This window comes from Streptomyces sp. NPDC007929 (genome assembly GCF_042959065.1).
Classification (GTDB): Bacteria; Actinomycetota; Actinomycetes; order Streptomycetales; family Streptomycetaceae; genus Streptomyces.
Genome location: NZ_JBIBKD010000001.1, coordinates 127,351 through 182,801, shown reverse-complemented (window position 1 = coordinate 182,801; position 55,451 = coordinate 127,351). Strand labels below are relative to the sequence as shown.

Sequence of the window (55,451 nt, the reverse complement as noted above, 5' to 3'; positions counted from 1 at the left end):
GACTGCTCCTCGGGGCGCCTTTCCCGCAGTTGGGGAGCGAGGCTCGCCTGCCGCACGCGGCGCGGAAGGTCGTCGGAGTCTTCGGGCTGCTGCGGTGGGCGGTGCAGTCGCAAGGTGGCGACTCCTGGGGGTGGGATCTGGCTGGGGGTCTCCAGGTGGCGTGGACCGTCCGCGTGGCGGGAGGTCTCCGTGGTGCGCGCGGCGTCGGGTTCCGTGGTGGTGGCCGGTACGGGCGCCACGAGGGCGCGCCGGTCGGCCTGGGCCGGGACGGCGTCCTGGAGGAAGGTGTCGTCGGGCACAGGCGCGTAGGCGCGTTCCTCCCGCTGCCGCGCGGGCCGCGCCGCCTCCGGGGATCGTTCGGCCGCCCGGGTGTGGAGCAGGGCGGTGGGCAGCAGGACGACCGCGGTGGTGCCGCCGTAGGGGGATGTCCGCAGGTGGACCTTGACGTCGTGGCGGGCGGCGAGTCTGCTGACCACGAAGAGGCCGAGCCTGTCGCTGTCGAACAGGTCGAGCGCCTCGGACTGGGCGATGCGGCGGTTGGCCTCGGCGAGGGTCTCCTTGCCCATGCCGAGGCCGCGGTCCTCGACCTCGACGGCGTAGCCGTTGCCGACGGGTTCGCCGGTGACGCGCACGCGCGTGTGGGGCGGGGAGAACTGGGCGGCGTTCTCGATGAGCTCGGCCAGCAGGTGTGTGAGGTCGGCGACGGCCGCGCCGACGACGGCCGCCTCGGGGAGTTGCCGTACCTCCACGCGCGCGTAGTCCTCCACTTCGGAGACGGCCGCACGGACCACGTTCGTCAGGGAGACCGGCATCCGCCAGGCGCGGCCGGGGGCGGCTCCGGAGAGGATGATCAGGCTCTCGGCGTGGCGCCGCATGCGAGTGGTGAGGTGGTCGAGGCGGAAGAGGTCGCTCAGCTCGTTCGGGTCGTCGGAGCGGCGTTCCATGCTGTCGAGGAGGGCCAGCTGGCGGTGGACGAGGATCTGGCTGCGGCGAGCGAGGTTGACGAAGACGCCGGAGATACCGCTGGCGAGTTCGGCGCGTTCCACGGCGGCCCGCAGCGCGGCGCGGTGCACGGTGGTGAGCGCCTCGGCGACCTGGCCGGTCTCGTCCTCGGCGGGTGCTCCCGGTGCCGCCTCGGCGCGGATGTCGATCTCTTCGCCCGCCCGTAGTCTGCGCATGGCGTCGGGGAGTTTGCGGCGGGCGATCTCCAGGGCGGTGTTGCGCAGGCTGACCAGTTCCACGACGAGGCCGCGTCCGATGCGGACGGAGATGACGAGCGAGGCGGCGACCGCGGCGAGGCCGAGCAGTACGGCGGCGCCGGCCGGCGTGAGCAGGCCCCGGGCGAAGGGGTCGGCGCGCTCGGCGACCGCGCGTGCCGCGTCGTCCTCGATGGTGCGCATGCCGTTCTGCACGCGCGCGTAGGGCGTGGTCCAGCTGCTCTCGGGTGCCGCTTCGAGCGCCTTCGCTCCCGGCCCGCGGGCCAGCACCCCGTCCTCGACCTCGCCGAGACCGGCGTAGGCGTCGCCTGCGGCGAGGGCGTCCCAAGCGAGACGTTCGGTGCCGCTGAGGTCCGGGACGGCCGACTCGGTGAGCGTGCGGCGCAGCGCCACGGCGCCGGTGAAGAGCCGGAGCCGCTCCCCGGTCAGGGTGCCTTCCAGACGGGCGCTCGCCAGTACGGCGTCCTCCTGGGCCAGTGCCTCGCCCGCGCGGGCGAATTCGAGCAGCACGCGCGCGTCGGAGCCGAGGTCGGCGTCCCGGATGCCGGTGAGCGCGCCTTCCGCCTCGAACGCGGCGGAGATGGTTCGGGTGTAGCGGTCGTACGTCTCGGCCCAGCCCGCGTGTCCGTCCTGCACGGCGGTGCGCAGGGGCCGCAGTTGCTCGGCGCCGGAGACGAACGCCTTCAGCCGCTGGGCGACCCCGGCGGGCAGTTCCCCGCTGTCGGCGACGGTGCTGCCGTTGCCGAGGCGGAGTTTCGCCACGGCCCGGTCGGTGCGCCGGGCGAGTTCGTCGAGTTCAGCGGAGGGGACGGCGGACGGGTCGGTGGCGTGGCCTACGGCGGCCGCGCGTTCGGCCTGGAGGGCGGCGACCGCGGCGGAGACGGGGGCGCGGACCATGGCGTCGACACGCTGGACCTGGCGGAGCCGGGAGACGTCCTGGGCGGTGGTGACCGTGGCGTAGGCCCAGAGGGCCAGGAGGGAGACGACCGGCACCATGAGCAGGCAGATGATCTTGGCGCGCACGGTGCGGGGGCGTATGTGCCAGCGCTCCGCGCGCAGGGGTACTCCCTCCGGCGCGGCGTCCGAGGGCGTGTCGGGGCCTTCGTCAGCCGGTGGCCCGGCGTGCGCGCGGCGACCGCGCACGGCGGTGGGTGGTGCGTCCGCGTCGGTTGTGGGGGTCCTACGGGGTGTTCGCATGGACTCCTCGCTCGGGAGTGGTTCGGGGCGTTCGGGCCGAGGCCCTGGCCGAAGGAGCGCCTCGTGGTTCATCGGCCCTGGCCGGGCACGGCCGGCGTCGGACCGGCTAGGGGGCGACGCTCTGGACGGGCTGCTGGGCCGAGGCGGACGCCGCACGCTCCCCCGCCGTCGGGGAGAGTGCGACGAAGGCCGAGGTCAGGAAGAGATAGGAGCCGAGGCCGACGGCGAGGGGGAAGATGAACTGCATCGCCGTCGCCCCGGGCAGGGCCTCCCCGGAGGGCGTGACGCGCACGCCCACCGCGAACATGCCGGTGTAGTGCATGCTGCTGACGGCCGCGCCCATGATCAGGGAGGCGATGGTGACCGCCACGGGCGACTTGATGTTGAGGGCCGCCCACAGGGCCGCCGTCGCGGCGACGACGGCGATCAGGAGGGAGAGTCCGACGAGCAGCGGGTCGTAGGTGACGTCACCGTGCAGCCGGACGGCCGCCATGCCCAGGTAGTGCATGCTCGCGACGCCGAGGCCGGTGGTGAGCCCGCCGACGAGCAGGGCCCGGCCGCGGTCCTTGCCGTAGCCGACGGCGAAGACGCCGGCGCAGACGACGACCATGGCGACGAACAGGCTCAGGAGGGTGAGCGGCACGTCGTAGCGGATGTCGGTGCCGGTGACGCCGAAACCGAGCATGGCCACGAAGTGCATGGTCCAGATGCCGGTGCCGATCGCCGAGGCCGCGGTGACGAGCCAGTTGCGGCGCGAGCGCCCGGTGGTGGCGAGCGCGCGGACGGTGCAGCGCAGACCGAGCGCGGCGCCTATGCAGGCCATCACGTACGACAGTGCGGGGGTCAGCCACCCCAGGGCTGCGTGGTCCAGGTGTCCCATGGCCCCGGGACGCTAGACCCGGCGGGGGCGCGCGAAGGGGGCGCAGTTCGAAAGGTGTTGGAATATGACCCAAGGATGTACCGGAGCGATCGGGTCACGCTCGAACGTGTGCGCTGAGGTGCCCTTCGTGCCTCTGCGGCGTCATCCGCGACGGTGCGGCGTCACCCCTGGAGGTGAGGCGTCATCCGTACCGGTGAGGAATCATGCGGTACATGAGCGACGAGCAGACGCGTGTTCAGGAGTTCTTCACCGCCCGCGCCGCCGACTGGGACAGCCGGTTCCCGGACGACGGTCCCGCCTACGCGGCCGCGGTCGCCGGGCTCGGGCTGCGCACGGGCGACCGGGTGCTCGACGCGGGGTGCGGCACCGGACGCGCCCTGCCGCCGCTGCGAGCCGCCGTGGGGGCGTCCGGGGTGGTCCTCGGGGCCGATCTGACCCCGGCCATGCTGCGGGAGGCCGTACGGGCGGGACGCGACCGTGACGGGCAACTGCTCCTGACGGACGTCGCCGCACTGCCCCTGCGCTCGCGGTCGCTGGACGCCGTGTTCGGGGCGGGCCTCATCTCGCACCTCGGAAACCCCGCCGAGAACCTGCGGGAGCTGGCGCGCGTGGTGCGCCCCGGCGGGGTGCTGGCGCTGTTCCACCCGATCGGCCGGGCGGCCCTCGCGGCTCGCCACGGCCGCCCGCTCACCCCGGACGACCTGCGTGCAGAGCCCAACCTCCGCCCGCTGCTGGCCGGTTCCGGGTGGCGCCTGACGTCGTACGTCGACGAGGACTCCCGGTTCCTCGCACTCGCCGTGCGCGAGGACTGAGCCTCCGGCTCACCCGGCCTCGACGTCCGGCGCCCCGCGCCGCGCGGGACAGCCTCGCAGGCCCGGCACCGGGCGGGTGCCCAGGTCGGCGATCCGGTAGCCGTACGGGTAACCCTTGATCTCCCGGTTCTGGCGGGCGAAGTGCGGGGCGCGCCGGGGCGGCAGCAGGCGGACGGCACGGCCCCGGAGCCGGACGGCGCGGCGCACCCACGCGCGCGTGACGGGGCTCGGCGGGGTGTAGCGGAAGGCGCGCAGCAGCGGGTCGTCGAGCAGCGCGAGGGTGGTGGTGCGCAGCAGGGGCGCGAGCGGGCCGGGGTACCAGGAGGCCATCAGGTCGAGTGTGGCGTCCGAGACGCGCCGGGCGTCGGCGTCCCAGGCGAAATGGGCGGCCTCGTAGGAGTCGAGGCAGGCCTCGAACTCCTCGTAGGTCTCGGGGATGTCCTTGATCCCCATGTGCCGGCCCAGGGTGCGGTAGTGCACGGTACTGGCGACGGTCTCGTGGCGTGACAACCTGCGCCAGCCGTAGGCGTCGATCCACCGCTTCGGCATCACGACGAACGTGCACAGCACATAGCGCATGTCGTCGTCGCCGATGTCGTAGCTGCGGTGCATCTGGTTGATGCGGCGGATCGCGGTCCGGCCCTGATCGCTGCCGAAGCCGTGCTCGACGATGGTGTCCAGGAGCAGCGAGGTGTCGTCGTAACGCTTCTGCGCCCTGTCCGTGAGCTCGGTGGTGCGCGCGAGCAGCCGGCCGATGGCGGGGACGGCGTACGTGCGGTAGAGGGCCAGCTCCAGGGCGCGGGTGAAGTCCCAGGGGAACTCGTAGGCCGCGCTGAGCCGGTAGATCTCTGTAGCCTCCTCGTACGGGTCCATGGTCCGGATCCGTTCGAGCCGCGCATAGCGCTTCACCGTGCTGTCCCCCTTCTGCCCCAGGTTCGCCAACTTTACGTTGGTGAGCGGGAGATGGATGACCAGGGACGGCCGAAGCGCAGGGGGAAGGTGGTCAGTATGTGGAGCAGGTTCCGCAAAGCCGGGGGAAGGGTCGCCGATGCCATGCGCACGGAACCGAAGGCCGACGGAGACAAGCGTCCGCACAACCTCTTCGAGGCTGCGGCGACCTATGTCACGGCCGGCGTGCAGGACGACCAGGAACGGGCCGACGAGGCGGCCGGCTGGGTGTCGCCGGAGGCGCTGTCGTTCGGCGTGAACGAGCTGGCCTGCCGGGCCGTGACAGCGCTGGCCCGGGAGCGCGGCGAGTCGCCGGAGACCGTGGCGCGCGAGTTGCTGGGGCTGCCGGCGGCGTGATGCGCGCGGGCCGCCACGGCCGATTCGCCCCGTGCGCCGGAAAACTGCAGCTCGGCGTGCGCATGCGAGGCCGTGACAAGGGGCTTCCGGGCGCACTAGGGTGCGCGCCGGTGGACGAACCGATGGGGAGGCTGGGATGGCCGGGACGGACGAGGAAGCCGTCGCCGCCGCTGACGATGCGCTCTATGTGCTCACGGCGGTGCTGCTGACGCCGGCGAAGTTCCCGAGTGTGCTGGGCGACGACTACCCCGAGGCATGCGCGGCGCTCGGCCTCGCACCGCTCGCCGACGGGTACGGGCTGGTGCTCGGGCAGGACGGCGAGGGCGCCCGGTGGACGGTGGCCATCGACGACGTCTCCCTGGTGGCCGTCGCGATCGCGTCCTGGGACTGCGGCATGGAGTACGAGCTGTCTCCGGACGAGCGCACGGTCGTCGCAGCCCTGCCCGGCTGGCCCCTCGCGGTCGCCGTCGCGGCCCCCGGGGTGCCCGCGCCGCACGATCCCGGTCCGGAGGCGGACGACCGGCCGCCGCTGGCTCCGCCGGACACCAGCGTCTGGGGGCCGGCTCAGCGGCGCCTGGGCGCGGACGAGATCGCGCTGCAGTGGGCGGTGTGGCGGGAGCAGGTCGACGACTCGGAGTTCCCGACATCCGCGTCCTCCGGGGCACCCGGCGCCGAGGACGGGCCGGACGGGGAGGGGGACGGCGGACCGGACGGGGAGCAGGACCGCGAGCCGGACGGGAGCGGGGAGAACGGGCAGGAGGGGGGCCACAGCGGCATCCGGCGCGTCCTCGCGGAGGCCCGCACGTACATCGACTCGCCACCGCCGCTGGGCCGGGTTCGGTCGTCCTTCGCCTCGGGTGACGCCCGGACCCTGCGGGCCGACGGCCCGGGCTGGTCACTCGTCGCCAGGACCGACGACATCGCCTTCGTACTGCTCGACGAGGAACCCGGCGAGGTCCTGCCGGTGGGCCGGGGCCCGGAGCTGCCGGGTCTCCTCGACGCGCTGGACAAGATCGCCGTACGGCCGAACTGAGCGGGTCGGGTCGGTCCGGGTTGGCCGGGCCGACACGACACGGCCGGGCCAACCGACACGGCCGGGCGTCGCCGACACGGGTGGGCCGAGGCAGTTCGACTCGGCCCGCCCGCCGCCGTACGCGTGAGGCCGAACCGTCAGCGCCTCAGCGGCCCAGCTCCTTGCGCGTGGCGCGGCGCAGCCTGCGCCGCTGGGATGGATCCAGCGTGAGGTACGCGGCGGCCGGGACACCCAGGATGATCAGGAGCGATGCCCACCAGGGCAGCCAGATCAGCAGGATGAGCCCGACCGCCACACCGCCCACGGCGATCTTGGCGTTGTTCGACATGACTGTCGCCTCCTTCGCGGCCACTGCCGCTCTCTGTCTCGAAAACGGACCCGCCCGCACGGCGGTTCCGGACCGCGACCCTGAGACATCCCTGAGGTGCGACCCCGACGCACCCCCGAGACCTCTATGGTGACCCACCTCACACCCAAGCCACACCCTTGCGCACCGGAAGTGCTGTACTCTCGGCGACTCCGCCTCCACTAGTCAAATTTGAGGAATCAGCCATAGCCGAGCATCCGACTCTCCAGGCACCCTCCTCCGGCACCTCCGAACTGGCCATGTGCCGCTCCGTGTTCCTGCCCGGCGACCCGGCGCGCACGGGCAGTGTCGCCTTCTGGCGCCCCGACGGAATCGCCCCTCCGGTCGTGGCCGCCGCGTCCGTCACCGATCTGGCGGTCGTGCTGCCCCGTGACGGCGGGACCGAGACGGCGCGAGTCCCCGCCGTCCTGCTCCCGGTGAGCACGGCCCTGCCGGTCCTCACCCGCGCGCGTACCGACGGGCACGGGCACCGGTCCACCGTCTTCTGGGGCGCGGCCGCCCTGCACGCCCTGCACCTCCTGGCGCGCGGACTGCTGCTGCCCGGACTGTCCCCCGGCGGCCACGACGCCTGGCGCACCGGACCGCTGCGCGCCCAGGACATCGAGGCCGTACGCCGCCTGGCCGCCGCGATGCCGCCCGAGGCGCACGCCACCCCCCTGGAGGGCACCGGGCCGCTGCTGCTGCCCGACCCGGAGCAGCTCCTGCGCGCCTTCCTCGACGCGGTCGCCGACACCCTGCCCCGCTCACCAGCGGCGCCGCTGGTGACGGGCGGCCCCGCCTATGCCGGGCCGGAACCGGTGCGGCTGCCGCCCGAGCAGCGCGCGTGGGCCGCCGACGTCGCCGCGGGCCACGACGCGGGCGTGCGGCTGTCGCTGCGGGTCGAGGCGGACGGTCTCGGCGACCTGGGCGTCCCGGTGGACGGCCTGACGGAGGCGGCAGTCGATCCGGCGGACACGACGGACGGCCCGGCGGACGAGGGCGCGGACGTGAGGTTCCGGGCCGTGCTCCAGGTGCACAGCGTCGACGATCCGGCGCTCGTCGCGGACGCCGCGAACGTCTGGGCGGGCACCGCGGGTGAGGCGTTCGGTCCGCGCGCGCGGATGGACGCGCTGCTCGCGCTGCGCCGGGCGGCCCGGGCCTGGGCCCCGCTGATGCCCCTGCTGTCGGCTGCCGTACCGGACGCGGCCGAACTCGCCGACGAGGAGGTCACCGACCTTCTCGGCGCCGGTGCCCGCGCGCTGAGTGCGGCCGGGGTCGACGTGCACTGGCCGAAGGGGCTGTCCCGTGAGCTCAGCGCCCGCGCCGAGGTGGGCCCTCCCCAGGACGGGCCGGAGTCCGGCAGGGAGTTCACCGCCCTGCCGTCGTTCCTGTCCGCCGACGCGCTGCTCGCCTTCACATGGTCGTTCGCCGTGGGAGACCGGCGGCTGGACCGCGCGGAGCTGGACCGTCTCGCCGAGGCGAAGCGCCCGCTGGTGCGGCTGCGCGACCAGTGGGTCCTGATCGACCCTCAGGAGGCGCGCCTGGCCCGCGCCGGGCAGGACCGCAAGGTGACTCCGGTGGACGCCCTCGGCGCGGCCCTGACGGGCTGGGCGGAGGTGGAGGGCCGCCGGGTCGAGGTGCGGCCGACCGGATGGCTGGCGGCGCTGCGGGAGCGGCTCGCGGACCCCGAGGCACAGCAGCCCGTGCAGCAGCCCGCCGCCCTGGCCGCCACTCTGCGGGACTACCAGCGGCGGGGCCTGAACTGGCTCGCGGGTATGACGTCCCTCGGCCTGGGGTGCTGCCTGGCCGACGACATGGGGCTCGGCAAGACGATCACGCTGATCGCCCTCCATCTGCACCGGCAGTCCGACGCCGGGTCCGCCGGACCGACCCTGGTGGTCTGCCCGACCTCCCTGATGGGCAACTGGCAGCGGGAGATCGAACGGTTCGCACCCGGTACACCGGTACGGCGCTTCCACGGTGCGCGGCGCGGCTTGGAAGAGCTGGCCGACGGGGAGTTCGTGCTCACCACGTACGGCACGATGCGTCTGGACGCGCCGCGGCTCGCCGACGTGTCGTGGGGCATGCTCGTGGCGGACGAGGCCCAGCACGTGAAGAACCCGTACTCGTCCACCGCCCGTGAGTTGCGCTCCATCGGCGCACGCGCGCGTGTGGCGCTCACCGGCACCCCGGTGGAGAACAACCTGTCGGAGCTGTGGGCGATCCTCGACTGGACGACTCCGGGGCTGCTGGGCCGCCTCGGCACCTTCCGCCAACGGTACGCGGAGGCCGTCGAGGGCGGTCAGGACCCGGCCGCGGCAGACCGGCTGGCCCGTCTCGTACGGCCCTTCCTGTTGCGACGGCGCAAGTCGGACCCCGGCATCGCGCCCGAGCTGCCGCCGAAGACGGAGACCGATCACGCCGTTTCGCTCACCCGGGAGCAGGCCGCGCTGTATGAGGCCGTCGTGCGTGAGGCGCTCGCGGAGATCTCCGGCGCCGGCAGCATGGCCAGGCGGGGTCTGATCGTGAAGCTGCTGACCGGCCTCAAGCAGATCTGCAACCACCCGGCGCAGTACCTCAAGGAGGAGCGGCCGGTGATCTCCGGGCGATCCGGGAAGCTGGAGCTGCTCGACGAGTTGCTGGACACGATTCTCGCCGAGGGGGCGGGCGTGCTGGTGTTCACCCAGTACGTGCAGATGGCCCGCCTCCTCGAACGGCACCTGGCGGCCCGGGGCACGCCCACGCAGTTCCTGCACGGAGGGACGCCCGTCGCCGAGCGCGAGGCCATGGTGCGCCGTTTCCAGGACGGCGAGGTGCCGGTGTTCCTGCTGTCGCTGAAGGCTGCGGGCACCGGTCTGAACCTCACCCGGGCCGAGCATGTCGTGCACTACGACCGCTGGTGGAATCCGGCCGTCGAGGCGCAGGCCACGGACCGCGCCTACCGCATCGGCCAGCTGCGGCCCGTGCAGGTGCACCGGATCATCGCGGAGGGAACGATCGAGGACCGCATCGCCGAACTGCTGCTGCGCAAGCGGAAGCTGGCGGACACGGTCCTGAGCGCCGGTGAGGCCGCGCTCACGGAACTGACGGACGCGGAACTGGCGGATCTGGTCGCACTGCGAGGGGGCCTGCGATGACTCGGCACGATGACGGCGGCATGGGCGACATGGAACGCACCTTTGCGGCACTGCCGCCCGCGCACGGGAGGGGCTTCGCGCAGACCTGGTGGGGCCAGGCCTGGCTGACGGCCCTGGAGGGCACGGCTCTGGACTCGGCGCAGCTCAAGGCGGGCCGCCGGCTCGCCCGCGCGGGTGCGGTCGGCGCGGTGTCGGTGCGTCCCGGGCGGCTGACGGCAGTGGTCCTGGACCGCGACCGTACGCCGCACCGGGCCGACGTCCTGCTGGAGGAGCTCTCGTCCGGGCAGTGGGACCGCTTCCTGGACATGACGGTGGAGCGGGCCGGTCATGTGGCGGCGCTGCTGGACCGGGAGATGCCGCCACACCTGGTCGAGGACGCGGCGGACGCGGGCGTGGAGCTCCTGCCGGGCCTGGGCGACCTGGAACCGGAGTGCGACTGCGGGGCATGGGACCACTGCGGGCACACGGCTGCGCTCTGCTACCAGGTGGCCCGGCTGCTCGATCAGGACCCGTTCGTGCTGCTGCTGATGCGGGGGCGTGCCGAGCGTTCGGTGCTGGACGATCTCCAGTGCCGTAGTGGTACGTCCCTGGCGGAGGCCTCGGCCCCGGAGGGTGTGGACGCCGCCGAGGCCTACGCGGCCGGGGACATCCTGCCCCCGCTGCCGCCCCTGCCCGAGCTCCCCGTCGAACCGGGTGTGCCGCCGTCCCTCGATGCCGAGACGCCACCGGCCTCCGGTATCGAACCGGCAGCGCTGGAGTTCCTGGCCGCGCGGACCGCCGTGGAGGCTCACGGCCTGCTGCGAGGGGCGCTCCAGGCCTGGCCCCACGTGGAGTTGACGTCGGCTCAGGACGCGGTACGGCTGGCCGCGGGGGCTCCCGGCCCGGGAATGACCGACCGGCTCGCAGCCGGGTCGGGACGCGGCGGGGAGGGGTTGGCGACGGCCGTGCGCGCCTGGCGTCACGGCGGTACGGAAGCCCTGTCCGTCCTGGACGAGGAGTGGCAGCCGCGGGACGAAACGCTCGCACGCGCGCGTGCCGCCCTGGACTCGGCCTGGGACGCCGGTGAACGGCCGGAGTTGCGCGCCCGGGCCAACCGCTGGACGGTCGCCGGCGCACCGGTGCAGCTGCGCCTCGGACGGGACGGCCGATGGTGGCCCTACCGCAAGGAGCGCGGCCGGTGGCAGCCCGCCGGAGGCGCCGCCCGGGACCCGGCGACGGCACTGGCCTCGGTGACGGCTCCGGCATCGGCGGAAACCGCCCCCGAGGAAGGGATCTCCCTCTGAGGTTCTTCGCAGCGCGGGCGTCAGGGCAGTAGGTCGCCGGTGTCCAGGGACGGGAGGAGCGATTCCAGACCGCTCGGAAAGTCGCTGGGCAGATCGCTCGGCAGGGTGGTCGGGAAGCCCGACGGCAGGCGGGTGGGCAGCTCGCTCGGCAGCCCGGAGGGCAGCCGGGTCGGGAGGCCGAAGGACGGGGTGGGAGAGGCGCTCGTGTTCTCGCCGGACGGTTCCTCGTCCGGCGAGTTCCCCCTGTCCGAGGCCATCAGCACCACGAGCGACACGGCGGCGACAGCCACGAACACGACGAGCAGGAGGTACAGCGGGTTCCGGCGCCGGGGAGGCCCGGGCGGATGCGGCGGTACGGGTGGCATGGCCATACCGACCAGAGTCGCCGCGCGTCCCTCGGACCGGGAGGGGCGCACGGAAGCTGAAACGGACTCATGGCGTGGACCGAACCGTTCCGGAGCATGAAGCGCCCTTCGGGCCACCCGAATGACCGGCGGCCCGTAGTCCGGCCGCGATGACCGGCCCCGTGTCGGAGTACGAGGAACCGCTGCCGGAGTACGAGGAACCCGCTGCCGGAGCACGAGGAACCCGCTGCCGGAGTACGAGGGGCCCGTCAGCCGGCCGAAGTGACCGGCCGACGGGCCCCACGCGCGCGTGGGCTCAGCCACGCGCCCCCAGCAGATGGTCCATCGCCAGCTGGTCCAGGTGCTCGAAGGCCATGCCGCGGGCGGCGGCCGCCTCCACGTCGAAGGACTCGAACGCCGACCGGTCGGCGAGCAGCGCCTGGAGGCCGTCCGCGGCGGTGGGCTGGGCCAGCTCGTCAAGGCGGGCGGCGCGCAGGGCTTCCTGGACCTCCGGGTCGGCGCGGAAGGCGGCGGCTCGCTCCTTGAGGATGAGGTAGTTGCGCATGCAGCCGGCGGCCGAGGCCCACACGCCGTCGAGGTCCTCGGTCCGCGGCGGCTTGAAGTCGAAGTGCCGTGGACCGGTGTATCCGGCCGACTCCAGCAGGTCGACCAGCCAGAACGCGGCACGCAGGTCACCGGCGCCGAAGCGCAGGTCCTGGTCGTACTTGATGCCGGACTGGCCGTTGAGGTCGATGTGGAACAGCTTGCCGGCCCACAGCGCCTGCGCGATGCCGTGCGGGAAGTTCAGCCCGGCCATCTGCTCGTGCCCGACCTCGGGGTTGACGCCGTACAGCTCCGGCCGCTCCAGGCGCTCGATGAACGCCAGGGCGTGGCCCACGGTCGGCAGCAGGATGTCACCGCGCGGCTCGTTCGGCTTGGGCTCGATCGCGAAGCGCAGGTCGTAGCCCTGGGAGGTGACGTACTCGCCGAGCAGGTCGAAGGCCTCCTTCATCCGGTCCAGGGCGGCGCGGACGTCCTTGGCGGCGCCCGACTCGGCCCCCTCACGGCCGCCCCAGGCCACGTACACCTGGGCGCCGAGCTCGGCGGCGAGGTCGATGTTGCGGATGGTCTTGCGCAGGGCGTAGCGGCGCACGTCGCGGTCGTTGGCGGTGAAGGCGCCGTCCTTGAAGACGGGGTGTGTGAAGAGGTTGGTGGTGGCCATCGGGACCTTCATGCCCGTGGCGTCCAGCGCCTGGCGGAAGCGCTTGATGTGCGCCTCGCGCTCGGTGTCGCCCGAGCCGAACGGGATCAGGTCGTCGTCGTGGAAGGTCACGCCGTGGGCGCCCAGCTCGGCCAGGCGCTGCACCGTCTCGACGGGGTCGAGGGCACGCCGCGTGGCGTCGCCGAAGGGATCCCGTCCCTGCCAGCCGACGGTCCACAGTCCGAAGGTGAACCTGTCCTCGGGGGTGGGCTGGTAGCTCATGCCGCGGCTCCTTGCTCGCTGAGGCTATTTCGTCATGCCGATTTACAAATTAGTATGCAGGCACCTCTCTGGGAAGAGACAAGGTGCCTCCGAACGGAGACACGTGCCGCGCGCAGTAGGGAGAAGCCCGATGTCAGCAGCCGAGGGTCCGCTCGTCGTCGGTGTGGATTCGTCCACCCAGTCCACCAAGGCGCTGGTCGTCGACGCGTCCACCGGCCGGGTGGTCGCGAGCGGCCAGGCGCCGCACACGGTCTCCTCTGGGGCGGGACGGGAGACCGACCCGCGCCAGTGGTGGGAAGCGCTGTGCGAGGCCCTGAGCCAGTGCGGTGACGCCGCGCACGAGGCCGCCGCGGTGTCGGTCGGGGGGCAGCAGCACGGCCTGGTCACCCTGGACGGCCGGGGCGAGCCGGTGCGGCCGGCCCTGCTGTGGAACGACGTGCGCTCGGCGCCGCAGGCCCGCCGGCTGACGGAGGAACTGGGCGGCGCGAAGTTCTGGGCCGAGCGCACCGGAAGCGTGCCCGCCGCCTCGTTCACGGTCACCAAGTGGGCCTGGCTGGCCGAGCACGAGCCGGAGGCGGTGCGCGCCACGAAGGCCGTGCGTCTCCCCCACGACTACCTCACCGAGCGGCTCACCGGTCAGGGCACGACCGATCGCGGTGACGTTTCCGGGACCGGCTGGTGGGCGTCCGGGACGGAAGGCTACGACGAGGAGATCCTGGCGCACGTGGGGCTCGACCCGGCCCTGCTGCCCCGGGTGGTCCGGCCCGGCGAGGTGGCGGGCACGGTGCACAGCCACGATCTGCCGTTCTCCAAGGGCACTCTGGTCGCGCCCGGGACCGGTGACAACGCCGCGGCAGCACTGGGCCTCGGCGTGCGGCCCGGTGTGCCGGTGATGAGCCTCGGCACGTCGGGCACGGTGTACGCCGTGTCCCGGCACCGGCCCGCCGACCCGAGCGGCACGGTGGCGGGTTTCGCCGACGCGCGCGGCGACTGGCTGCCGCTGGCCTGCACCCTGAACTGCACGCTCGCCGTCGACCGTGTCGCGGCGCTGCTGGGCCTGGACCGCGAGGCCGTGGAACCCGGCACGGCGGTGACCCTGCTGCCCTACCTGGACGGCGAACGCACCCCGAACCTGCCGAACGCCGCGGGCCTGCTGCACGGCCTGCGCCACGACACGACCGGTGGTCAGCTCCTCCAGGCCGCCTACGACGGCGCCGTGCACTCCCTGCTCGGCGCGCTCGACCTGGTCCTCGACGAGGACGCGAACCGTTCGGAACCCCTGCTGCTGATCGGCGGCGGAGCCCGGGGCAGGGCGTGGCAGCAGACCGTGCGCAGGCTCTCCGGGCGTCCGGTGCAGGTTCCCGAGGCCAGGGAACTGGTCGCGCTCGGCGCCGCGGCACAGGCGGCCGGGCTGCTGACCGGGGAGGATCCGGCGGCTGTCGCGCGGCGCTGGGACACGGCGGCCGGGCCGGTGCTCGACGCCGTGGAGCGGGACGAGGAGACGCTGGCCAGGATCGCCGGGGTACTCTCCGACGCGGCTCCGCTGCTGGAGCGGCCCACGGACACCCACTGAGGACTGGCGTCAGGCATGACCGCACCGCTGCACGAGGCCCGTCCCACCGGGCCGGGACGCGCCCTACCCGACACCCAGCAGGGCATGCGCCGCCGCAACCTGGCCCGGGTCCTGAACGCCGTCCGCGACGAAGGGCCGCTGTCCCGGGCCGCCGTCGCCTCACGGATCGGTCTGACCCGGGCGGCGGTCTCGACGCTCGTCGACGAGCTCATCCGCTCGGGGCTCCTCGAGGAGCTGGGTCCGGAGCGGCCCGGCCGGGTGGGCCGACCCGGTTCCGCGCTCGCGGTCAGCGGTCGCGGTCCGGCCGGGATCGGCGCGGAGGTCGGCGTCGACCACCTCGCGGTCTGCGCCGTGGACCTGCGCGGCACGACCCGGTCGCGGGCGGTACGGCAGGGCGCCAACCGCGGCCGCTCGCCCGGGCCCGTGCTCGCGGAGCTCACCGAGCTGATCCGGCAGGTCGTGACCGAGGCGGAGGGCGAGGGTCTGTGGGCGGCCGGACTCGCGGTGGCGGTGCCGGGGCTGGTGGCGCGCGACGCCCGGACCGTCGTGCGCGCCCCGAACCTCGGCTGGCACGACACCGACCTCGGCACACTGCTGCCGACGCACCTCCCGCTGACGGTGGACAACGAGGCCAACTTCGGCGCCCTCGCCGAACTCTGGCTGGGCGACGGCACACCCCGCGACTTCCTGCACGTCTCGGCGGAGATCGGTATCGGTGCCGCGGTCGTGGTGGACGGCGGGCTACTGCGTGGAACCCGCGGCTTCGCGGGCGAGTTGGGGCACGTGCCGGTCCGGCCGGACGGGCCGGAGTGCGCCTGCGGCGGGCGGGGCTGTCTGGAGCAGTACGCCGGTGAGGAGGCGGTGCTGCGCGCGGCCGGCCTGGAACCCGGCGAGGACCGGGTCGGGCTGCTCGCGGGGCGCGCCGCGCAGGGCGACGAGTCCGTACGGCGTGCCCTGCGCGAGGCGGGTACGGCGCTCGGCGTGGCCCTGACGGGGGCGGTCAACCTGCTCGACCCGGAGAGTGTGGTCCTGGGCGGGGAGCTGTCGGGTCTCGCCCCCTGGCTGCTGCCCTCGCTGCGGGAGGAGCTGGCGCGGCGCACGGCAGGTCCGGCCTGCCCCGTGTCCGTGTCCGGGCTGGGGCCCCAGGGGCCACTGCTGGGGGCCGCGCACTCGGTGGTCCGGGCGGTGCTGGACGATCCCGCGGCCGTCGCCGGGCAGGCCTGAGACAGGTCGTCGGCCCCGTCCGCCGATCCGTCCGGACTCTTCCCCTCACCCGGGAGGGTGAGGGAGTTGTCCACATCCGAAAGCCCGTCCACGGATGTGCACCGCATTCTCCCGGCCGACATGCAGGCGCCGTAACGTGATCACAGCGGGCCGCGACAGCAACGGCCGCGGCTCCGCCAGTTGAGCGGCACACACCCTCCCGTCGAGCCCGGAAGGCACACCCATGCACCGAACCACCCTCCTCCCCAGCAGGCGAGGCATCCTCGCGGGCGCCGCCCTCGCCGCCGTCCCGACGGCCCTGCTCCCCAGCACCCGGGCGGATGCCAGGCCCCGGACCGTCGACCACCCCGGAGCGGCATGGCGGCCGGCGCGCCGCGGCAACTACACACCATCGAACCGGCCCCGTGCCCATCCACTGCACTACGTGATCATCCACGTGGCGCAGACGACCTTCGCCGGCACGCTGAACGTCTTCCGGAGCCCGGCGAGTAAGGTGTCCGCGCACTACGTGGTGCGCTCCTCCGACGGGCGGGTCGCGCAGTGCGTGCGCGAGTCCGACATCGCCTGGCACGCGCGGAACTGGGACTACAACACCCGCAGCATCGGCATCGAGCACGAGGGCTGGGTGGACCGGCCCGGGTACTTCACCGACGTCATGTACGAGCGGTCGGCCCGGCTGACTGCCGCGATCTGCGAGCGGTACGGCATCCCGAAGAACCGCGCGCACATCATCGGCCATCACGAGGTACCTGGCAGGGACCACAGCGACCCGGGCCGGCACTGGGACTGGAAGCGCTACCTCAGACTCGTCACCGCCGCCTGAACACCTGGTCGACGCCCCGCGATCCACCTCACGTCCCGGTTACAAATGACTCAACCGCTGGTTGCGGGCCGGTGGGCAGGCGACGATGGGGCCATGACTCTGGCCCAGCGCGCCCTGGAGCGCCTGCAGGCCTGGCCCGACCTGATGGCGGGCCCGGCGAGTTGCGGTAACGGAAGGGCGCTCCGTTCCGTCCGCGACGAGATCGTCCACTTCCACTCCGCGAGAGATGTGGACCTCCACCTCACCCACCGGGCCATCCAGCGCTTCCAGGACGGCTTCGCCGCTACGAGTGCGATCCACTTGCTGCCCGGGTCGTGCTGGGTGACGGTCCATCTCGACTGCGAGGCGGACGTCGACCTGCTGCTGAGCCTGGTGAGCATCGCCCTCAAGGCCCATCAGAGCCCGCCCGACGACGAGGATCAGCCGCGGCCTTCCGGGTGCAACCACCACCGGGTCACGGTGCTGCCGCGTGACGCCGTGGCGGGTGGCTGAACCTTGACGGACGAACCGGAGGCGGCCGAGACCGAGGCCTGGGACCCGTACGGGACGCACCCTTCGCGACGGGGCACGGCAGCGCCCGAGGTGGCCCGGGTCTCCTCCCGGCCGCGCGACGGCAAGCCACCGCCCGCGCATGCCACGCTCGGGGTGGGTGCCATCGTGTACGGGCCTCGCGGGCTGCTGCTGGGCCGGCACCGGCTCGGGACGTGGGAGCTGCCCGGCGGGATGGTGGAACCCGGGGAGTCGCTGCGGGAGACGGTGGTGCGCGAGCTCGGCGAGGAGACGGGGCTCGCGGCCCGGCCCGAGGACGTCCGGCTGCTCGGGACGCTGCTGGACGACGTGGGCGGTGTCGTCCGTACCACCGTGGCGGCCCGGGTCACCGCCTGGCGGGGTGAGCCGTCGGACCAGCCCGGGGAGAGCGTGGGCCGCTGGCGCTGGTTCGCCCTGGACCGGCTGCCGTCGCAGCTGTTCGTGTGCAGCGCCCAGGCCCTCACCGCCTGGCGGCCCGGCCTGCCGATCGACCACACGCCCGCGCACTACACGCCGTACGCCACCGGGACGGGCGACAGCTGAAGCACCCAGAGGGGTGCGTTTTTTCAGCCGTTCCCGCGTAGTCCGCGCTCCCCCACCCTGCCGTAGCCCCGCTGTCTGGTGCACTGCCCCTGAGGGTCCCGACAGTTGACGAGACATCAGGGGGCACGGTGGCAGGTCGTCGCAGGTGGCGGGGAGCAGGCAGAGCGGCACTGGCGTGTGTCACGGCGTTGGCCGCACTGGCCGGTGCGGCCGTGGCGGGGGCGGCTCCGGCCGGCGCCGTCCAGAAGGGCGGACGGGTCGCGCCGGGCGTGACGTACGAGGAGTTCGACATCAAGGCGGCCCAGGGGGTGACGCACGCACATCTGCTGAGGGTCGACCTCAGCCACCCGCAGGTACGGGTCGATCTGCTCTACCCGGGAGCCGTGGCCGCACGCGCGCGGGTCTCGGCGATGGCGAACACCCAGGGCGCGGTCGCCGGAGTCAACGGTGACTTCTTCAACATCACCGAGACACAGCACCCGGGCGTCGAGGCGACCGGAGCGAGCGTGGGTCCGGCGATCGCGGCCGGACGGTCACTCAAGGCGGCAGTCCCGAAGGGCCAGCGCTTCGGGCCGGCGCTGCCGCCCGGCACGACGACCGAGGACGTCTTCGGCGTCGGCACCGACGGGCGGGCGCGTCTGGACCGGCTCACACTGGCCGGTTCGGTCCGTACGGCCGAGGCGCGGCTGCCGCTGGGAGGACTCAACCAGTACGCGCTGCCGGTGGGTTCCGTCGGCGCGTTCACCTCCGAGTGGGGCAGCGTCTCCCGGGTGCGCGCCACGTGTGGCACGGACACGGACCGGGCCGCTCCGTGCAGCACCGACACCTACGAGGTGACGGTCCGCGACGGCACGGTGGTCTCCGCCGCGAACGCCCCGGGCGGTGGCCCCATCGCCGCGGGGACGACCGTGCTGGTCGGCCGGGAGGCGGGCGCCCAGCAGCTGCGCAAGTTCTCCACCGGTCAATCGGTCGAGATCGAGCACGGGCTCGTGGCGGCCACGGGCGGCGTGGCGTACCGGCTCGCCCTCGGCGGCTACCCGGTGCTGTCGGGCGGGCAGCCGCTGCCGGGCCTCGACAACACGACGTCGGCCGTCCGTACGGCCGTGGGGATCGCCGACAGTGGACGGCGGGTGCTGCTGCTCGCGCTGGACGGCGCCGCCGCCTACCGCAGCGGTCTGACGATCGCCGAAGTCGCCGGCACCATGCGGAAACTGGGCTCGGTGGACGCCTTCAGTCTGGACGGCGGCGGGTCGTCGACGCTGGTCGCACGGAAGGCGGGCGCGAGCACGGTCTCGGTGCGCAACCACCCCAGCGGTGGCGCCGAACGGCTCGTGCCGAACGGCATCGGCGTGTTCTCGTGGTGACTCAGGGACGCAGACCGCTGACGATGTCCGCCGTCGCCGTGAGGCCGCTGTGGATGGTGGGGGCGATGCTGGTGCTGGCCAGGTAGAAGCCGAGCAGCAGACAGACCAGCGCGTGGGAGACCTTCAGCCCGCCGTTGCGCAGGAAGATCACCGCAAGGATCAAGAGCAGCAGCACCACAGAGATGGAAATGGCCATCGTCAACTCCTCCGCCACACCGCCATGTCCGGTTCACGGCGTTCGGGCGCAAGTGTGGCGTAGCGAAGGGTTCGTCCGGGCGGCTGACCTGTCCGCCGAACGTGTGGTGTTCGCCTGTGCGCCTAAGGCGTCCGGCGGGCGTCGAGGAACGCCTGCAGTCCGGCGAGGTCGTCGGTGTTGAGGTGGTCGACGCCCGCGTCGAGCAGTTCGCCCCAGAGCGCGTCGCGGGCGGGTCCGGGCAGGTCCGGAGTCGCCCAGAACCGCACCTTCCGCCCGCGCCGGTGGGCGGCCTTCACGATGGCCCGCAGCTTGTGCCGCTCGGTGTCCGGGAAGGTGCCGACGCCCTGCCAGGTGAAGTGGAGGGTCCAGTTGTCACTGATCAGCGAGATGAAGGAGGCCGGTGCCGGGCTGCCAAGGTCGGTGAGGCGACCGTCGTAGAAGGCCCGCCGGACGGTCTGGGTCTCCATGGGGGCGCGGGCCGCCCGGTCGCCGGAGATCACGGCGGTGACCGGCCCGCGGTGCACGCGACCGCGGACGCAGGTGGTGAACAGATGCCGGTATCGCCTGAGGTGGCGGTCGAGTTCGAGGTACGTCGAGGCGCCCTCGGTCTTGATGTCGAGGAGCAGGTGCAGCGAGCGGCGGTACCCCCGGTACACCGAACCGTGGTTCGCGCGCACGCGGGCGGCGAGCGGGTCGAGGTAGAGGGATTCGAGGGTGCGTGCCGGGTCGAGGTCTTCCGGGTCGTGGGCGACGAGGAGTTGGCCGTCGACGAGGTGGATGTCGGCTTCGACGCTGCCGAAGCGGTGGTCGAGGGCGTCGAGCAGCGGGCGGGGATGCTCGTAGTCGTTGTGGGCGTGGGCGCGCCACAACGGGCGGGGCATGGGTGTGTGTTCGCCGGTGTGGGTGCGGGCGGGTCTGCCCGTGAGTTCGTCTGCCGACGCGGGTGTGGCGGGCAGGGCGATCGAGCCCGCGAGCGCTGCGCCGAGGGTGGTGAGTGCCGTGCGACGGGTGGTGAGGGCCATGCTCCGCCTCCCTGGAGATGCCGTACGGGAACCCTGTGAGTATGGGTCCCGGCAGGCTCAAGGAGCAGGCCTGCGCATGGAGTTGGCCGGACTGCCGCCATGCGTTCACTTCACCGGCGAGGCACGCGAAAGAGCCCGCCCCTGGTGGGACGGGCCTTTGCTCAAGCTTCCCGAAGTGATACCGGGAGTCAGGATGCCGGGAGTCGAGGAGCCGTCATGGCGCTTGGAGGTCGACCAGGGCGGCCAGGGCCTCGCGGTGGGCGCCCGGCGTGCCGTAGGCGATGGAGTCGGCCTTGGCGCGCTTGAGGTAGAGATGCGCCGGGTGCTCCCACGTCATGCCGATGCCGCCGTGCAGTTGGACGGCCTCCTCGGCGGCGTGCACGGCCACGGGCGCGGCGTAGGCCTGGGCGACGGTGACGGCCACGTCCACGTCCTCGCCGGTCGACAGGGCGTCGGCGGCGTTGCGGGCGGCCGCGCGGGCGTTGACGACCTCCAGCCACAGCTGGGCCAGCCGGTGCTTGATCGACTGGAAGCCGCCGACGGGCCGGTTGAACTGCTTGCGTTCCTTCAGGTAGCGGACCGTCTCCGTGAGTGTCCACTCGGCAAGGCCGAACTGCTCGGAGGCGAGCAGCCCGGCGCCGGCACGCAGGGCCCGGCGCACGGCGGGTTCGGCGTCGCCCAGCAGCCGGCCCCGCACGCCGTCGAGGGTGACGGTCGCGAGCGGCCGCGTCAGGTCCAGGGAGGTCCGGGGCGTGACGGTTGCGGCGCGGGCGTCGACCGCGTACAGACCGCCGTCGTCGGCCGGCACCAGCAGGACGTTCGCGACGGCGGCGTCCGCGATGCCGGTGAGTTCGCCGTGCAGCAGCCCGTCCTCGTGCCGGACGACCTTGTAGGCGGCGCCCGGCGCGACGTTCAGGGCGACCGCGAGGGCGCCGATCGTGGTGCCGGTGGCGAGGTCGCGGAGCAGGTCGTCGGTGCCGCAGGCCAGCAGTGCCTCGGTGGCGACGACCGCGCTCGTCAGATAGGGCACGGGCGCGACCGCGCGGCCCAGTTCCTCCAGCACCACGGCGGCTTCGCGGTGCGTGGCGCCCTGGCCGTCGAGTTCCTCGGGCACCAGCAGACCGGCCAGGCCCATGCCCTCGGTGAGGGCCTTCCACAGGGCCAGGTGGTGCGGGGTGTCCGACTCGGTGCGGGCGATGACGCCGGGTGCGTCGCAGTGGTCGGTGAGCAGGTCGCGGACCGCGGCGCGCAGCGCGTCTTCCTCTTCCGAGTACAGCAGGTCGCTCATCGGGCCAGGTCCTTCCAGGCGACGTCCTTGTCGGTGCGCGGCTCGGCGGGCAGGCCCAGGACGCGCTCGGCGACGATGTTCAGCAGGACCTCACTGGTCCCGCCCTCGATGCTGTTGCCCTTGGAGCGCAGGTAGCGGTAGCCCGCGTCGCGGCCGGTGAAGTCGACCAGCTCGGGGCGCCGCATGGTCCAGTCGTCGTACAGCAGGCCCTCCTCGCCGAGGAGTTCCACCTCCAGGCCGCTGATCTCCTGGTTGAGGCGCGCGAAGGCCAGTTTCATGCCGGCGCCCTCAGGGCCGGGCTGGCCCGCGACGAGTTGCTGGCGCAGCCGCTCGGCGGTGAGGCGGGAGACCTCGGACTCCACCCAGAGCTTCAGCAGCCGCTGGTGCAGGTCGTGGGTACGCAGCTCGGGCCGCTCGCGCCAGGTCTTCGCGATCGGGCCGATCATGCCGCCCTCGCGGGGCAGTCGCATGCCGCCGATGGCCACGCGCTCGTTGTTCAGCGTGGTCTGGGCGACCTTCCAGCCCTCGCCGATCGCGCCGAGGCGCCGCGCGTCCGGGATGCGGACGTCGGTGAGGAACACCTCGTTGAACTCAGCCTCACCGGTGATCTGCCGCAGCGGCCGCACCTCGACGCCCGGGTCGGTCATGTCGCAGACGAAGTAGGTGATGCCCCGGTGCTTGGCCACGTCCGGGTCGGTGCGGGCGATGAGGATCGCCCAGCGGGCGACGTGGGCGCTGGACGTCCACACCTTCTGCCCGTTGACGACCCACTCCTCGCCCTCTTGGACGGCCCGAGTGCCCAGCGCGGCGAGGTCGGACCCGGCGCCCGGCTCGCTGAACAGCTGGCACCAGACCTCCTCGCCGGTCCACAGGGGCCGCAGGAAGCGCCGCTTCTGCTCCTCGGTGCCGTACTGGAGGATCGTCGGCGCGGCCATGCCGAGGCCGATGCCGATGCGCCGCGGGTCGTTGTCGGGCGCCCCGGCGGCCTCCAGCTCGGCGTCCACCACGGCCTGGAGGGAGCGGGGAGCGCCGAGCCCGCCGAGGCCCTCCGGGTAGTGCACCCAGGCGAGTCCGGCGTCGAAGCGGGCCCGCAGGAAGTCCAGCCGGTCAGTGGAGGCCGGCGGGTGGGCGGCCAGCAACTCCCGGGTACGGGTGCGCAGTTCCTCGGCGTCGGTCATGCCGCCTCCTCCATGACGACCGCGACGCGGCCGGTGGTCAGGCCGTCCGCCACCTTCTGCACGGCGGCGGCCGCCCCGCCGAGCGGCACGCGCTCGCTCACCAGCGGCTTGATCGCGCCCCGGGCGGCCAGTTCGGTGAGCTGCTCGTGGCAGTGCTGGACCAGCTTGGGATTCTTGGTGTTGTACAGGCCCCAGTGCAGGCCGACGATCGAGTAGTTCTTCACCAGGGCATGGTTCAGGGCCGGGCTGGGGATCGTGCCGCTGGCGAAGCCGACGACCACGATGCGCCCCTCGAAGGCGACGGTCTTGGCGGACTGGGTGTAGGCCTCGCCGCCGACCGGGTCGTAGATCACGTCGGCGCCCCGGCCGCCGGTGGCCTCCTTGACGGCGGCGACGACGTCCTCGGAACGCCGGTCGATCACCACGTCGCAGCCCAGCTCCCGGGCGACGGCCGCCTTCCGGGAGCCGCCGACGACACCGATGACGGTGGCGCCGGCGGCCTTCCCGAGCTGCACGGCCGCGCTGCCGACCCCTCCAGCGGCAGCGTGGACGAGCAGGGTCTCGCCGGCCTCCAGAGCGGCCCGGCGGTGCAGGCCGAACCAGCCGGTCTGGTAGCCGATGTGCAGGGCAGCGGCCTCGGCGTCGTCGAGGGCCTCCGGCGCGGGCAGCAGCGCGGCGGCGTCCGCGACGGCGTACTCGGCGAAGCCGCCGTGCGGCAGCGCCGGGTTGGCGATCACCCGGCGGCCGTCCTCGGTCTCGCCGCAGATCTCCACGCCCGGGGTGAACGGCAGTGGCGGCCTGACCTGGTACTGGCCGCGGCACAGCAGGGCGTCCGGGAAGTTGATGTTGGCCGCCCGCACCTTGAGCAGGACCTGGCCGTCACCGGGCGTGGGCGGCTGTACGTCCGTCAGGCGCATCACCTCGCCCGGCTCGCCGTTCTCGTGCACTTGCCATGCCTGCATGCGGGGCCTCCACGGGGGACTGCTTCGTCTGACCGGGGTCGGTTCGCATACTAAGCGGTCGCTTGCCCATCAGGGAACCGTCTCCCGGCAAAGTCACCCGTGGAGGGTCCCCGTACGTCACGCGCCCTTCGGCCGGGCCCGCACATGCATCCGCTCGCCCTGCGGCCCGAACAGGCTGAGGAACTCCACGGGCCCTTCCCCCGTCGACCCGAACCAGTGCGGCACCCGCGTGTCGAACTCGGCCGCCTCCCCCGCCGTGAGCACCACGTCGTGCTCGCCGAGCACCAGGCGCAGCGTCCCGGACAGCACGTACAGCCACTCGTAGCCCTCGTGCGTGCGCGGATCCGGCTCCTGTCTGCGCTTGGGTTCGAGGACCTTGTAGGCCTGGAGGCCGCCGGGCTGGCGGGTGAGGGGCCAGTGGGTGCGGCCGCCCATGACGATCGGCTTCGAGCGCACGCGCGGATCGCCGGGGGGCGGGGTGCCGACCAGTTCGTCCAGCGCCACCTGGTGGGCGCGCGCGATCGGCAGCAACAGTTCCAGACTGGGTTTACGCAGGCCGGACTCCAGCCGCGAGAGGGTGCTGACGGAGATGCCGGTGGTCTCGGAGAGCGCCGCCAGGGTCACCTCCCGTTCCTTGCGCATCTGCCGCAGCCGGGGGCCCACGCCCGCGAGTACCTCGTCCGTCGTCATGGTCGTATTGCAGGTTCGGCAAAGTCGTTTGTCAATCCCGCGGTGCCGGGGCGACGCTCGGCAGCGGAGGTGGTCACATGACCGAGAAATACGCGGTGGTCGTCATCGGCGGGGGCGCGGCGGGGCTGTCCGCGGCGCTGGTGCTGGGGCGTGCCCGGCACCGCACGCTCGTGGTCGACGCGGGCGAACCACGCAACGCGCCCGCCGCGCACATGCAGGGCTATCTGACGCGGGACGGCATGCCGCCCGCCGAATTCCTGGCGCTCGGCCGGGAGGAGATCGTCCGCTACGGCGTGGAGTTCGTGCGGGACCGGGTGGTGGAGGTGACACGGGGCGAGGACCTCGCAGGGTCGCAGGGCGAGGACCTCGCAGGGCCGCAGGGCGAAAACCACACAGGCGCAGCGGGCGAGGACCACACCGGCGCACAGAGTGACGGCTTCGTCGTGGCTCTGGCCGGTGGCCGGACCGTACGGGCCCGGCGGCTGGTCGTCGCGACCGGGCTGAAGGACGAGCTGCCCGCCGTCGCTGGGGTCGCCGAGCGGTTCGGCCGGGACGTGCTGCACTGCCCGTTCTGCCATGGCTGGGAGGTGCGCGACCAGCCGTTCGGGGTGCTGGCGACGAGCCCGGCGAGTGTGCACCAGGCCCTGATGGTGTCCCAGTGGTCGAAGGACGTGCGGTTCTTCCTGCACGCGGTCGCCGAGGAGGAGCTGTCCGACGAGGATCTGCGCCGGCTCGCCGCGGCCGGGGTGGAGGTGGTGCCCGGCGAGGTCGCCGGGCTGGTGACCGAGGACGACCGGCTCACCGGCATCCGGCTCGCGGACGGCACGGAACACGCGCGCTCGGTGCTGTTCCTCGCGCCCCGGGCGGTTCCGCGGACCGGCCTGCTGGAAGGGCTCGGTGCCGAGCTGCACGACACGCCGTTCGGCGCGTATCCGGTGGTCGACGCGACCGGGCTGACGAGCGTGCCGGGCGTGTGGGCCGCGGGCAACGCGATCGGCTTCGCCGAGCAGGTCGTGCACGCGGCCAGCGGCGGATACCGGGCGGCGTCGGCGATCGTCGGGGATCTGCTGATGACCGACCTCGACGCGGCCGCCCAGGTGTAGAGGCCTCGCCTCCGGTGCACCATGGCTGCATGCTGCTGCACCGGCTGGCCCGAGTGTCCCAGGAGGTCGCCGCCACCTCGGCGCGGTCCCGCAAGACGGCGCTGCTCGCGGAGCTCTTCCGGGACGCGGAGGCCGACGATGTGCCGATCGTCATCCCGTACCTGGCGGGACGGCTGCCGCAGGGGCGGATCGGCGTCGGCTGGAAGGTGCTGAGCCGCCCGGTGGAGCCGGCGGCCGAGCCGGGCCTGACCGTGCGCGAGGTGGACGCGAGGCTGGCCGGTCTCGCCCAGGTGTCGGGGCCCGGCTCGCAGGCGGAACGGGTCCGGCTGGTCGGGGAGTTGATGGGCGCCGCCACCGCGGACGAGCAGCGGTTCCTGCTCGGGCTGCTCACCGGCGAGGTGCGGCAGGGTGCGCTGGACGCCGTGGCGGTGGAAGGCCTCGCCCAGGCGACCGGGGCGCCGCCCGCGGACGTACGGCGGGCCGTGATGCTGGCGGGCTCCCTCCAGACGGTCGCGCAGGCCCTGCTCGCGGACGGCCCCGCCGCCCTCGACCGGTTCCGTCTCACGGTCGGCCGTCCGGTCTGGCCGATGCTCGCGCACAGCGCCTCCTCGGTCGGCGAGGCCGTGGACAAGCTCGGCGCCTGCGCGGTCGAGGAGAAGCTGGACGGCATCCGCGTCCAGCTGCACCGGGACGGCGACACCGTGCGGCTGTACACCCGCACGCTCGACGACATCACCGATCGGCTGCCCGAAGTGACGGCCGCCGCTCTGGAGTTGCGGGGTGAGCGGTTCATCCTGGACGGCGAGGTGATCTCCTTCGACGAGGCCGGGCGCCCCCGCTCGTTCCAGGAGACCGCCGGCCGTGTCGGCTCCCGCACGGACGTGGCGACGGCCGCCCGCGCGGTGCCGGTCTCCCCCGTCTTCTTCGACGCGCTGTCCGTCGACGGCCATGACCTGCTCGACCTGCCCTTCGCCGAGCGGCACGCCGAGCTGGCCCGGCTGGTGCCCGAGCCGATGCGGGTGCGGCGCACCCTGGTGTCCGGGCCGGACGACACGCCCACGGCGGAGGAGTTCCTCGCCGAGACGCTGCGGCGCGGCCACGAGGGCGTCGTGGCCAAGGCGCTCGACGCCCCCTACAGCGCGGGCCGGCGCGGGGCCTCCTGGCTGAAGGTCAAACCTGTCCACACCCTCGACCTGGTCGTCCTGGCCGCCGAGTGGGGCCACGGCCGCCGCACCGGCAAGCTCTCCAACCTCCACCTCGGCGCCCGCACCGCCGACGGCGGCCTCGCCATGCTCGGCAAGACGTTCAAGGGCATGACCGACGCGATGCTCACCTGGCAGACCGAACGCCTCCAGCAGCTCGCCGTCGAGACCGACGACCATGTGGTGAGGGTCCGGCCCGAACTCGTCGTCGAGATCGCCTACGACGGGCTGCAGCGCTCCACCCGCTACCCGGCCGGCGTCACCCTCCGCTTCGCCCGTGTCGTCCGCTACCGGGAGGACAAGCGCCCCGAGGACGCCGACACGGTCGAGGCGCTGCTCGCCGCGCACCCGGAGGTGGCGCCGTGAAGCGCAGCGCCGGCCTGCTGCTCTTCCACCCCGGAGACGACGGCCTCGACGTGCTGCTCGGCCATATGGGCGGCCCGTTCTTCACCCGGCGCGACGCCGGGGCGTGGACCGTGATCAAGGGCGAGTACGAGCCGGACGAGCCCGCCTGGGAGGCCGCCCGCCGCGAGTTCCAGGAGGAACTGGGGCTGCCGCCGCCGGACGGCGAGGCCATCGACCTCGGCGAGGTCCGGCAGACAGGCGGCAAGATCGTCACGGCCTGGGCGATCCGGGCGGACCTCGACCCGGCGGCCATCACGCCCGGCACCTTCCGGATGGAGTGGCCGCCGAGGTCGGGACGGCTCCAGGAGTTCCCCGAGCTGGACCGGGTGGCCTGGTTCGGCCTCGACCGGGCCCGCTCGGTGATCGTCAAGGCGCAGGCGGCGTTTCTCGACCGGCTGGCGGAGCACTCGCCCTGAGGAGACGCTCCCGCGTTGCGCTCCCCTGCGCCGCGCGGGAAGGTCGAGACACAGCCCGCTCCGAGGGAGGTCAGCCATGCCCATCGCAACGGTGAACCCGGCGAACGGCGAGACGCTCAAGACGTACGAGGCCATGGGAGAGCAGGAGATCGAGCGCCGGCTCCAGCTCGCGGAGGCCACGTTCCGCACGTATCGGACGACGAGCTTCGACGAGCGCGCCCGGCTGCTGCACCGGGCCGCCGACCTTCTTGACGAGGACCAGCAGGACATCGCCCGCGTGATGACCACCGAGATGGGCAAGCCGATCCAGCAGGCCCGGGCCGAGGCGGCCAAGTGCGCCAAGGCGATGCGCTGGTACGCCGACCACGCCGAGGAACTCCTCGCCGACGAGGAACCCGCCGACTCCGATGTGAAGGACTCCGGCGCCTCACGCGTCCGGGTCCACTACCGGCCGCTCGGTCCGGTGCTCGCGGTGATGCCGTGGAACTTCCCGCTGTGGCAGGTGATCCGCTTCGCCGCGCCGGCGCTGATGGCGGGCAACGTGGGCCTGCTCAAGCACGCCTCGAACGTCCCGCAGACCGCCCTCTACCTGGAGGATCTCTTCCACCGGGCGGGTTTCACCGAGGGCACCTTCCAGACCCTGCTGATCGGCTCCGGGGCGGTCGACGAGATCCTGCGCGACGAGCGCGTCAAGGCCGCCACGCTCACCGGCAGCGAGCCCGCGGGGCGCGCGGTCGCCTCCACCGCCGGGGAGATGATCAAGAAGACGGTGCTGGAACTGGGCGGCAGTGACCCGTTCGTGGTCATGCCCTCCGCCGACATCGACCGGGCCGCCCAGGTCGCGGTGACCGCGCGGGTGCAGAACAACGGGCAGTCCTGCATCGCCGCGAAGCGGTTCATCGTGCACACGGACGTCTACGACGCGTTCGCCGAGCGGTTCGCCGAGGGCATGAAGGCGCTGAAGGTCGGCGACCCCATGGCCGACGACACCCAGGTCGGGCCGCTCGCCAGCGAGCAGGGGCTGCGCGATCTGGAGGAGCTGGTCGACGACGCGGTACGCACCGGGGCGCAGGTGCTGTGCGGTGGCGAACGGCCGGAGGGGCCCGGCTGGTACTACTTGCCGTCGGTCCTGGCCGGCATCACCCGCGAGATGCGGATCCACCGGGAGGAGGCGTTCGGGCCGGTCGCGACGCTGTACCGGGCGGCCGACCTGGACGAGGCGGTGCTGATCGCGAACGACTCCCCCTTCGGGCTGAGTTCGAACGTCTGGACGCGGGACGAGGCGGAGGTCGACCGGTTCGTACGGGACCTGGAGGCCGGCGGGGTGTTCGTCAACGGCATGACCGCGTCCCATCCGGCGTTCCCGTTCGGCGGAGTGAAGCGGTCCGGGTACGGGCGTGAGCTGTCCGGGCACGGAATCCGCGAGTTCTGCAACATCACCACTGTTTGGCATGGTGCGTGAGTGTTGCGGGGCTACGATCCCGTCTGTGAACCGCGAAGTGACTCTGCCTCTGATCGTCGACGACCGCGGGACCTTGCAGGTGTCTGCCGTGGACGTCAGCAAGCTCTTGCGGACGGTGGGGGGTCGGTGGGTGCGGCTCGTGGAGAGCGGGGAGTCGGGGCTGGACGAGGACACGGTGGCCGAGCTGGCCATCGAGCTGGCGAAACTGGCCGATCGCATCGACGTGGCGTGCATCGCGCACAGCAGTGGGACCGCGACCTGAGCGGTGGGGGCATCCCTGATACGGAGTAGTCCGGCGCGAAGTCGGCGAACGCCCGGGTGATCGTGGGTGGACCACCCTTGAGGTGAACCACACCCTGACCGGGGCCGAAGGGCCTTCCGGGAGGCGAAAGCAGGCACGGTTCATGGCGACTTTGTGCAGACCCTCGGTGTCCGTTCCAGAGCACGTGATCACGATGGAGGAGACGCTGGAGCTGGCGCGTGAGCGCCACGCCGGCCACCCCCAACTGCCGTTGGCCCTCCGCCTGATAGAGAACACCGGGGTGCGCACGCGGCATATCGTGCAGCCCATCGAGGAGACGCTGCGGCACCCCGGGTTCGAGGACCGCAACAAGCTCTACGAGGCCGAGGCGAAGGCCCGGGTGCCGGCGGTGGTGCAGCGTGCGCTGGACGACGCGGAGCTGCTCACCTCCGAGGTGGACCTGATCATCTACGTGTCGTGCACGGGCTTCATGATGCCCTCGCTCACGGCCTGGCTGATCAACGAGATGGGCTTCGACCCGACCACCCGTCAGCTGCCGGTCGCCCAGCTGGGCTGCGCGGCCGGCGGCGCGGCGATCAACCGTGCCCACGACTTCTGCACGGCGTACCCCGAGGCCAACGTGCTGATCGTGGCGTGCGAGTTCTGCTCGCTGTGCTACCAGCCGACCGACATCGGTGTCGGCTCGCTGCTGTCGAACGGCCTGTTCGGTGACGGCATCGCCGCCGCCGTGGTCCGCGGCCGGGGCGGCGAGGGCGTCCGTCTGGAGCGCAACGGCTCGTACCTGATCCCCAAGACCGACGACTGGATCATGTACGACGTGAAGGCGACCGGCTTCCACTTCCTGCTGGACAAGCGGGTCCCGTCGACCATGGAGCCGCTCGCACCGGCGCTGAAGGACCTGGCGGCCGACCACGGCTGGGACGCCACCGGGCTGGACTTCTACATCGTCCACGCGGGAGGGCCCCGCATCCTCGACGACCTCAGCACCTTCCTGCACGTCGACCCGCACGCCTTCCGCTTCAGCCGGGCCACGCTCACCGAGTACGGCAACATCGCCAGCGCCGTCGTCCTGGACGCGCTGCGCCGGCTGTTCGACGACGGCGGCCCCGGGGACCAGGCGCGCGGACTGCTCGCCGGGTTCGGTCCCGGCATCACCGCCGAGATGGCCCTGGGCCGCTGGCACGGCGCGGACGGGACGGGGTGACATGAGCGGTGCCGCCGCGTTCACGGCGACCGAGGGGCTGCTCGTGCCGCCCGGCCAGGGCCGGATCATGCAGACCGCCGCCCAGCACGTCACCTTCAAGGTGACCGGCGCGCACTCGCGGGTGGCCTCCACGTTCGAGGTGGTCGTGCCACCGGGCTTCGACGTCGGCGCCCATGTGCACACCCGCAGCGAGGAGTTGTTCTACGTGCTCGAAGGCGAGCTGGACGTCCTCGCCTTCGAGCCGCGGATCCGCACCCCCGACCACTGGCAGGGGTGGGAGTCCGCTTCGGGCAAGCGGGTGGTGCGGGCGACTCCGGGGACGGTGATCGTCGTACCCCCGGGGTGCCCGCACGCCTTCGCCAACCCGACGGACACCCCGGCGAAGATGTTCTTCCAGGCGAGCCCGCCGCCGGACCACGAGCGGTACTTCGAGGAACTGCTGGAGATCCTCGACGGTTCAGGCCCACCGGACCACGCGGCGATCCAGGAGCTGCGGGCGCGCTACGACATCGAGCAGCTGACGCCGCTCCGGCACCGCTAGCGGATCGGCACCCCGGCGAGGGTGCGGGCGATGACCAGGCGCTGGATCTCGCTCGTGCCCTCGAAGATGGTGTAGATGGCCGCGTCGCGGTGCATCCGCTCGACGGGGTACTCCCGGGTGTAGCCGTTGCCGCCGAGGATCTGGATCGCCTGGCCGGTGACCTTCTTGGCGGTCTCGCTCGCGAACAGCTTGGACATCGAGCCCTCGGCCGCGGTGAACGGCTTGCCGTTGACGGCCATCCAGGAGGCGCGCCACACCAGCAGCCGGGCCGCGTCGATGGACGTCCGCATGTCCGCCAGCTGGAAGGCGACGCCCTGGTTGTCGATGATCGGGCGCCCGAACTGCTCCCTGGTGGTGGCGTAGTCGAGGGCGACCTCGTAGGCGGCGCGGGCGGTGCCGACCGCCATGGCGCCGACCGCCGGGCGGGAGGCCTCGAACGTGGCCATCGCCGCGTTCTTCACACGCTCCCCGCCCTGCTTGGCCTTCTCCCGGGCGCGGGCGAGGCGCTCGTCGAGCTTCTCCTTGCCGCCGAGCAGGCAGGAGCCGGGGACGCGCACGTTGTCGAGGATGACCTCGGCGGTGTGCGAGGCGCGGATGCCGTGCTTCTTGAACTTCTGGCCCTGGGCCAGGCCCGGTGTCCCCGCCGGGACGATGAAGGAGGCGTGCCCCTTGGAGCCGAGCTCGGCGTCGACGACCGCGACGACGACGTGGACGTTGGCGATGCCGCCGTTGGTCGCCCAGGTCTTGGTGCCGTTGAGCACCCACTCGTCCTTGGCCTCGTCGTACACGGCCCGGGTGCGCATGGAGGCCACGTCGGAGCCGGCGTCGGGCTCGGAGGAGCAGAACGCGGCGACCTTCACGTCGCTCGCGTCGCCGTACATCTGCGGGATCCAGGTGCCGATCTGCTCCTCGGTGCCGTTGGCGAGGACGCCGACGGCGGCGAGGCCGGTGCCGACGATGGACAGGGCGATGCCCGCGTCGCCCCAGAACAGCTCCTCCATCGCCATGGGGATGCCGAGGCCGGTGGGGTCGAAGTACTGCTGGGCGTAGAAGTCCAGGGAGTAGATGCCGACCTTGGCGGCTTCCTGGATGACCGGCCAGGGAGTCTCCTCACGCTCGTCCCATTCGGCGGCCGCGGGGCGGATCACATCGGCCGCGAAGCCGTGCAGCCAGTCCCGGACCTCCTTCTGTTCGTCGTTGAGCTCCATGGTGAACTCGGCCATGTCGTCCCCTCCAGCGGCACACGTGCATGTTACTTGCGGTAACACCAGTCTGTTACCGGCGGGTAGTCGAAGTCAACTCCTACCGACCGGTCGGCACCCGTTCGGTGTCCTGGGCACGCTTCAGTGTTAGTTTGCGCAGGCGTCATCGAAACAGCACGGGTGGGGAGAGACCATGGACACCACGCAGCGGACCGATCAGCAACGGTCCGCCGACCGCCGCCGGCGTGAGCTGCTGGAGGCCGCAGACCGAGTGGTGCTGCGCGACGGCCCGCAGGCCTCGATGAACGCGATCGCGGCGGAAGCCGGCATCACCAAGCCGATTCTGTACCGCCACTTCGGCGACAAGGGCGGACTTTACGCGGCCCTTGCCATGCGGCACACCGACGCCCTGCTGGATTCGCTGCGGGCGGCGCTGGACGCACCCGCGGACCGGCGGGAGCGGGTCGAGGCGACGCTGGACACCTACCTCACGGCGATCGAGCTGCGGCCCCAGGTGTACCGGTTCCTGATGCACCCCGCGGAGGGCAGCCAGCCGGGCGGCGACCAGGGGTTCGATGTCGGCAAGCACAGCGCGCCGTTGCTGCGGCGGATGGGCGAGGAGCTGGCGCAGGTCATCGAGGAGCGACTGGATCTCGGGCCGGACGGGCAGCAGCTGGCGCGGGTGTGGGGGCACGGGATCGTCGGCATGATGCATGCCGCCGGGGATTGGTGGCTGGGGGAACGGCCGTGTTCCCGTGCGGAGTTGGTGCGGAGCCTGGCTGATCTGTTGTGGGGGCGGCTTGCTGCTGCGGGGGATCGGGTGGGGGGTCCGGGGTTCTGAAGGTCGTCTTCCGTCTGACCGCCGGTGGGGGTTGTTCGCGCAGTTCCCCGCGCCCCTGAGGAGTCACCCCACCCGGCGCCAGGAGGCCCTGGCCACTTGCCGCATCAGTCTGCGGTGGCGCCAGCCCTTGAGATGGTCCGCGTAGATGCGTCCCTCCACGTGGTCGCACTCGTGTTGCAGGCAGCGGGCGAAGAAGCCCGTGCCGTGGATCGTGACGGGGTCGCCGGTCATCGTGAAGCCCTCGACGACCGCGTGGTCGTACCGTTCCGTGCCCGCTTCCAGGCCCGGCAGGGACAGGCAGCCCTCCGGACCCCGGATCACCACGCCGTCCTTCTCGGCCAGGCGGGGGTTGATCACATGGCCGACATGGCGGACGTCCTCGTCGTCGGGACAGTCGTAGACGAACACGCGGAGGGACTCGCCGACCTGGTTGGCGGCGAGGCCGACGCCCTGGGCGGCGTACATCGTCGCGAACAAGTCCTCGACGAGCCGGACCAGTTCGGGGCCGAAGTCGGTGACCTCCGCGCAGGGGGTGTGCAGGACCGGATCGCCGTGCAGGGTGAGGGGCCGCACACGGCCGTTCGCGCCGGGGATGGAGCTCTGTCGCATGGCGGCAAGAGTAAGGTCCTGTCGGTCCGCGTCTCCCACACGAGTTCGCCACAGTGCCGCGGTTCGGGAGTGCGAATGGATCTCGATAGGCTGAGGTCCACACCACGTGGCCGTCAGGCTTCAAGGCGCGGCGCGTACGCAAGGAGGATCGAGAACTGATGGCAGGCAACTCGGACCCGCTCTCGCCGCGGGCCAAGCTGGCCGTGACCGCGGGCAAGGCGGTCGCGGCGGCGTCACGCGCCGCAGGGCGCGGCAGCGGTTCGGTGATCGGCGGCCGGGTCGCGCTGAAACTCGACCCCGACCTCCTCGCCCGGCTCGCCCAGAACCTGGACGTGATCCTGGTCTCCGCGACGAACGGCAAGACCACCACCACCCGCCTCATCGCCGAGGCACTGCGCGCGGCGGGCCCCGTCGTCTCCAACGCGCTCGGCGCCAACATGCCGGCCGGCATCACCTCGGCCCTCGCCGGCAGCTCCGACGCCCGCTACGGCGTCATCGAGGTCGACGAGAAGTACCTCGCCGGCGTCGCCCGGGACACCGCCCCGAAGTGCATCGCCCTGCTCAACCTCTCGCGCGACCAGCTCGACCGGGCCGCAGAGACGCGCATGCTCGCCGAGAACTGGCGGGAGGGCCTCGCGGGTTCCAAGGCCGTCGTCGTGGCCAACTGCGACGACCCGCTGGTCGTGTGGGCGGCGTCGTCCTCCCCCAATGTGATCTGGGTCGCGGCGGGGCAGATGTGGAAGGACGACGCCTGGTCCTGCCCCTCGTGCGGCGGCGTCATGCAGCGCCCGGGCGACGACTGGTTCTGCGGCGAGTGCGGCTTCCGCCGTCCGACGCCGAGCTGGGCGCTCTCGGGCGATCACGTCCTGGACCCGCACGGCTCGGCCTGGCCGATCCACCTCCAGCTGCCCGGTCGCGCCAACAAGGCCAACGCCGCCTCCTCGGCCGCCGTCGCCGCCGTGTTCGGGGTGCCGCCGCAGGTCGCGCTGGAGCGGATGTACCAGGTGCAGGCGGTGGCCGGGCGCTACGACGTCGTTCAGTTCCAGGGCCGTGACCTGCGGCTGCTGCTCGCGAAGAACCCGGCCGGCTGGCTGGAGACGTTCTCCCTGATCGACCCGCCGCCCACGCCGGTCATCCTCTCGGTGAACGCGCGCGGCGCCGACGGCACCGACACCTCCTGGCTGTGGGACGTGGACTACACGCGTCTGACCGGTCACCCGATCTGCGTCGTCGGCGACCGGCGGCTGGACCTGGCGGTGCGCCTGGAGGTCGCCGACCAGCACTTCCAGGTCTACGACAACCTCGACCAGGCCGTGGCGGCGTGCCCGCCGGGGCGCATCGAGGTCATCGCCAACTACACGGCGTTCCAGGACCTGCGCCGCCGCGTCGGCAACTGAGCACGAGACGTCAGGGGACTTTTGTGAGCGACAACCAACTGCGGGTCGTCTGGATCTATCCCGACCTGCTCAGCACCTACGGCGACCAGGGCAACGTGCTCGTCGTGGAGCGCCGGGCGCGGCAGCGCCGCCTGGACGTGGCCCGGCTGGACGTGCGCAGCGACCAGCCGATCCCGACCTCCGGCGACATCTACCTGATCGGCGGCGGCGAGGACCGGCCGCAGCGGCTCGCCGCCGAGCGGCTGCGCCGGGACGGTGGGCTGACCCGGGCCGTGGAGAACGGCGCCATCGTGTTCTCCGTCTGCGCCGGCTACCAGATCCTCGGCCACGAGTTCATCAACGACCTCGGTCAGCGCGAGCCCGGCCTCGGTCTGCTGGACGTGGTGTCGACCCGCGGCGAGGGCGCGCGGTGCGTCGGTGACGTGCTGGGCGACGTCGACGCCCGCCTCGGCCTGCCCCCGCTGACCGGCTTCGAGAACCACCAGGGCGTCACCCACCTCGGCCCCACCGCCCGCCCGCTCGCCCAGGTGCGCTTCGGCAACGGCAACGGCACGGGCGACGGCACGGAGGGCGCGTACAACGACACCGTCTTCGGCACGTACATGCACGGGCCGGTGCTCGCCCGCAACCCGCTGATCGCGGACCTGCTGCTGAAGCTGGCCCTGGACGTCAACGCGCTGCCGCCGACCGACGACCACTGGTACGAGGCGCTTCGCAACGAGCGCATCGCGGCCGCGCAGCAGCCTGCGTAGACACGGCTGCTCAGCAGCCTGCCTGAGCGCGTACCGGCAGCGTGCGGGGAGCACGCGTCAACCTGCTGGTCAACAGCCCGTATGTCGACCCATCCGCACAGGTGAGCGGGGTCGTCCAGCAGGCGGACGCGTGCTTCGGTCCGGCCCCTCGATGCCGCTAGGGTGGCGGGGATTCCAGCCGGACAACGTGGTCCGGTCCCCGGCCCACGTTGAGAAGGTATTCGGGCTATGCGCATTGGTGTCCTCACGTCCGGCGGCGACTGCCCCGGCCTGAACGCCGTCATCCGGTCCGTCGTGCACCGCGCCGTCGTGGACCACGGCGACGAGGTCATCGGCTTCCGGGACGGCTGGAAGGGCCTCCTGGACTGCGACTACCTCAAGCTCGACCTCGACGCCGTGGGCGGCATCCTCGCCCGCGGCGGCACGATCCTCGGCTCCTCCCGGGTCCAGCCCTCCCATCTGCGGGACGGTGTGGAGCGGGCCAAGGGCCATGTCGCGGAGCTCGGCCTCGACGCGATCATCCCCATCGGCGGTGAGGGCACGCTCAAGGCCGCCCGCCTGATGTCGGACAGCGGTCTGCCCGTCGTGGGCGTGCCGAAGACCATCGACAACGACATCGCGGTCACGGATGTCACCTTCGGCTTCGACACGGCCGTCGGTGTGGCGACCGAGGCGCTGGACCGGCTGAAGACCACCGCCGAGTCCCACCAGCGGGTCCTGGTCGTCGAGGTCATGGGCCGGCACACCGGCTGGATCGCGCTGCACTCCGGCATGGCGGCCGGCGCGCACGCCATCGTGGTGCCCGAGCGGCCCTTCGACATAGAGGAACTGACCCGCCGGGTCGGCGAGCGGTTCGAGGCGGGCAAGCGCTTCGCGATCGTGGTGGCGGCGGAGGGGGCCAAGCCCCGCGCCGGGTCCATGGAGTTCGACGAGGGCGGCAAGGACATCTACGGGCACGAGCGGTTCGCCGGGATCGCCCGGCAGCTCTCCGTGGAGCTGGAGGGACGGCTGGGGAAGGAAGCCCGGCCGGTGATCCTCGGGCATGTGCAGCGGGGCGGTACGCCGACCGCCTACGACCGGGTGCTGGCGACGCGGTTCGGCTGGCATGCGGTGGAGGCGGTGCACCGGGGAGAGTTCGGGCAGATGACCGCGCTGCGCGGGACCGACATCGTGATGGTGCCGTTGGCGGAGGCCGTGCAGACGCTGAAGACCGTTCCCGACGAGCGGTACGAAGAGGCGGAGACCGTTCTCTGAGGTTGCTGTAGCCGGCCGGGGGCGGGCCGTTTCCGCCCCCGGTCGTAGTGGTGACCGGGGGCGGTTCTACTCTTGTGGGCGGACAGATTGCTGCACACCCCCACGAAACAGGAGCCGGCGGAATGGATCACAGCGGGCACGGCATGACCATGGATCTGCCGCCGTTCACGCTGGGGCGCGGGCTGGAGTGGTCCGCGGACCCGTTCTTCCTCATCGCCTGCCTGGCCGGGCTCGCCCTGTACGGGTGGGGTGTCGTGCGGCTCGTCCGGCGCGGGGACAAGTGGCCCGTGGGGCGTACGGTCGCCTTCGCCCTCGGCGTGCTGAGCATCGTGCTCATGATGTGCACCGGGCTGAACGACTACGGCATGGTCATGTTCAGCGTGCACATGGTGCAGCACATGGTCATCAGCATGGTGTCGCCCATCCTCATCCTGCTGGGCGCGCCGATCACGCTGGCGCTGCGGGCGCTGCCGCCGGCGGGGCGGGGGCGCAAGGGCCCGCGTGAGCTGCTGCTGATGTTCCTGCACAGCCGGTACATGCGGATCGTCACGCACCCGGCGTTCACGATCCCGCTGTTCATCGCGAGCCTGTACGGGCTGTACTTCACGCCGCTCTTCGACACGCTGATGGGCTCCAAGGCGGGCCACATCGCGATGATGGTGCACTTCCTCGCGGTCGGCCTGGTGTTCTTCTGGCCGATCATGGGCGTCGACCCGGGCCCGCACCGCCCGGGCTATCTGATGCGGATGCTGGAGCTGTTCGCGGGCATGCCGTTCCACGCGTTCTTCGGGATCGCGTTGATGATGGCGTCCGAGCCGATGGTCGAGACGTTCAAGAACCCGCCCGGCTCGCTCGGCATCGATGCGCTGTCCGATCAGAACGCCGCGGGCGGCATCGCCTGGGCGTTCAGCGAGATCCCCTCCGTGCTGGTGCTGGTGGCCCTGCTGTTCCAGTGGTACGCCTCGGACCAGCGGCAGGCCAAGCGCACGGACCGGGCCGCCGAGCGCGACGGGGACAAGGAGCTGGAGGCGTACAACGCCTATCTCGCCTCACTGAACACGCAGGGGCGCTGAAGACCTCTTCGGTACGGGCCGTGCGCGCCGGGCGTCCGCCGGGCACCATGGAGGGACCGAACCATGAGGAGGGTGTTGCGATGCCCGGTTCCACGAACGGTTCCAACTCTACGAAGACCATGGGAGCGCTCACCTTGGGCGGGCTGGTCGTGGTGACGGCCTACACGGTGGCACTGGGGAGCAACGGCTGGCTGTGGTTCGGCTGGGTCGTGCTGGGTCTGATCACGCTGGGACTGGTGGCCACCACGCGCAGCACCTGACCGCCCACCGCCCGGCCGGCCGCCGGGGCGGCTCACTCCCTGGTCAGCCGCCCCGCCGTGTGCACACCCGGCTGGTATTTCGGGAGCCGGACGGTGATCTTCATGCCGGCTCCCGCCGCCGTCTCGATGACGAGCCCGTGGCCGTCGCCGTAGACCTGGCGGAGCCGGTCGTCGACGTTGGACAGGCCGATGCCTCCGGAGGGGCTGACCTCGCGGGCGAGGATGCGGCGGAGCAGGCCGGGGTCCATGCCGGCGCCGTCGTCCTCGATGACGACGAGGGCCTCGGCGCCCGCGTCCTGGGCGGTGATCTGGATGTGGCACTTGCCGGAGGAGGGCATGGCCTTGCCCTCCAGACCGTGCTTGACGGCGTTCTCGACGAGCGGCTGGAGGCACAGGAAGGGCAGGGCCACGGGCAGCACCTCCGGCGCTATCTGGAGGGTCACGGACAGGCGGTCGCCGAAGCGTGCCCGCACGAGCGCCAGGTAGTGGTCGATGGCGTGCAGTTCCTCGGCCAGGGTGGTGAAGTCGCCGTGCCGGCGGAACGAGTAGCGGGTGAAGTCGGCGAATTCGAGGAGCAACTCGCGGGCGCGCTCGGGGTCGGTGCGGACGAACGAGGCGATCACTGCGAGCGAGTTGAAGATGAAGTGCGGGGAGATCTGGGCCCGCAGCGCCTTGATCTCGGCTTCGATGAGACGGGTGCGGGACTGGTCGAGGTCGGCCAGTTCCAGCTGGACCGAGACCCAGCGGGCGACCTCGCCGGCGGCGCGCACGAGCACCGCCGATTCGCGGGGCGCGCAGGCGACGAGGGCGCCGAGGACCCGGTCGTCGACGGTGAGGGGGGCGACGACCGCCCAGCGCACCGAGCAGTCGAGGCTGTCGCAGGTGAGCTGGAAGGCCTCGCCGCGGCCGGTCTCCAGGGAGGCGGCGAGGCGTTCCATGATCTCGGTGCGGTGGTGGGCGCCGTCGCCGTCCCAGACCAGGACCCGCTCCAGGTCGGTGAGGCAGAGGGCGTCGGTGCCGAGCAGGGAGCGCAGTTTGCGGGCGGACTTGCGGGCGGTCTCCTCCGTCAGACCGGAGCGCAGCGGGGGTGCGGCCAGCGACGCCGTGTGCAGGGTCTCGAAGGTGGCGTGCTCGACGGGGGTGCCGAGGCCGGCGAGGCTGTTGGCCCGGGCGGTGCGGCGGCCCAGCCAGACTCCGAGGGCGAGCACCGGGAGCACGGCGACACACAGTCCGGCCAGGAACCCGCTCATGCGGTCACCTCCGTGCGCAGTTCCTCGGGCAGGTGGAACCGGGCCAGGACCGCCGCGGTGCCGGGCGGGACCCGGCCGGGGGTGGCCAGGGAGACCAGGATCATGGTGAGGAAGCCCAGCGGCACCGACCACAGCGCGGGCCAGGCGAGCAGGGCGTGCAGGGCGGCGCCCTCACCCGGGTAGCCGGCCATGGTCGCGGCGACGGCGAGCAGGGCGGAACCGCCGCCCACCAGCATTCCGGCGGCTGCTCCGGGCGGGGTGAGCCGCCGCCACCAGATGCCGAGGACGAGCAGCGGGCAGAACGAGGACGCCGAGACGGCGAAGGCGAGCCCGACGGCGTCGGCGACCGGCAGTCCGCCGACCAGGACGCTCGCCGCGAGGGGCACGGCCATGGCCAGGACCGTGCCGAGCCGGAAGTGCCGTACGCCCCGGGAGGGCAGGACGTCCTGGGTGAGGACGCCCGCGACCGCCATGGTCAGGCCGGAGGCGGTGGACAGGAAGGCGGCGAAGGCGCCGCCCGCGACCAGCGCGCCCAGCAGGTCGCCGCCCACTCCCCCGATCATGCGGTCGGGCAGCAGCAGGACGGCGGCGTCCGGGTCGCCGGTGAGGGTGAGTTCGGGGGCGTAGAGGCGGCCGAGGGCGCCGTAGAGGGGTGGCAGGAGGTAGAAGGCGCCGATCAGGCCGAGGACCGCGACGGTGGTGCGGCGGGCGGCGACGCCGTGCGGGCTGGTGTAGAAGCGGACCACGACGTGCGGCAGGCCCATGGTGCCGAGGAACGTGGCGAGGATCAGTCCGTACGTGGCGTACAGCGGGCGTTCCTCGCGGCTCTCGGCCTGCGACGGAGAGAGGTCTCCGCCGCCGCTGCGCTCGGCCCGGGGGACGTCGGCGCCCGCGGGGAAGGTGAGGCGGGTGCCGCGTTCGATGCGGTGGGTGCCGGCGGGGAGTTCGATGCGGGTGCCGGTGTGGGTCCGGCCGTCGACAGTGCCGGTCACCGCGACGCTCAGGGGCCGTTCGAGGGTGAGGTCGATGCTGTCGTCGACGCGGACGACGCGCTGTTCGCGGAAGGTGGCCGGTTCGTCGAAGGCGTGCCGGGGTGCTCCGTCGCTGTGCCAGGTGAGGACCAGGAACAGGGCGGGGACGAGCAGAGCGGTGAGCTTCAGCCAGTACTGGAAGGCCTGCACGAAGGTGATGCTGCGCATGCCGCCGGCGGCGACGGTGGCGGTGACGACGACGGCGACGATCACTCCGCCGAGCCAGTGGGGCGCCCCGGTCAGCACGGTCAGGGTCAGTCCGGCGCCCTGGAGCTGGGGCAGCAGGTACAGCCAGCCGACACCGACGACGAAGGCACCGGCCAGGCGCCGCACGGCCTGGGAGGCGAGGCGGGCCTCGGCGAAGTCGGGGAGCGTGTAGGCGCCGGAGCGGCGCAGCGGGGCGGCGACGAAGAGCAGCAGGAGCAGGTATCCGGCGGTGTAGCCGACCGGGTACCAGAGCATGTCGGGGCCCTGGACCAGGACGAGTCCCGCTATGCCGAGGAAGGAGGCGGCGGAGAGGTACTCGCCGCTGATGGCGGCGGCGTTGAGGCGGGGGCCGACGGTGCGGGAGGCGACGTAGAAGTCGGAGGTGGTGCGGGAGATGCGCAGGCCGAAGGCGCCGACGAGGACGGTCGAGACGACGACGAGGGCGACTGCGGGGATGGCGTAGCTGGAGTTCATCGGTGGGGCTTCAGCGGTCTTCCACGAGGCGTATGAAGTCGCGTTCGTTGCGCTCGGCCCGGCGGACGTACCAGCGGGCGAGCAGGACGAGGGGGACGTAGAGGCCGAAGCCGAGGACGGCCCATTCCAGGCGGCGGGCGTCGGGCATCGCCGCGAACAGCAGCGGGAGCGGTCCGACGAGCAGGCCGAGGACGGCGAACACCGTGAGGGCGGCGCGCAGTTGGGTGCGCATGAGGGAGCGGACGTAGGTGTGGCCGAGGGTGGTCTGCTCGTCGATCTCGGTGCGCGGGCGGTAGTAGCCGGAGGAGGCCCGGCTGCTCTGCCGGGGCGGGCCGGTGACGACGACGCGGCGTTCGGTGTGGTCCGGGGGCACGGTCACGGCCTCCTCATGAGCAGGTCGCGCAGTTCGCGGGTGTGGCGGCGGCTGACCTGGAGTTCCTCGGTGCCGACGAGCACGCTGACGGTGCCCGCGTCGAGGCGGAGCTCGCCGATGTGGCGCAGGGCGACGAGGTGGCGGCGGTGGATGCGGACGAAGCCGCGGGTGCGCCAGCGCTCCTCCAGGGTGGACAGCGGGATGCGGACCAGGTGGCTGCCCTTGTCGGTGTGCAGGCGGGCGTAGTCGCCCTGGGCCTCGACATGGGTGATGTCCTCGACCGCGACGAAGCGGGTCACGCCGCCGAGTTCGACGGGTATGTGGTCCGGGTCGGGTTCGTGCACGGGGATGCGCGGGGCGGCGTCGCGCAGTTCCGCGGCCCGCCGGACGGCCTCGGCGAGCCGCTCCTTGCGGACCGGTTTGAGGACGTAGTCGACGGCCTTGAGGTCGAAGGCCTGTACGGCGAAGTCCTCGTGGGCGGTGACGAACACGACGAGCGGCGGCCGGGCGAAGCCGGTGAGCAGCCGGGCGAGGTCGAGGCCGTCGAGCCCGGGCATCTGGATGTCGAGGAAGACGACGTCGATCGCTTCGGGCCCGCCGGGGCCCGACTCCAGGGCGCGGTTCATGCGGCGCAGCGCCTCGGTCGCGTCGCCGGCGCCCTCCGCGCTGCCGATGCGGGGGTCGGCGTGCAGGAGGTAGAGCAGTTCCTCCAGGGAGGGGCGTTCGTCGTCGACAGCCAGGGCGCGCAGCATGCCCCGGAGTGTAGGGGTGAATCCGTACGTCTGGACATGTGCCGGGGGTGGACGTATCCGCAGGGCACGGTGCCCGCGCCGGGTGGGCGCGGGCGGCGGTGCTGGTGGATACAGTGCCCGCATGAACAGCAGGTCCACGGCGTTCGACGAGCTCGACCGGAAGATCATCACGGCGCTGATGGCGAACGCGAGGACGTCGTTCGCGGAGATCGGCACGGCGATCGGGCTGTCGGCCACGGCGGTCAAGCGGCGCGTCGACCGGTTGCGCGAGACCGGTGTGATCACCGGGTTCTCGGCGACGGTGAAGCCGTCGGCGCTGGGCTGGCGCACGGAGGCCTACGTCGAGGTGTACTGCGAGGGCGCGGCCCCGCCGCGGCGGCTGGCGGAGGTCGTGCGCGACTACCCGGAGATCGCGGCGGCGATGACCGTGACCGGCGGCGCGGACGCGCTGCTGCATGTGCGGGCGCGGGACGTGGAGCACTTCGAGGAGGTGCTGGAGCGGATCCGGCAGGAGCCGTTCATCCGGAAGACGATCAGCGTGATGGTGCTGTCGCATCTGCTGCCGGAGAGTCCGGAGGCCGGGGCGAGTCAGCCGGCTCCCGAGGGCGTCGCATAAGGCGCAGCAGACGTGCGCCGGGGGACCTCAAGACGCAGCGTTCCTGCGTGAACGCGCAATCTTTGTTTCTTGTCGGGTACCGCCGTCAGTTCCTACCGTTGTGTCAACCCCCAGTCACACACCGTAAGGAAGCGGAGGGACCCCTCTGTGCCCGACTCCCGTGTGCCGCGCCGGCGGCGCTACCTCGTCTGCGAACCCAGACACTTCGCCGTGCAGTACGCGATCAACCCGTGGATGCATCCCGACGAACCCGTCGACGTCCTGCGGGCCCTGGACCAGTGGCAGGCGCTGGTCGACACCTACCGTGTCCACGGCCATACCGTGGACAGTGTGAAACCCGTCCCCGGCCTGCCGGACATGGTGTTCGCCGCGAACGCGGCGGTCGTCGTCGACGGCCGCGTCTTCGGCTCGCTCTTCCACGCGCCCGAGCGCCGTCCCGAGTCCGTGCCGTTCGAGGCGTGGTTCAAGGCGGAGGGCTACGAGGTGTACCACCCCGAGTCGGTGTGCGAGGGCGAGGGCGACCTGGTCCCGGCCGGCCGCTGGATCCTGGCCGGGACGGGCTTCCGTACGACCCGGGAGGCCCACAGCGAGGTGCAGGAGTACTTCGGGACGCCGGTGATCAGCCTGACGCTGGTGGATCCGTACTTCTACCACCTGGACACGGCGCTGTTCGTCCTCGACGACGGGCCCGGCGGGAACATCGCGTACTACCCCGAGGCGTTCTCGCCGGGCAGCCGTGAGGTGCTGGCCCGGCTGTACCCGGACGCGGTGCTCGCCACCCGCGAGGACGCGATGGCGTTCGGGCTCAACTCCGTCTCCGACGGGCGCCATGTGTTCATCTCGCCGGGGGCGACGGCCCTGGCCGAGCAGCTGGCCGGCCGCGGCTATGTCCCCGTCCCCGTCGACCTGTCCGAGTTCCAGAAAGCCGGGGGCGGCATCAAGTGCTGCACCCAGGAGATCCGGGAGATCCGCTCATGACCGCACCCGTCCGCACCGAGGGCTCGCAGGGGGACCGTGGCTCGCGCCGTGGCTCGCAGGAGCTGATCCGCGCGGAGGAGCCGGTCCTCGCGCACAACTACCACCCGCTTCCGGTGGTCGTCGCCCGTGCCGAGGGCACCTGGGTGGAGGATGTCGAGGGGCGTCGCTACCTCGACATGCTCGCCGGGTACTCGGCCCTCAACTTCGGCCATCGGCACCCGGCGCTGATCGAGGCGGCGCATCGTCAGCTCGACCGGCTGACCCTGACCTCGCGCGCCTTCCACAACGACCGGCTCGCCGAGTTCGCCGAGCGGCTGGCCGCGCTGACCGGCATGGACATGGTGCTGCCCATGAACACCGGCGCGGAGGCGGTGGAGAGCGGTGTGAAGGTGGCCCGCAAGTGGGCCTACGACGTCAAGGGGGTGCCGGCCGGCGAGGCGACGATCGTGGTCGCGGCGGACAACTTCCACGGGCGTACGACGACGATCGTCAGCTTCTCCACCGACGAGACGGCCCGGGCGGGCTTCGGGCCCTTCACACCGGGGTTCCGGGTGGTGCCGTACAACGACCTGGCCGCGATGGAGGCGGCGGTCGACGAGACGACGGCGGCGGTGCTGATCGAGCCGATCCAGGGCGAGGCCGGGGTGATCATTCCCGACGACGGCTACCTCGCCGGAGTGCGGGAGCTGACCCGCCGCAAGGGCTGTCTGTTCATCGCGGACGAGATCCAGTCCGGGCTCGGCCGCACGGGCCGCACGCTGGCGGTCGAGCACGAGCCGGTGGTGCCGGACGTGCTGCTGCTGGGCAAGGCGCTGGGTGGCGGGATCGTGCCGGTGTCGGCGGTGGTCGGGCGCCGGGAGGTGCTCGGGGTGCTGCATCCCGGGGAGCACGGATCCACGTTCGGCGGCAATCCGCTGGCGGCGGCGGTCGGTACGGCGGTGGTGGAGCTGCTGGAGACGGGCGAGTTCCAGCGCCGGGCGGCGGAGCTGGGCGACATCCTGCGCGACGGTCTGACGGGGCTGGTCGGCAGGGGGGTGGTCGGCTTCCGCTCGCGCGGCCTGTGGGCGGGCGTCGACATCGACCCCGCGCTCGGCACGGGCCGCGAGATCAGCGAGCGGCTGATGCGCGAGGGAGTCCTGGCGAAGGACACCCACGGCTCCACGATCCGCCTGGCCCCGCCGCTGACCATCACGGCCGAGGAGCTGACGGGGGCGCTCGCGTCGCTGGAGAAGGCGCTGGGCTGAGGAGCCCGGCGGTCACCTGGTGGGCAGTGGCGTCCACGGCACGGACGCCGCTGCCCGCCAGGGTGCTGGGCGCCTGCATCGGGTGCGCCGGGGCCTTTTGGTATCCGCCCCGGCGGTGGGGTGGACCGTACGCGTCCCGGCGCCGCTCCCCGCCCCCTGGCTCAGCGCGGCGATGCCGCCCCGACCGGCCCTCCACAAGCCGCCCCCCGGCGCCGGAAGGGTGAAGATTGGGGCAAGAGGTGGTAGACCACTCTCAGCGACAGAGAGGTCGGCCGTGGGCGCAGACGAGGTGCACGGCGTTGCCCGGCAGCGGTTCGACGTGGCCGACGCGGCGCCCCTGTTGCTCGATCCACAGGGCGTGGTGACGGGCTGGACCAGCGGTGCCCGGCGCCTGCTGGCGTACCCGGCGTCCGAGGCGGTCGGCAGGAAGCTGGCGGACCTGCTGGCCGCCGAGGACGCCGAGCGCGTACCGGACCTGGTCGAGCGCTGCCGCAGGAACGGCGGCTGGACGGGACTGCTGACGGCCCGCCGCCGGGACGGGCAGCCCGTGAGGGTCGCGGCCCGGATCACCTCGGCCGAGGAGGCGCACGGCGGCTCGCGCTGGCTGATGCTCCTGTCGGAGCTGGCGGACGCCCCCGGCTGGGACATGAGCCGTACGGTCCTGGAGCAGATGGCGGCGGACGCCCCGGTGGGTATCGCGATCGTGGACACGGACCTGCGCTTCGTGTGGTCGAACGCCGCGCTGGAGCAGTTCGGCGGCGGCCCCGCGCCGCGGCGGCTCGGGCTGCGCTTCGCGGATGTCCAGCCGGGCATGGACGCCCAGGCGGTCGAGGCCCAGATGCGGCACGTGCTGGAGACCGGCGAGTCGGTGATCGGCTACGAGCACGTGGGCCATGTGCGCTCCGCCCCGTTGCGCGAGACGGCGCACATGCTGTCGTTCACCCGGCTCGAGGACGACCGGGGCCATCCGATCGGCGTCTACTACACCGTCGTGGACATGACCGACCGGCACCGTGCGCGGCAGCGGCTGGCGCTGCTCGACCGGGCCGGCGAGAGCATCGGCCGCAGCCTGGACCTCACGCGCACCGCGCAGGAGCTCGCGGACGTGGCCGTGCCGGGGCTGGCCGACTTCGTCACCGTGGACCTGCTGGAGTCGGTGCTGCGGGGCGCCGAACCGGCCCCCGGGCCGCTCGCGGACTCGGAGGAGCCGGTGGAGCTGCGCCGGGCCGGCTACCGGTCGGTGCAGGACCTCGCGGACGCGGTCATCGAGGTCGGCGAGGTGGTGGCGTTCCGCGCCGGGACGCCGCCCTTCAGCTGTCTGGCCACGGGACGGTCCTGGCGCGCGGAGCGGCTCGACCCGCTGACCCGGGACTGGACCACGGACACCCCGAGCGGCCGCCGGGCCACGTTCCGGGAGCTGGGACTGCACAGCGTGATGACCGTGCCGATCCGTTCGCGCGGCACCACCCTGGGCATCACGACGTTCTACCGGCGCGACGACCGGGAGTTCTTCGACGGGGAGGACCTGCGGCTGGCGGAGGACCTCGTCGCCCGCGCGGCCGTCTGCGTGGACAACGCCCGCCGCTACACCCGTGAGCGGGACGCCGCGCTCGTCCTGCAGCGCAGTCTGCTCCCCCACCGGCTGCCCGAGCAGGACGCCGTCGAGGTGGCCGCGTGCTACCGGCCGGCCGACGAGCTGACCGGTCTGGGCGGCGACTGGTACGACCTGATCCCGCTGTCCGGGGCGCGGGTCGCGCTGGTCGTGGGCGAGGTGCCCGGGCACGGCATCGACGCGGCCGCGGCCATGGGGCAGCTGCGGACCGCCGTACGGACGCTGGCGGCTCTGGATCTGCCGCCCGAGGAGGTGCTGGCGCATCTCGACGACCTGGTGGCGCGTTCGGCTCGGGAGGAGGGCGCCGAGCCCGGGACGATGGGCTCGGCGGGCACGCCGGGCGTGGGCTCCGGGTGCCTGTACGTCGTCTACGACCCGGTGGACGGCGGGTGCTCGATGGCCGCGGCGGGGCATCCGGCCCCGGCCGTGGTGCTGCCCGACCGCGAGGTGGTGTTCGTCGACCTGCCGCAGGGGCCGCCGCTCGGCGTGGGCGGCCCGCCGTTCGAGGCGGTCGAGCTGCCCCTGGCGGAGGGCAGCACGCTCGCGCTGCACACCGACGGTCTGCTGGCCCGGGGCGAGACCTGGGCCGTCGACGCGGGCCGGGAGCGGCTGCGCCGGGCGCTGGAGCGGTCGGGCCCGCTCGAGTCGTACTGCCGGTCCGTGGTCGACGCGCTGGTCCCGGCCCGCCCGTACGACGACGTGGCGCTGCTGATGGCGCGGACGAAACGTCTCGGCACCGGGCAGGTCGCGGCCTGGGAGCTGCCCTCGGACCCGGCCGTGGTCGCCGAGGCCCGTCGCACGGCCACCCGGCAACTGGCGCGCTGGGGCCTGGACGAGCTGGCCTTCACCACGGAGCTGGTGGTGAGCGAGCTGGTCACCAACGCCATCCGGTACGCCTCCGGGTCGATCCGGCTGCGGCTGATCCGGGAACGCGCGCTGGTCTGCGAGGTCCTCGACGGCGGCGCCACCGCGCCCCATCTGCGCCATCCCCGGACGACGGACGAGGGCGGACGCGGGCTGCTGCTGGTCTCCCAGCTCACACAGCGGTGGGGCACGCGGTTCGTGCCCGAGGGGAAGATCATCTGGGCCGAACAAGCACTGCCGGAGCTCCCTGACTGAAGCCGGTTCAGGTTCGCCCATACCGTGCGAAACTGGTGTGACCCCGGCAGCGGTGAGGCGGCCATGGCGGATACGATCGACTACGGCGCGGTGTTCAAGGCCCTGCCCGGCATGGTGGCGCTCCTGACGCCCGAGCTGGTCTACGCGGACGTCAACGACGAGTTCGTCCGGCTCTCCGGCCGCTCGCGCGAGCAGCTCGTCGGCAGGTACCTGTTCGACGTCTTCCCGGACAACCCCAACGACCCGGCGGCGACCGGCATGCGCAATCTGGAGGCCTCGCTGTACCGCGTCCTGGCCACCGGTGAGCGCGACACCATGGCCCTGCAGCGCTACGACGTCGAGGATCCGGAGCGGCCCGGCGAGTGGTCGAAGCGCTACTGGAGCCCGGTGAACGCGCCGCTGCTCGGCCCGGACGGCAAGGTCGTGCTGATCCTGCACCGCGTGGAGGAGGTCACCGAGCTGATCCGGGCCCGGGGCGGCTCTCCTGGGCGGCGCGACAGCAGGGACGGGGTGCTGGAGGCCGAGCTGTACACCCGCGCCCGTGAGCTTCAGGAGCTCAACGAACGGCTGCGCCGGGCGCACTCCCGGGAGCGGGAAGTGGCCCTGGCGCTCCAGGAGGCGATGCTGCCCGCCCCCCGGCAGGTCCGCAATCACCCGGCCGCCGTCCGGTACCGGCCCGCCGTCGGGGCACTCAACGTGTGCGGCGACTGGTACGACCTGGTCGACCTGGTGGGTGGCGAGCGGATCGGCGTGTCCGTGGGCGACGTGGTCGGGCACGGACTGGCGGCGGCGGGTGTGATGGGGCAGCTGCGCAGTGCGCTCAGCGCCGCATCCCGGGTGGCGGCCGGGCCCGCCCAGGCCCTGGACGTACTGGGCCGCTACGCCCACGTCATCGACGGGGCCGAGTCGGCGACCGCCGTCACGACCTTCGTCGACTGCGACCGCCACGTCATCACGTACAGCAGCGCCGGCCATCCCCCGCCCGTGCTCGTCCACGCCGACGGCCGCACCGAGTTCCTCGACCGGGCCACGGACACACCGCTCGACGCCCGCCCGGACCCGATCCCGAGACCCCAGGCCGAGACCACGTTCCGGCCGGGCGCCACGCTGGTGCTGTACACCGACGGTCTGATCGAGCGGCGCCGCGAGGACATCGACACCGGCCTGGAGCGGCTCGCCGACGCCCTGCGCGAGCACCGGGACCAGGATCCCGAGACCCTCGCCGAGACCGTGCTGCTGGAGTTGCTGCCACCCGGGGGCGCCACCGACGACACCGCGCTGATCATCGTGCGGCTGTGACTACATGCGGGTCTTGCCATGGTCGAGCAGCCGGACGCGGTCGACGTTCTGCCGGTCCTCGGCGTCCGCGCTGGGCTCACCGGCGAACCAGGCGTCGAGGATCTCCGTCAGCAGCGGCTCGGACGTCAGCCGCAGGCTGAGCGCGAGCACATTGGCGTCGTTCCAGCGGCGCGCCCCCTCGGCCGTGTAGGCGTCCGTGCACAGGGCGGCCCGCACGCCGGGCACCTTGTTCGCGGCGATCGAGGCGCCCGTGCCGGTCCAGCAGCACACCACCGCCTGGTCGGCGGTGCCGTCGGCGACCTCGCGGGCCGCGGCCTCGGAGCACACCGCCCACTGCGGGTCGTCGTCCGCGCGCAGCGCGCCGTGCGGGCGCACCTCGTGCCCCCGCTCGCGCAGCGCGGCCACGAGGGCGCGGGCGACCGGTTCGTCCATGTCGGAGGAGACGGAGATGCGCATGTCTGGCAGGTTACTCGCCGGGGCGGCCGGGGCCACCGCCCACAGCGGCCGTCCGCAGGCAAGAGCCCCCGGCCCGCCACGCACCCCCGCTATCGCGCCAGGCCACCCGTTCTGCTTGCCCGTCACCCGGGCGGCGCAGCACGCTGGTCCCGCGGTCCTCCCCAGCCGCATGAGCACCACGGGGCACCGCCAACTGACTGACCATCAGTCAGTTGGCGAAGGAACTGTGCGGTCCGCCCGCACGAGGTGCCCGGTGACCGTGCCTGCACCTACACTGGCACCCCACGACATGCCGGTTGACCTGCTGGAACGCGGCGGTTGAGTCCACCGCGAGAGTCGAGGAGCGCCCGCCTTGTTCTACTACCTGCTGAAATACGTGCTGCTGGGCCCGCTGCTGAGACTGGTCTTCCGGCCTCGAATAGAGGGTCTGGAGCACGTCCCCTCGGAGGGCGCCGCCATCGTCGCCGGGAACCACCTGTCGTTCTCGGACCACTTCCTGATGCCCGCGATCCTCAAACGGCGCATCACCTTCCTCGCGAAGGCCGAGTACTTCACCGGCCCGGGCCTCAAGGGCCGTCTGACGGCGTTCTTCTTCCGCAGCGCGGGGCAGATCCCGGTCGACCGCTCCGGCAAGGACGCGGGCCAGGCCGCGATCCGCGAGGGCCTCGGCGTGCTGAGCAAGGACGAGCTGCTCGGCATCTACCCCGAGGGCACCCGCTCCCACGACGGCCGGCTCTACAAGGGCAAGGTCGGTGTGGCGGTCATGGCGCTCAAGGCCGGCGTCCCGGTGATCCCCTGCGCGATGATCGGCACCTTCGAGGCCCAGCCGCCCGGCAAGGTCATCCCCAATATCCACCCCGTAGTGATCCGCTTCGGCAAGCCCCTGGACTTCTCCCGCTACGAGGGCATGGAGAACGAGAAGGCCATCCTGCGCGCCGTCACCGACGAGATCATGTACGCCATCCTCTCCCTGTCGGAGCAGGAGTACGTCGACCAGTACGCGGCCGTGGTGAAGGCCGAGGAGGCCGCCGCCGCCAAGGAGCGGAAGTTCCGGCGGATGCCCCTCAGTTGAGCTTTGCTGTCGGCAGCGGCGACCGGTGAGTTCTGCTGTCGGCATCGGCGACTGGTGAGTTCCGCTGTCGGCAGCGGCCGCTGTTGGCTCTGCTGTCGGCAGAGGGCGCTTCCCCGCCCCTGCCCCGGCGATCTACGGTCGCGGCATGAGACGTGCTGTGGTGATCGGGGCGGGCGGGCAGATCGGGAGGCCGGCGGTGGAGGCGCTGGCGCGGGACGGCTGGGAGGTGACGGCCGCCTCGCGCGGCGGCGCCCGGCACGAGAACTGGCCCGGTGAGGTGCGCACACGACGGCTGGACCGCGACGACGACGCGGCACTCGGCGCGCTGATCGGCGACGGCTGCGACCTCGTGGTCGACCTGGTCGCCTACGGGGCCCGGCACGCACGGCAGTTGACGGACCTGGCCGACCGGATCGACTCTGCTGTGGTGGTGTCGTCCGTGTCGGTGTACGAGGACGGCGAGGGCCGCGGCTTCGACACCATGGGCGAGCCGGACGGACTCCCGCGCTACCCCGTGCCGATCACGGAGGACCAGGTCACGGTCTCGCCGGGGGACGCCACGTACAGCACCCGCAAGGTGGCCCTGGAGCGTGAACTGCGCGCGGCGGGAGACCGGTTGCCGGCCACCGTGCTGCGGCCGGGGGCGATCCACGGGCCGTACAGCCCGCTCCCCCGCGAGCTGTTCTTCGTCAAGCGCAACCTCGACGGCCGGCGCGGGCGGGTGCTCGCCTTCCGGGGCGAGAGCCTCTTCCACACGTCGGCGGCGCGCAACATCGCCGAACTGATCCGGCTGGCCGCGGCCCGGCCGGGCTCGCGGGTCCTGAACGCCTGCGATCCGCTGCCACCGACCGTGTCGGAGATCGGGGCCGTCGTGGACGCGGTCATGGGGGTGGAGACGGAGACAGTTCTGCTGGACGGGCCGGTGCAGGGGTCCGTGGGCGGTTCCCCCTGGTCGGTGGAGCTGCCGGTGGTGTGCGACATGTCGGCCGCGGAACGGGAGCTGGGATACCGGCCGGTCGTGTCCTACCCGGAGAGCCTGCCGGAGACGGTCGAGTGGCTCGCCCACCGGCTGTCCGGCCAGGACTGGCGGGAGGCGTTCCCCACCCTCGCCCGCGCCTACCCGGACCTCTTCGACTACGCGGCGGAGGACGCCTGGTTCGCGAACCGGGCTGCGTGAGGAGCGGACATGAGGAAGGGGCGGCCGGTGTCCCGGCCGCCCCTCATCAACCGAACGGAGTCGGCTGTGCCTACGGCTTCGGCGTGGCGTGCGGCGCGCAGGTCACGTCGGCGCCGTCCAGCTTGCCGGTGAGCAGGTAGCTGTCCACCCGGGAGTTGACGCACGGATTGACCAGGCCGGTGACACCGTGGGAGCCCGCGCCCTTCTCCGTGATCAGGCGGGAGCCCTTGAACCGCTTGTGCAGCTCCACGGCGCCCTCGTACGGGGTGGCCGCGTCCCGCTCCGACTGGACGATGAGCACCCCGGGCAGGCCCTTGCCGGTCTTGACGTCGACCGGCGTCCGCTGCTTGGCCGGCCAGGTGGCGCACGGCAGGTTCATCCAGGCGTTGGCCCACGTCATGAAGGGGTGGTCCTTGTGGAGCCGCGTGTTGTCGCGGTCCCATGTGCGCCAGTTGGTGGGCCACTTGGCGTCGGTGCACTCCACGGCCGTGTAGACGGCGTTGCCGTTCTCCGAGGACGCGTTGCCCGCCGTGTCGGACAGGTCCGGGGCGGCGGCGTCGACCAGCGCCTGGGTGTCACCGGCGACGTACTTGCTGAAGACCGCGGCCGTCGGCGCCCAGGCGGAGTCGTAGTACGGGGCGCTCTGGAAGAAGGAGATGAGCTCGGCCGGGCCGACGACCCCGCCGAGGGGGCTCTTCTTCGCGGTGGCGCGCAGCTTGAGCCACTTCGCCTGGACCTCGGCGCGGGTGGTGCCGAGGTGGTAGGTCGCGTCGTTCTTCGCGACCCAGTCCTGCCAGTCCTTCCAGCGGCCCTCGAAGGCGACGTCCTGGTCCAGGTTGGCCTGGTACCAGATCTTGTCGCGGGAGGGGTTGACGACGCTGTCGACGACCATGCGACGCACATGGCCCGGGAAGAGCGTGCCGTAGACGGCGCCCAGGTAGGTGCCGTACGAGACGCCGAGGAAGTTGAGCTTCTTCTCACCGAGGGCGGCGCGGATGACATCGAGGTCACGCGCGGTGTTCGGCGTGGTCATGTGCGGCAGCATCGCGCCGCTGCGCTCCTGGCAGCCCTCGGCGTACTCGCGGGCCAGCTTGCGCTGGGCGAGCTTGTCGGCCTCGGAGTCGGGCACCGGGTCGGCCTTGGGCGCCTTGACGAACTCCTGCGGGTCGACGCAGGAGATGGGCGCGGACTTACCGACGCCGCGCGGGTCGAAGCCCACGAAGTCATAGGCCTTGGCCGCGTTGGCCCAGACGGCGTTCTTGCTGGTGACCCGGGCCGGGAAGCGCAGCCCGGAGCCGCCGGGGCCGCCGGGGTTGTAGAGGAGCGCGCCCTGCCGCTCGGCCTTGGTGCCCGTGTTGCCGATGCGGTCGACGGCGAGCTTGATCTGCTTGCCGTAGGGCTTGGCGTAGTCGAGCGGCACGGTGACGTACCCGCACTGGATCGGCTTGGCCAGGTTCCAGTCGGCGGGGCAGTCCTGCCAGTCGATGCCGGCCTTCGCGGCGCGGGCGGCGGCGATGGCGGCGCCCCGCGCCTCGCGGTCCTGGCCGTGGCCGCTGCCCGCGCTCGCGTTCGCGGTGGGTGCGGCGACGGCGCCGGCTATCAGCGTGGCCGTGACGAGCGCGCCGGCCGAACCGAGCGCCGCCACCCGCCTCTTCGGTCTCGAACCCCTCAAGGGGGACCTCCCCGTACCTCGTTGAGATCAGTACGGGGGATCCTTCCTGTTGTGGGGTCCCTGACAACAGAGCCCGACGCCCTTCTTTGCCAATCCGATAAACGGAGAGGGTGTGCTGCTCTACGGACGCTACGGCCGCGGGAGCGACGCGAACGCCTCGTCCAGCAGCCGCCGCAACCTGAGGGCGTCCGGCGCCACCGCGGTCACCAGCGCGGCGGGCCCGGCGAGCGGCACGACCGAGGCCCCCTCCCCCAGCACCGTCGCGGCCACCGGCACGGCGGCGAACTCCGGTCGCACGACGACCAGTTGGCCGACAGCCCGGTGCCCCGCCAGGACGGCGGGCCCGTCCCAGCCCCCCGGCGCGCCGGGCCCGCAGGACAGTTCCTGGTCGAGCACGGCCTGCCCGGCGACCCGCACGGTCAGACGGCTCGTGAGGCGCCCGGGTTGCTCGCCGACGCGTCCGAGCACCTGCTCCTCGCGCAGCACGAGCCGGGCGGTGGGTGCGAGTTCGGCACGGGTGGTGACGTACAGGTCGCTCCCCCCGGCGCAGATCAACTGTTCAGGCAGCCAGCGGAGTTCGCCCTGGTCGGCGACCGTGAGCCGGACGTCGTAACGGGCCTCGCCCTTCGCCTGTCCGGGCAGTGCGATGGTGGCGGCGGCCGACCCGACCGACAGCCGCGCCTGAGCCTCCACCCGCCCCTCCACGGTGAAGTGGTCACCGCCGAGCGGCCCGCTCATCGCGCCGACGAGCATGACCCGGGCCTCGGAGCCGGTGGCCCGGGTGCGCCGCAGGGCCAGGGCCCCGTCGCTCTCCAGCACGGGCAGTGAGGTACCGCCGCGCCCGTCGTCCCGGGCGACGATCCGCGCGAGGGACCGCACCCCGGCCCCGGTGCGCACGTTCACGCGGTCCACGCGGCGAGCTGGGCACGCACCCACGCGGCGACATCCGTCGCCCCGGTCTCGCCGCGCAACGACTGGAAGACGACCGGCAGTTCGGCGCGCTGCGCCTTGGCGTCGGCGGCCATCCGGGCCAGGTCGGAGCCGACGTACGGGGCGAGGTCGGTCTTGTTGACGACGAGCAGGTCGGCGGTGGTGACGCCGGGGCCGCCCTTGCGTGGGATGTCGTCTCCTCCGGCCACGTCGATGACGAAGATCTGCGCGTCGACCAGGCCCTTGGAGAAGGTGGCGGTGAGGTTGTCCCCGCCGCTCTCCACGAGGACCAGGTCCAGGGGGCCGACCTCGTCCTCCAGGTCCTCCACCGCTTCCAGATTGGCGGAGATGTCGTCGCGGATCGCGGTGTGCGGGCAGGCGCCGGTCTCCACGGCGGTGATCCGCTCGGGTGGCAGCACGGCCTCGCGGAGCAGGAACTCCGCGTCCTCGCGCGTGTAGATGTCGTTGGTGACGACGGCGAGGGCCAGCTCATCCCTGAGCGCCCGGCAGAGGGCGGCGACGGTGGCGGTCTTCCCGGATCCGACCGGGCCGCCCAGTCCGATGCGGAGCGCTCTGCGGGTGCCGTCGGGGCGGCGGGCGTCCGCGCTGAGGGCGGTGGAGGTGTTGTGGTGGTGATCGAGGTGCATGTGCGGCTCCTGGTGGGGCGGGCTCGGCTCGGGGTGGCGGGCGTCCGCGCTGAGGGCGGTGGAGGTGTTGTGGTGGTGATCGAGGTGCATGTGCGGCTCCTGGTGGGGCGGGCTCGGCTCGGGGTGGCGGG

The 55,451-nt window shown here is 72.6% G+C and carries 52 protein-coding genes and 1 pseudogene (1 of these 53 running past the window's edge); 31 read left to right on the top strand and 22 right to left on the bottom strand.

Annotation, left to right across the window (positions count from 1 at the left end; genetic code table 11):
• Nucleotides 1–2,414 carry the 5' portion of a nitrate- and nitrite sensing domain-containing protein gene (locus ACFZDE_RS00930; RefSeq protein ID WP_391196201.1) on the bottom strand. The gene continues 166 nt to the left of window position 1, outside the view, so only the first 2,414 of its 2,580 coding nucleotides appear in the window; its start codon is at nt 2,412–2,414; the stop codon falls past the left edge of the window.
• Nucleotides 2,415–2,520: 106 nt separating this feature from the next.
• On the bottom strand, nt 2,521–3,294 hold the full coding sequence (locus ACFZDE_RS00925; RefSeq protein WP_390991762.1) for an MHYT domain-containing protein: 774 nt from the start codon (nt 3,292–3,294) through the stop codon (nt 2,521–2,523).
• A gap of 212 nt (nt 3,295–3,506) precedes the next feature.
• Here ACFZDE_RS00925 and ACFZDE_RS00920 point away from each other — a divergent pair, with 212 nt between their 5' ends.
• Nucleotides 3,507–4,106: a methyltransferase domain-containing protein gene (locus ACFZDE_RS00920; RefSeq protein WP_391196199.1), complete on the top strand. Its 600-nt coding sequence runs from the start codon at nt 3,507–3,509 to the stop codon at nt 4,104–4,106.
• Between the two features lie 9 nt (nt 4,107–4,115).
• Here the strand turns inward: ACFZDE_RS00920 and ACFZDE_RS00915 are convergent, their stop codons facing one another.
• Nucleotides 4,116–5,015, bottom strand: coding sequence for an oxygenase MpaB family protein (locus tag ACFZDE_RS00915; protein WP_391196197.1), 900 nt, complete (start codon nt 5,013–5,015; stop codon nt 4,116–4,118).
• Nucleotides 5,016–5,114: 99 nt separating this feature from the next.
• Here ACFZDE_RS00915 and ACFZDE_RS00910 point away from each other — a divergent pair, with 99 nt between their 5' ends.
• Complete coding sequence (locus tag ACFZDE_RS00910) at nt 5,115–5,411, top strand: hypothetical protein (RefSeq protein ID WP_390991771.1); 297 nt, start codon at nt 5,115–5,117, stop codon at nt 5,409–5,411.
• 136 nt (nt 5,412–5,547) lie between these two features.
• Nucleotides 5,548–6,444 (top strand): hypothetical protein, encoded by an 897-nt coding sequence (locus ACFZDE_RS00905; protein WP_391196194.1) that lies wholly within the window; start codon nt 5,548–5,550, stop codon nt 6,442–6,444.
• A 145-nt stretch (nt 6,445–6,589) separates the two neighbouring features.
• Here ACFZDE_RS00905 and ACFZDE_RS00900 read toward each other — a convergent pair whose 3' ends face one another.
• On the bottom strand, nt 6,590–6,772 hold the full coding sequence (locus ACFZDE_RS00900) for a hypothetical protein (protein WP_385653058.1): 183 nt from the start codon (nt 6,770–6,772) through the stop codon (nt 6,590–6,592).
• 278 nt (nt 6,773–7,050) lie between these two features.
• Between ACFZDE_RS00900 and ACFZDE_RS00895 the strand changes: the two genes are divergently transcribed.
• Together ACFZDE_RS00895 and ACFZDE_RS00890 are read left to right on the top strand one after the other, a co-directional pair.
• Nucleotides 7,051–9,927, top strand: a complete 2,877-nt coding sequence (locus tag ACFZDE_RS00895) for an SNF2-related protein (protein ID WP_391196192.1) — start codon at nt 7,051–7,053, stop codon at nt 9,925–9,927.
• Complete coding sequence (locus tag ACFZDE_RS00890; RefSeq protein WP_391196190.1) at nt 9,924–11,210, top strand: SWF or SNF family helicase; 1,287 nt, start codon at nt 9,924–9,926, stop codon at nt 11,208–11,210. Before ACFZDE_RS00895 ends, ACFZDE_RS00890 begins: the two co-directional genes overlap by 4 nt.
• A gap of 20 nt (nt 11,211–11,230) precedes the next feature.
• On the opposite strand, the gene ACFZDE_RS00885 is transcribed toward ACFZDE_RS00890, so the two are convergent.
• Together ACFZDE_RS00885 and xylA are read right to left on the bottom strand one after the other, a co-directional pair.
• Nucleotides 11,231–11,581, bottom strand: coding sequence for a hypothetical protein (locus ACFZDE_RS00885; protein WP_391196189.1), 351 nt, complete (start codon nt 11,579–11,581; stop codon nt 11,231–11,233).
• Nucleotides 11,582–11,870: 289 nt separating this feature from the next.
• Nucleotides 11,871–13,037, bottom strand: a complete 1,167-nt coding sequence (gene xylA, locus ACFZDE_RS00880; RefSeq protein ID WP_381429476.1) for a xylose isomerase — start codon at nt 13,035–13,037, stop codon at nt 11,871–11,873.
• A gap of 130 nt (nt 13,038–13,167) precedes the next feature.
• Here xylA and xylB point away from each other — a divergent pair, with 130 nt between their 5' ends.
• From xylB to ACFZDE_RS00850, 6 genes and pseudogenes are all read left to right on the top strand, one after another.
• Nucleotides 13,168–14,610, top strand: a complete 1,443-nt coding sequence (gene xylB, locus ACFZDE_RS00875; RefSeq protein ID WP_391196186.1) for a xylulokinase — start codon at nt 13,168–13,170, stop codon at nt 14,608–14,610.
• Between the two features lie 15 nt (nt 14,611–14,625).
• Nucleotides 14,626–15,834 carry an ROK family protein gene (locus ACFZDE_RS00870; RefSeq protein WP_391196183.1) on the top strand — a complete coding sequence of 403 codons (1,209 nt, stop codon included), beginning with the start codon at nt 14,626–14,628 and terminating at the stop codon, nt 15,832–15,834.
• Between the two features lie 223 nt (nt 15,835–16,057).
• A complete protein-coding gene (locus ACFZDE_RS00865; protein ID WP_391196181.1) occupies nt 16,058–16,657 on the top strand; it encodes an N-acetylmuramoyl-L-alanine amidase in 600 nt (199 codons plus the stop codon).
• Between the two features lie 93 nt (nt 16,658–16,750).
• The gene (locus ACFZDE_RS00860) at nt 16,751–17,149 is read left to right on the top strand and encodes a luciferase family protein (protein WP_391196178.1); all 399 of its coding nucleotides are present in this window, start codon (nt 16,751–16,753) and stop codon (nt 17,147–17,149) included.
• 93 nt (nt 17,150–17,242) lie between these two features.
• Nucleotides 17,243–17,728: pseudogene (locus ACFZDE_RS00855) on the top strand (NUDIX hydrolase); the annotation flags it as partial.
• A 188-nt stretch (nt 17,729–17,916) separates the two neighbouring features.
• Complete coding sequence (locus ACFZDE_RS00850) at nt 17,917–19,092, top strand: phosphodiester glycosidase family protein (protein ID WP_391196177.1); 1,176 nt, start codon at nt 17,917–17,919, stop codon at nt 19,090–19,092.
• Nucleotide 19,093: 1 nt separating this feature from the next.
• On the opposite strand, the gene ACFZDE_RS00845 is transcribed toward ACFZDE_RS00850, so the two are convergent.
• From ACFZDE_RS00845 to ACFZDE_RS00820, 6 genes are all read right to left on the bottom strand, one after another.
• Nucleotides 19,094–19,288 (bottom strand): hypothetical protein, encoded by a 195-nt coding sequence (locus ACFZDE_RS00845; protein ID WP_031107271.1) that lies wholly within the window; start codon nt 19,286–19,288, stop codon nt 19,094–19,096.
• Between the two features lie 122 nt (nt 19,289–19,410).
• Entirely contained in the window at nt 19,411–20,310 is a 900-nt protein-coding gene (locus ACFZDE_RS00840; protein ID WP_391196174.1) for a phosphatidylinositol-specific phospholipase C/glycerophosphodiester phosphodiesterase family protein, read from the bottom strand.
• A 214-nt stretch (nt 20,311–20,524) separates the two neighbouring features.
• Nucleotides 20,525–21,598 (bottom strand): acyl-CoA dehydrogenase family protein, encoded by a 1,074-nt coding sequence (locus ACFZDE_RS00835; protein ID WP_391196171.1) that lies wholly within the window; start codon nt 21,596–21,598, stop codon nt 20,525–20,527.
• Nucleotides 21,595–22,776: an acyl-CoA dehydrogenase family protein gene (locus ACFZDE_RS00830; RefSeq protein ID WP_391196168.1), complete on the bottom strand. Its 1,182-nt coding sequence runs from the start codon at nt 22,774–22,776 to the stop codon at nt 21,595–21,597. Before ACFZDE_RS00830 ends, ACFZDE_RS00835 begins: the two co-directional genes overlap by 4 nt.
• Nucleotides 22,773–23,738, bottom strand: a complete 966-nt coding sequence (locus ACFZDE_RS00825; RefSeq protein WP_391196165.1) for a zinc-binding dehydrogenase — start codon at nt 23,736–23,738, stop codon at nt 22,773–22,775. The genes ACFZDE_RS00830 and ACFZDE_RS00825 overlap by 4 nt, the downstream gene beginning before the upstream one ends.
• A 117-nt stretch (nt 23,739–23,855) precedes the next feature.
• A complete protein-coding gene (locus ACFZDE_RS00820; RefSeq protein ID WP_391196163.1) occupies nt 23,856–24,428 on the bottom strand; it encodes a cupin domain-containing protein in 573 nt (190 codons plus the stop codon).
• Between the two features lie 77 nt (nt 24,429–24,505).
• On the opposite strand from ACFZDE_RS00820, the gene ACFZDE_RS00815 reads away from it, so the two are divergent.
• From ACFZDE_RS00815 to ACFZDE_RS00785, 7 genes are all read left to right on the top strand, one after another.
• A complete protein-coding gene (locus ACFZDE_RS00815; RefSeq protein ID WP_391196161.1) occupies nt 24,506–25,531 on the top strand; it encodes an FAD-dependent oxidoreductase in 1,026 nt (341 codons plus the stop codon).
• 29 nt (nt 25,532–25,560) lie between these two features.
• Entirely contained in the window at nt 25,561–27,099 is a 1,539-nt protein-coding gene (locus ACFZDE_RS00810) for an ATP-dependent DNA ligase (protein ID WP_391196157.1), read from the top strand.
• The gene (locus ACFZDE_RS00805) at nt 27,096–27,554 is read left to right on the top strand and encodes an NUDIX domain-containing protein (RefSeq protein WP_391196154.1); all 459 of its coding nucleotides are present in this window, start codon (nt 27,096–27,098) and stop codon (nt 27,552–27,554) included. Before ACFZDE_RS00810 ends, ACFZDE_RS00805 begins: the two co-directional genes overlap by 4 nt.
• 76 nt (nt 27,555–27,630) lie before the next feature.
• Nucleotides 27,631–29,016, top strand: a complete 1,386-nt coding sequence (locus ACFZDE_RS00800; protein WP_391196152.1) for an NADP-dependent succinic semialdehyde dehydrogenase — start codon at nt 27,631–27,633, stop codon at nt 29,014–29,016.
• A gap of 25 nt (nt 29,017–29,041) precedes the next feature.
• Nucleotides 29,042–29,278 carry a DUF6213 family protein gene (locus ACFZDE_RS00795; protein ID WP_390991828.1) on the top strand — a complete coding sequence of 79 codons (237 nt, stop codon included), beginning with the start codon at nt 29,042–29,044 and terminating at the stop codon, nt 29,276–29,278.
• A 94-nt stretch (nt 29,279–29,372) separates the two neighbouring features.
• Entirely contained in the window at nt 29,373–30,482 is a 1,110-nt protein-coding gene (locus tag ACFZDE_RS00790; protein ID WP_391197410.1) for a 3-oxoacyl-[acyl-carrier-protein] synthase III C-terminal domain-containing protein, read from the top strand.
• Nucleotide 30,483: 1 nt separating this feature from the next.
• Entirely contained in the window at nt 30,484–31,023 is a 540-nt protein-coding gene (locus ACFZDE_RS00785; protein ID WP_391196149.1) for a cupin domain-containing protein, read from the top strand.
• Here the strand turns inward: ACFZDE_RS00785 and ACFZDE_RS00780 are convergent.
• A complete protein-coding gene (locus ACFZDE_RS00780) occupies nt 31,020–32,246 on the bottom strand; it encodes an acyl-CoA dehydrogenase family protein (protein ID WP_390991834.1) in 1,227 nt (408 codons plus the stop codon). The genes ACFZDE_RS00785 and ACFZDE_RS00780 overlap by 4 nt on opposite strands.
• Nucleotides 32,247–32,418: 172 nt before the next feature.
• On the opposite strand from ACFZDE_RS00780, the gene ACFZDE_RS00775 reads away from it, so the two are divergent.
• Complete coding sequence (locus ACFZDE_RS00775) at nt 32,419–33,066, top strand: TetR family transcriptional regulator (protein WP_391196147.1); 648 nt, start codon at nt 32,419–32,421, stop codon at nt 33,064–33,066.
• 63 nt (nt 33,067–33,129) lie between these two features.
• Here the strand turns inward: ACFZDE_RS00775 and def are convergent, their stop codons facing one another.
• Complete coding sequence (gene def / locus ACFZDE_RS00770; RefSeq protein ID WP_391196144.1) at nt 33,130–33,675, bottom strand: peptide deformylase; 546 nt, start codon at nt 33,673–33,675, stop codon at nt 33,130–33,132.
• A gap of 158 nt (nt 33,676–33,833) precedes the next feature.
• Between def and ACFZDE_RS00765 the strand changes: the two genes are divergently transcribed.
• The 5 genes from ACFZDE_RS00765 to ACFZDE_RS00745 all read left to right on the top strand — a co-directional run bounded on the left by ACFZDE_RS00765 (nt 33,834) and on the right by ACFZDE_RS00745 (nt 38,411).
• Nucleotides 33,834–35,072, top strand: coding sequence for a MurT ligase domain-containing protein (locus tag ACFZDE_RS00765; RefSeq protein ID WP_390991841.1), 1,239 nt, complete (start codon nt 33,834–33,836; stop codon nt 35,070–35,072).
• Nucleotides 35,073–35,095: 23 nt separating this feature from the next.
• Nucleotides 35,096–35,824 carry a type 1 glutamine amidotransferase gene (locus ACFZDE_RS00760; RefSeq protein ID WP_390991844.1) on the top strand — a complete coding sequence of 243 codons (729 nt, stop codon included), beginning with the start codon at nt 35,096–35,098 and terminating at the stop codon, nt 35,822–35,824.
• A gap of 228 nt (nt 35,825–36,052) precedes the next feature.
• On the top strand, nt 36,053–37,078 hold the full coding sequence (locus tag ACFZDE_RS00755; RefSeq protein WP_390991847.1) for an ATP-dependent 6-phosphofructokinase: 1,026 nt from the start codon (nt 36,053–36,055) through the stop codon (nt 37,076–37,078).
• A gap of 122 nt (nt 37,079–37,200) precedes the next feature.
• Nucleotides 37,201–38,151 carry a cytochrome c oxidase assembly protein gene (locus ACFZDE_RS00750; protein WP_391196141.1) on the top strand — a complete coding sequence of 317 codons (951 nt, stop codon included), beginning with the start codon at nt 37,201–37,203 and terminating at the stop codon, nt 38,149–38,151.
• Between the two features lie 80 nt (nt 38,152–38,231).
• A complete protein-coding gene (locus ACFZDE_RS00745) occupies nt 38,232–38,411 on the top strand; it encodes a hypothetical protein (protein ID WP_097215315.1) in 180 nt (59 codons plus the stop codon).
• Between the two features lie 32 nt (nt 38,412–38,443).
• Here ACFZDE_RS00745 and ACFZDE_RS00740 read toward each other — a convergent pair whose 3' ends face one another.
• From ACFZDE_RS00740 to ACFZDE_RS00725, 4 genes are read right to left on the bottom strand one after another with little or no spacing between them, the layout of a single operon-like run.
• Nucleotides 38,444–39,661, bottom strand: coding sequence for a histidine kinase (locus ACFZDE_RS00740; protein WP_391196139.1), 1,218 nt, complete (start codon nt 39,659–39,661; stop codon nt 38,444–38,446).
• Nucleotides 39,658–41,373 carry a cation acetate symporter gene (locus tag ACFZDE_RS00735; protein WP_391196136.1) on the bottom strand — a complete coding sequence of 572 codons (1,716 nt, stop codon included), beginning with the start codon at nt 41,371–41,373 and terminating at the stop codon, nt 39,658–39,660. Before ACFZDE_RS00735 ends, ACFZDE_RS00740 begins: the two co-directional genes overlap by 4 nt.
• Nucleotides 41,374–41,383: 10 nt before the next feature.
• Nucleotides 41,384–41,746, bottom strand: a complete 363-nt coding sequence (locus tag ACFZDE_RS00730; RefSeq protein WP_391197407.1) for a hypothetical protein — start codon at nt 41,744–41,746, stop codon at nt 41,384–41,386.
• Nucleotides 41,747–41,748: 2 nt separating this feature from the next.
• Complete coding sequence (locus ACFZDE_RS00725) at nt 41,749–42,498, bottom strand: LytTR family transcriptional regulator DNA-binding domain-containing protein (RefSeq protein ID WP_390991860.1); 750 nt, start codon at nt 42,496–42,498, stop codon at nt 41,749–41,751.
• 121 nt (nt 42,499–42,619) lie between these two features.
• Between ACFZDE_RS00725 and ACFZDE_RS00720 the strand changes: the two genes are divergently transcribed.
• The 5 genes from ACFZDE_RS00720 to ACFZDE_RS00700 all read left to right on the top strand — a co-directional run bounded on the left by ACFZDE_RS00720 (nt 42,620) and on the right by ACFZDE_RS00700 (nt 49,366).
• Complete coding sequence (locus ACFZDE_RS00720) at nt 42,620–43,114, top strand: Lrp/AsnC family transcriptional regulator (RefSeq protein WP_355805997.1); 495 nt, start codon at nt 42,620–42,622, stop codon at nt 43,112–43,114.
• 147 nt (nt 43,115–43,261) lie between these two features.
• Entirely contained in the window at nt 43,262–44,092 is an 831-nt protein-coding gene (gene ddaH, locus ACFZDE_RS00715; protein ID WP_391196134.1) for a dimethylargininase, read from the top strand.
• Complete coding sequence (gene rocD, locus ACFZDE_RS00710; RefSeq protein WP_390991869.1) at nt 44,089–45,336, top strand: ornithine--oxo-acid transaminase; 1,248 nt, start codon at nt 44,089–44,091, stop codon at nt 45,334–45,336. Before ddaH ends, rocD begins: the two co-directional genes overlap by 4 nt.
• 274 nt (nt 45,337–45,610) lie before the next feature.
• On the top strand, nt 45,611–48,067 hold the full coding sequence (locus ACFZDE_RS00705; protein ID WP_391196132.1) for a SpoIIE family protein phosphatase: 2,457 nt from the start codon (nt 45,611–45,613) through the stop codon (nt 48,065–48,067).
• 63 nt (nt 48,068–48,130) lie between these two features.
• On the top strand, nt 48,131–49,366 hold the full coding sequence (locus ACFZDE_RS00700; protein ID WP_391196128.1) for a SpoIIE family protein phosphatase: 1,236 nt from the start codon (nt 48,131–48,133) through the stop codon (nt 49,364–49,366).
• Here the strand turns inward: ACFZDE_RS00700 and ACFZDE_RS00695 are convergent, their stop codons facing one another.
• The gene (locus ACFZDE_RS00695; RefSeq protein ID WP_391196126.1) at nt 49,367–49,822 is read right to left on the bottom strand and encodes an RpiB/LacA/LacB family sugar-phosphate isomerase; all 456 of its coding nucleotides are present in this window, start codon (nt 49,820–49,822) and stop codon (nt 49,367–49,369) included.
• A gap of 352 nt (nt 49,823–50,174) precedes the next feature.
• Here ACFZDE_RS00695 and ACFZDE_RS00690 point away from each other — a divergent pair, with 352 nt between their 5' ends.
• Both ACFZDE_RS00690 and ACFZDE_RS00685 read left to right on the top strand, forming a co-directional pair.
• Nucleotides 50,175–50,894: a 1-acyl-sn-glycerol-3-phosphate acyltransferase gene (locus tag ACFZDE_RS00690; RefSeq protein WP_390991881.1), complete on the top strand. Its 720-nt coding sequence runs from the start codon at nt 50,175–50,177 to the stop codon at nt 50,892–50,894.
• Between the two features lie 145 nt (nt 50,895–51,039).
• On the top strand, nt 51,040–52,071 hold the full coding sequence (locus ACFZDE_RS00685) for an NAD-dependent epimerase/dehydratase family protein (RefSeq protein ID WP_391196123.1): 1,032 nt from the start codon (nt 51,040–51,042) through the stop codon (nt 52,069–52,071).
• Nucleotides 52,072–52,141: 70 nt separating this feature from the next.
• On the opposite strand, the gene ACFZDE_RS00680 is transcribed toward ACFZDE_RS00685, so the two are convergent.
• The 3 genes from ACFZDE_RS00680 to ureG form a co-directional block, all read right to left on the bottom strand.
• Nucleotides 52,142–53,743 carry an alpha/beta fold hydrolase gene (locus tag ACFZDE_RS00680; RefSeq protein ID WP_391196120.1) on the bottom strand — a complete coding sequence of 534 codons (1,602 nt, stop codon included), beginning with the start codon at nt 53,741–53,743 and terminating at the stop codon, nt 52,142–52,144.
• Nucleotides 53,744–53,872: 129 nt separating this feature from the next.
• The gene (locus ACFZDE_RS00675; protein ID WP_391196118.1) at nt 53,873–54,655 is read right to left on the bottom strand and encodes an urease accessory protein UreD; all 783 of its coding nucleotides are present in this window, start codon (nt 54,653–54,655) and stop codon (nt 53,873–53,875) included.
• Entirely contained in the window at nt 54,643–55,320 is a 678-nt protein-coding gene (gene ureG, locus ACFZDE_RS00670; RefSeq protein WP_391197404.1) for an urease accessory protein UreG, read from the bottom strand. The genes ACFZDE_RS00675 and ureG overlap by 13 nt, the downstream gene beginning before the upstream one ends.
• Nucleotides 55,321–55,451: the final 131 nt, after the last annotated feature.

Bases quoted from the DNA above. Each gene is read 5' to 3' on its own strand.
- rocD (WP_390991869.1), top strand. From the start codon at position 44,089: ATGACCGCACCCGTCCGCACCGAGGGCTCGCAGGGGGACCGTGGCTCG.
- ACFZDE_RS00830 (WP_391196168.1), bottom strand. From the start codon at position 22,776: ATGACCGACGCCGAGGAACTGCGCACCCGTACCCGGGAGTTGCTGGCC.
- xylB (WP_391196186.1), top strand. From the start codon at position 13,168: ATGTCAGCAGCCGAGGGTCCGCTCGTCGTCGGTGTGGATTCGTCCACC.
- ACFZDE_RS00745 (WP_097215315.1), top strand. From the start codon at position 38,232: ATGCCCGGTTCCACGAACGGTTCCAACTCTACGAAGACCATGGGAGCG.
- ACFZDE_RS00845 (WP_031107271.1), bottom strand. From the start codon at position 19,288: ATGGCCATTTCCATCTCTGTGGTGCTGCTGCTCTTGATCCTTGCGGTG.
- ACFZDE_RS00750 (WP_391196141.1), top strand. From the start codon at position 37,201: ATGGATCACAGCGGGCACGGCATGACCATGGATCTGCCGCCGTTCACG.
- ACFZDE_RS00885 (WP_391196189.1), bottom strand. From the start codon at position 11,581: ATGGCCATGCCACCCGTACCGCCGCATCCGCCCGGGCCTCCCCGGCGC.
- ureG (WP_391197404.1), bottom strand. From the start codon at position 55,320: ATGCACCTCGATCACCACCACAACACCTCCACCGCCCTCAGCGCGGAC.
- ACFZDE_RS00775 (WP_391196147.1), top strand. From the start codon at position 32,419: ATGGACACCACGCAGCGGACCGATCAGCAACGGTCCGCCGACCGCCGC.
- def (WP_391196144.1), bottom strand. From the start codon at position 33,675: ATGCGACAGAGCTCCATCCCCGGCGCGAACGGCCGTGTGCGGCCCCTC.
- ACFZDE_RS00865 (WP_391196181.1), top strand. From the start codon at position 16,058: ATGCACCGAACCACCCTCCTCCCCAGCAGGCGAGGCATCCTCGCGGGC.
- ACFZDE_RS00700 (WP_391196128.1), top strand. From the start codon at position 48,131: ATGGCGGATACGATCGACTACGGCGCGGTGTTCAAGGCCCTGCCCGGC.
- ACFZDE_RS00740 (WP_391196139.1), bottom strand. From the start codon at position 39,661: ATGAGCGGGTTCCTGGCCGGACTGTGTGTCGCCGTGCTCCCGGTGCTC.
- ACFZDE_RS00910 (WP_390991771.1), top strand. From the start codon at position 5,115: ATGTGGAGCAGGTTCCGCAAAGCCGGGGGAAGGGTCGCCGATGCCATG.
- ACFZDE_RS00895 (WP_391196192.1), top strand. From the start codon at position 7,051: ATGTGCCGCTCCGTGTTCCTGCCCGGCGACCCGGCGCGCACGGGCAGT.
- ACFZDE_RS00890 (WP_391196190.1), top strand. From the start codon at position 9,924: ATGACTCGGCACGATGACGGCGGCATGGGCGACATGGAACGCACCTTT.
- ACFZDE_RS00905 (WP_391196194.1), top strand. From the start codon at position 5,548: ATGGCCGGGACGGACGAGGAAGCCGTCGCCGCCGCTGACGATGCGCTC.
- ACFZDE_RS00860 (WP_391196178.1), top strand. From the start codon at position 16,751: ATGACTCTGGCCCAGCGCGCCCTGGAGCGCCTGCAGGCCTGGCCCGAC.
- ACFZDE_RS00765 (WP_390991841.1), top strand. From the start codon at position 33,834: ATGGCAGGCAACTCGGACCCGCTCTCGCCGCGGGCCAAGCTGGCCGTG.
- ACFZDE_RS00825 (WP_391196165.1), bottom strand. From the start codon at position 23,738: ATGCAGGCATGGCAAGTGCACGAGAACGGCGAGCCGGGCGAGGTGATG.
- ACFZDE_RS00735 (WP_391196136.1), bottom strand. From the start codon at position 41,373: ATGAACTCCAGCTACGCCATCCCCGCAGTCGCCCTCGTCGTCGTCTCG.
- ACFZDE_RS00815 (WP_391196161.1), top strand. From the start codon at position 24,506: ATGACCGAGAAATACGCGGTGGTCGTCATCGGCGGGGGCGCGGCGGGG.
- ACFZDE_RS00720 (WP_355805997.1), top strand. From the start codon at position 42,620: ATGAACAGCAGGTCCACGGCGTTCGACGAGCTCGACCGGAAGATCATC.
- ACFZDE_RS00900 (WP_385653058.1), bottom strand. From the start codon at position 6,772: ATGTCGAACAACGCCAAGATCGCCGTGGGCGGTGTGGCGGTCGGGCTC.
- ACFZDE_RS00925 (WP_390991762.1), bottom strand. From the start codon at position 3,294: ATGGGACACCTGGACCACGCAGCCCTGGGGTGGCTGACCCCCGCACTG.
- ACFZDE_RS00810 (WP_391196157.1), top strand. From the start codon at position 25,561: ATGCTGCTGCACCGGCTGGCCCGAGTGTCCCAGGAGGTCGCCGCCACC.
- ACFZDE_RS00725 (WP_390991860.1), bottom strand. From the start codon at position 42,498: ATGCTGCGCGCCCTGGCTGTCGACGACGAACGCCCCTCCCTGGAGGAA.
- ACFZDE_RS00755 (WP_390991847.1), top strand. From the start codon at position 36,053: ATGCGCATTGGTGTCCTCACGTCCGGCGGCGACTGCCCCGGCCTGAAC.
- ACFZDE_RS00840 (WP_391196174.1), bottom strand. From the start codon at position 20,310: ATGGCCCTCACCACCCGTCGCACGGCACTCACCACCCTCGGCGCAGCG.
- ACFZDE_RS00685 (WP_391196123.1), top strand. From the start codon at position 51,040: ATGAGACGTGCTGTGGTGATCGGGGCGGGCGGGCAGATCGGGAGGCCG.
- ACFZDE_RS00920 (WP_391196199.1), top strand. From the start codon at position 3,507: ATGAGCGACGAGCAGACGCGTGTTCAGGAGTTCTTCACCGCCCGCGCC.
- ACFZDE_RS00695 (WP_391196126.1), bottom strand. From the start codon at position 49,822: ATGCGCATCTCCGTCTCCTCCGACATGGACGAACCGGTCGCCCGCGCC.
- ACFZDE_RS00800 (WP_391196152.1), top strand. From the start codon at position 27,631: ATGCCCATCGCAACGGTGAACCCGGCGAACGGCGAGACGCTCAAGACG.
- ACFZDE_RS00820 (WP_391196163.1), bottom strand. From the start codon at position 24,428: ATGACGACGGACGAGGTACTCGCGGGCGTGGGCCCCCGGCTGCGGCAG.
- ACFZDE_RS00835 (WP_391196171.1), bottom strand. From the start codon at position 21,598: ATGAGCGACCTGCTGTACTCGGAAGAGGAAGACGCGCTGCGCGCCGCG.
- ACFZDE_RS00780 (WP_390991834.1), bottom strand. From the start codon at position 32,246: ATGGCCGAGTTCACCATGGAGCTCAACGACGAACAGAAGGAGGTCCGG.
- ACFZDE_RS00870 (WP_391196183.1), top strand. From the start codon at position 14,626: ATGACCGCACCGCTGCACGAGGCCCGTCCCACCGGGCCGGGACGCGCC.
- xylA (WP_381429476.1), bottom strand. From the start codon at position 13,037: ATGAGCTACCAGCCCACCCCCGAGGACAGGTTCACCTTCGGACTGTGG.
- ACFZDE_RS00785 (WP_391196149.1), top strand. From the start codon at position 30,484: ATGAGCGGTGCCGCCGCGTTCACGGCGACCGAGGGGCTGCTCGTGCCG.